General features: G+C 45.3%; 60 protein-coding genes and 1 riboswitch. Of the genes, 37 read left to right on the top strand and 23 right to left on the bottom strand.

The genetic code is table 11. The features are described from left to right. The first annotated feature begins 65 nt into the window (after positions 1 to 65). From AB4133_RS16795 to AB4133_RS16780, 4 genes are all read left to right on the top strand, one after another. On the top strand, positions 66 to 1,070 hold the full coding sequence (locus AB4133_RS16795; RefSeq protein WP_017058928.1) for an ornithine carbamoyltransferase: 1,005 nt from the start codon (positions 66 to 68) through the stop codon (positions 1,068 to 1,070). A gap of 287 nt (positions 1,071 to 1,357) precedes the next feature. After that, on the top strand, positions 1,358 to 2,287 hold the full coding sequence (pyrB, locus tag AB4133_RS16790) for an aspartate carbamoyltransferase (RefSeq protein ID WP_012604860.1): 930 nt from the start codon (positions 1,358 to 1,360) through the stop codon (positions 2,285 to 2,287). Positions 2,288 to 2,299: 12 nt separating this feature from the next. Then, positions 2,300 to 2,761 (top strand): aspartate carbamoyltransferase regulatory subunit, encoded by a 462-nt coding sequence (gene pyrI, locus AB4133_RS16785; RefSeq protein WP_017058927.1) that lies wholly within the window; start codon positions 2,300 to 2,302, stop codon positions 2,759 to 2,761. Positions 2,762 to 2,897: 136 nt separating this feature from the next. Continuing rightward, positions 2,898 to 3,287 carry a RidA family protein gene (locus AB4133_RS16780; protein ID WP_004735319.1) on the top strand — a complete coding sequence of 130 codons (390 nt, stop codon included), beginning with the start codon at positions 2,898 to 2,900 and terminating at the stop codon, positions 3,285 to 3,287. A 125-nt stretch (positions 3,288 to 3,412) separates the two neighbouring features. Here AB4133_RS16780 and AB4133_RS16775 read toward each other — a convergent pair whose 3' ends face one another. The 8 genes from AB4133_RS16775 to mlaF all read right to left on the bottom strand — a co-directional run bounded on the left by AB4133_RS16775 (position 3,413) and on the right by mlaF (position 8,892). After that, positions 3,413 to 4,138 (bottom strand): 1-acylglycerol-3-phosphate O-acyltransferase, encoded by a 726-nt coding sequence (locus tag AB4133_RS16775; RefSeq protein WP_017058926.1) that lies wholly within the window; start codon positions 4,136 to 4,138, stop codon positions 3,413 to 3,415. Positions 4,139 to 4,290: 152 nt separating this feature from the next. Continuing rightward, a complete protein-coding gene (murA, locus tag AB4133_RS16770) occupies positions 4,291 to 5,556 on the bottom strand; it encodes a UDP-N-acetylglucosamine 1-carboxyvinyltransferase (RefSeq protein WP_017058925.1) in 1,266 nt (421 codons plus the stop codon). 8 nt (positions 5,557 to 5,564) lie between these two features. Then, positions 5,565 to 5,819, bottom strand: coding sequence for a BolA family iron metabolism protein IbaG (gene ibaG / locus AB4133_RS16765; protein ID WP_017058924.1), 255 nt, complete (start codon positions 5,817 to 5,819; stop codon positions 5,565 to 5,567). 13 nt (positions 5,820 to 5,832) lie between these two features. Next, complete coding sequence (locus AB4133_RS16760) at positions 5,833 to 6,141, bottom strand: lipid asymmetry maintenance protein MlaB (protein ID WP_017058923.1); 309 nt, start codon at positions 6,139 to 6,141, stop codon at positions 5,833 to 5,835. Further along, positions 6,141 to 6,770: a phospholipid-binding protein MlaC gene (locus tag AB4133_RS16755; RefSeq protein ID WP_120459707.1), complete on the bottom strand. Its 630-nt coding sequence runs from the start codon at positions 6,768 to 6,770 to the stop codon at positions 6,141 to 6,143. Before AB4133_RS16755 ends, AB4133_RS16760 begins: the two co-directional genes overlap by 1 nt. A 52-nt stretch (positions 6,771 to 6,822) precedes the next feature. Then, positions 6,823 to 7,314 (bottom strand): outer membrane lipid asymmetry maintenance protein MlaD, encoded by a 492-nt coding sequence (gene mlaD, locus AB4133_RS16750; protein ID WP_017058921.1) that lies wholly within the window; start codon positions 7,312 to 7,314, stop codon positions 6,823 to 6,825. 2 nt (positions 7,315 to 7,316) lie between these two features. Next, positions 7,317 to 8,096, bottom strand: a complete 780-nt coding sequence (gene mlaE, locus AB4133_RS16745) for a lipid asymmetry maintenance ABC transporter permease subunit MlaE (RefSeq protein ID WP_017058920.1) — start codon at positions 8,094 to 8,096, stop codon at positions 7,317 to 7,319. Between the two features lies 1 nt (position 8,097). Beyond that, entirely contained in the window at positions 8,098 to 8,892 is a 795-nt protein-coding gene (gene mlaF, locus AB4133_RS16740) for a phospholipid ABC transporter ATP-binding protein MlaF (RefSeq protein WP_017058919.1), read from the bottom strand. Positions 8,893 to 9,156: 264 nt separating this feature from the next. Here mlaF and AB4133_RS16735 point away from each other — a divergent pair, with 264 nt between their 5' ends. The 12 genes from AB4133_RS16735 to mgtE all read left to right on the top strand — a co-directional run bounded on the left by AB4133_RS16735 (position 9,157) and on the right by mgtE (position 18,429). Continuing rightward, positions 9,157 to 10,122, top strand: a complete 966-nt coding sequence (locus AB4133_RS16735) for a calcium/sodium antiporter (RefSeq protein ID WP_017063737.1) — start codon at positions 9,157 to 9,159, stop codon at positions 10,120 to 10,122. A gap of 34 nt (positions 10,123 to 10,156) precedes the next feature. Further along, entirely contained in the window at positions 10,157 to 11,128 is a 972-nt protein-coding gene (kdsD, locus tag AB4133_RS16730; RefSeq protein ID WP_372123713.1) for an arabinose-5-phosphate isomerase KdsD, read from the top strand. After that, the gene (kdsC, locus tag AB4133_RS16725; protein ID WP_017058916.1) at positions 11,128 to 11,685 is read left to right on the top strand and encodes a 3-deoxy-manno-octulosonate-8-phosphatase KdsC; all 558 of its coding nucleotides are present in this window, start codon (positions 11,128 to 11,130) and stop codon (positions 11,683 to 11,685) included. Before kdsD ends, kdsC begins: the two co-directional genes overlap by 1 nt. Continuing rightward, positions 11,682 to 12,245 carry an LPS export ABC transporter periplasmic protein LptC gene (lptC, locus tag AB4133_RS16720; protein WP_004735306.1) on the top strand — a complete coding sequence of 188 codons (564 nt, stop codon included), beginning with the start codon at positions 11,682 to 11,684 and terminating at the stop codon, positions 12,243 to 12,245. Before kdsC ends, lptC begins: the two co-directional genes overlap by 4 nt. Then, positions 12,226 to 12,720, top strand: a complete 495-nt coding sequence (gene lptA, locus AB4133_RS16715; protein WP_017058914.1) for a lipopolysaccharide transport periplasmic protein LptA — start codon at positions 12,226 to 12,228, stop codon at positions 12,718 to 12,720. Before lptC ends, lptA begins: the two co-directional genes overlap by 20 nt. A 2-nt stretch (positions 12,721 to 12,722) precedes the next feature. Then, positions 12,723 to 13,448: an LPS export ABC transporter ATP-binding protein gene (gene lptB, locus AB4133_RS16710; protein WP_004735304.1), complete on the top strand. Its 726-nt coding sequence runs from the start codon at positions 12,723 to 12,725 to the stop codon at positions 13,446 to 13,448. Between the two features lie 54 nt (positions 13,449 to 13,502). Next, entirely contained in the window at positions 13,503 to 14,963 is a 1,461-nt protein-coding gene (locus tag AB4133_RS16705; RefSeq protein WP_017058913.1) for an RNA polymerase factor sigma-54, read from the top strand. A gap of 62 nt (positions 14,964 to 15,025) precedes the next feature. Beyond that, on the top strand, positions 15,026 to 15,313 hold the full coding sequence (gene hpf / locus AB4133_RS16700; RefSeq protein WP_009847742.1) for a ribosome hibernation promoting factor: 288 nt from the start codon (positions 15,026 to 15,028) through the stop codon (positions 15,311 to 15,313). Between the two features lies 1 nt (position 15,314). Beyond that, a complete protein-coding gene (ptsN, locus tag AB4133_RS16695) occupies positions 15,315 to 15,776 on the top strand; it encodes a PTS IIA-like nitrogen regulatory protein PtsN (protein WP_004738707.1) in 462 nt (153 codons plus the stop codon). 1 nt (position 15,777) lies between these two features. Next, a complete protein-coding gene (gene rapZ, locus AB4133_RS16690) occupies positions 15,778 to 16,647 on the top strand; it encodes an RNase adapter RapZ (protein WP_017063735.1) in 870 nt (289 codons plus the stop codon). Between the two features lie 2 nt (positions 16,648 to 16,649). Further along, positions 16,650 to 16,925 (top strand): HPr family phosphocarrier protein, encoded by a 276-nt coding sequence (locus AB4133_RS16685; RefSeq protein ID WP_017066670.1) that lies wholly within the window; start codon positions 16,650 to 16,652, stop codon positions 16,923 to 16,925. A 148-nt stretch (positions 16,926 to 17,073) separates the two neighbouring features. Then, entirely contained in the window at positions 17,074 to 18,429 is a 1,356-nt protein-coding gene (gene mgtE / locus AB4133_RS16680) for a magnesium transporter (RefSeq protein WP_017058911.1), read from the top strand. Positions 18,430 to 18,525: 96 nt separating this feature from the next. Here mgtE and pmbA read toward each other — a convergent pair whose 3' ends face one another. Beyond that, entirely contained in the window at positions 18,526 to 19,869 is a 1,344-nt protein-coding gene (pmbA, locus tag AB4133_RS16675; protein ID WP_017058910.1) for a metalloprotease PmbA, read from the bottom strand. 118 nt (positions 19,870 to 19,987) lie between these two features. On the opposite strand from pmbA, the gene yjgA reads away from it, so the two are divergent. Beyond that, positions 19,988 to 20,512 (top strand): ribosome biogenesis factor YjgA, encoded by a 525-nt coding sequence (yjgA, locus tag AB4133_RS16670; RefSeq protein WP_372225070.1) that lies wholly within the window; start codon positions 19,988 to 19,990, stop codon positions 20,510 to 20,512. A gap of 125 nt (positions 20,513 to 20,637) precedes the next feature. On the opposite strand, the gene thiQ is transcribed toward yjgA, so the two are convergent. From thiQ to mpl, 5 genes are all read right to left on the bottom strand, one after another. Further along, entirely contained in the window at positions 20,638 to 21,342 is a 705-nt protein-coding gene (gene thiQ / locus AB4133_RS16665) for a thiamine ABC transporter ATP-binding protein (RefSeq protein ID WP_017071293.1), read from the bottom strand. Then, positions 21,342 to 22,955, bottom strand: a complete 1,614-nt coding sequence (gene thiP / locus AB4133_RS16660; protein WP_017058907.1) for a thiamine/thiamine pyrophosphate ABC transporter permease ThiP — start codon at positions 22,953 to 22,955, stop codon at positions 21,342 to 21,344. Before thiP ends, thiQ begins: the two co-directional genes overlap by 1 nt. A gap of 92 nt (positions 22,956 to 23,047) precedes the next feature. After that, complete coding sequence (gene thiB, locus AB4133_RS16655; protein ID WP_372225067.1) at positions 23,048 to 24,040, bottom strand: thiamine ABC transporter substrate binding subunit; 993 nt, start codon at positions 24,038 to 24,040, stop codon at positions 23,048 to 23,050. Between the two features lie 53 nt (positions 24,041 to 24,093). Then, positions 24,094 to 24,213: riboswitch (TPP riboswitch) on the bottom strand. Between the two features lie 43 nt (positions 24,214 to 24,256). Then, on the bottom strand, positions 24,257 to 24,880 hold the full coding sequence (locus AB4133_RS16650; protein ID WP_017058905.1) for a flavin prenyltransferase UbiX: 624 nt from the start codon (positions 24,878 to 24,880) through the stop codon (positions 24,257 to 24,259). A 38-nt stretch (positions 24,881 to 24,918) separates the two neighbouring features. Further along, positions 24,919 to 26,277, bottom strand: coding sequence for a UDP-N-acetylmuramate:L-alanyl-gamma-D-glutamyl-meso-diaminopimelate ligase (mpl, locus tag AB4133_RS16645; RefSeq protein WP_065584318.1), 1,359 nt, complete (start codon positions 26,275 to 26,277; stop codon positions 24,919 to 24,921). A 270-nt stretch (positions 26,278 to 26,547) separates the two neighbouring features. On the opposite strand from mpl, the gene fbp reads away from it, so the two are divergent. Next, a complete protein-coding gene (gene fbp, locus AB4133_RS16640; RefSeq protein ID WP_008220458.1) occupies positions 26,548 to 27,558 on the top strand; it encodes a class 1 fructose-bisphosphatase in 1,011 nt (336 codons plus the stop codon). A gap of 87 nt (positions 27,559 to 27,645) precedes the next feature. Here fbp and AB4133_RS16635 read toward each other — a convergent pair whose 3' ends face one another. From AB4133_RS16635 to AB4133_RS16625, 3 genes are read right to left on the bottom strand one after another with little or no spacing between them, the layout of a single operon-like run. After that, entirely contained in the window at positions 27,646 to 28,002 is a 357-nt protein-coding gene (locus AB4133_RS16635; RefSeq protein ID WP_017069403.1) for a gamma-glutamylcyclotransferase, read from the bottom strand. Between the two features lie 18 nt (positions 28,003 to 28,020). Beyond that, positions 28,021 to 31,779: a translocation/assembly module TamB domain-containing protein gene (locus tag AB4133_RS16630; protein WP_372225065.1), complete on the bottom strand. Its 3,759-nt coding sequence runs from the start codon at positions 31,777 to 31,779 to the stop codon at positions 28,021 to 28,023. Then, positions 31,776 to 33,488: an autotransporter assembly complex family protein gene (locus tag AB4133_RS16625; RefSeq protein ID WP_372056153.1), complete on the bottom strand. Its 1,713-nt coding sequence runs from the start codon at positions 33,486 to 33,488 to the stop codon at positions 31,776 to 31,778. Before AB4133_RS16625 ends, AB4133_RS16630 begins: the two co-directional genes overlap by 4 nt. Positions 33,489 to 33,683: 195 nt before the next feature. On the opposite strand from AB4133_RS16625, the gene msrA reads away from it, so the two are divergent. Further along, positions 33,684 to 34,313 carry a peptide-methionine (S)-S-oxide reductase MsrA gene (msrA, locus tag AB4133_RS16620; protein ID WP_017058899.1) on the top strand — a complete coding sequence of 210 codons (630 nt, stop codon included), beginning with the start codon at positions 33,684 to 33,686 and terminating at the stop codon, positions 34,311 to 34,313. Between the two features lie 110 nt (positions 34,314 to 34,423). On the opposite strand, the gene AB4133_RS16615 is transcribed toward msrA, so the two are convergent. Continuing rightward, positions 34,424 to 34,624 (bottom strand): DUF1107 family protein, encoded by a 201-nt coding sequence (locus tag AB4133_RS16615; protein ID WP_017058898.1) that lies wholly within the window; start codon positions 34,622 to 34,624, stop codon positions 34,424 to 34,426. 253 nt (positions 34,625 to 34,877) lie between these two features. Here AB4133_RS16615 and AB4133_RS16610 point away from each other — a divergent pair, with 253 nt between their 5' ends. The 7 genes from AB4133_RS16610 to AB4133_RS16580 all read left to right on the top strand — a co-directional run bounded on the left by AB4133_RS16610 (position 34,878) and on the right by AB4133_RS16580 (position 40,641). Then, a complete protein-coding gene (locus AB4133_RS16610) occupies positions 34,878 to 35,429 on the top strand; it encodes a YtfJ family protein (RefSeq protein ID WP_017058897.1) in 552 nt (183 codons plus the stop codon). Positions 35,430 to 35,520: 91 nt separating this feature from the next. After that, positions 35,521 to 35,811 (top strand): DUF2607 family protein, encoded by a 291-nt coding sequence (locus AB4133_RS16605; RefSeq protein WP_017063722.1) that lies wholly within the window; start codon positions 35,521 to 35,523, stop codon positions 35,809 to 35,811. A 40-nt stretch (positions 35,812 to 35,851) separates the two neighbouring features. Next, on the top strand, positions 35,852 to 36,574 hold the full coding sequence (locus AB4133_RS16600; protein ID WP_372225062.1) for a DUF2796 domain-containing protein: 723 nt from the start codon (positions 35,852 to 35,854) through the stop codon (positions 36,572 to 36,574). Between the two features lie 141 nt (positions 36,575 to 36,715). Further along, positions 36,716 to 37,432, top strand: coding sequence for an ABC transporter ATP-binding protein (locus AB4133_RS16595; protein ID WP_372225060.1), 717 nt, complete (start codon positions 36,716 to 36,718; stop codon positions 37,430 to 37,432). After that, complete coding sequence (locus AB4133_RS16590; RefSeq protein ID WP_017058893.1) at positions 37,429 to 38,688, top strand: ABC transporter permease; 1,260 nt, start codon at positions 37,429 to 37,431, stop codon at positions 38,686 to 38,688. Before AB4133_RS16595 ends, AB4133_RS16590 begins: the two co-directional genes overlap by 4 nt. 14 nt (positions 38,689 to 38,702) lie before the next feature. Next, positions 38,703 to 39,218, top strand: coding sequence for a DUF3299 domain-containing protein (locus AB4133_RS16585; protein ID WP_017058892.1), 516 nt, complete (start codon positions 38,703 to 38,705; stop codon positions 39,216 to 39,218). A 514-nt stretch (positions 39,219 to 39,732) separates the two neighbouring features. Continuing rightward, positions 39,733 to 40,641, top strand: a complete 909-nt coding sequence (locus AB4133_RS16580) for a TIGR03899 family protein (RefSeq protein ID WP_017058890.1) — start codon at positions 39,733 to 39,735, stop codon at positions 40,639 to 40,641. A gap of 163 nt (positions 40,642 to 40,804) precedes the next feature. On the opposite strand, the gene cysC is transcribed toward AB4133_RS16580, so the two are convergent. The 4 genes from cysC to cysD form a co-directional block, all read right to left on the bottom strand. After that, the gene (gene cysC, locus AB4133_RS16575) at positions 40,805 to 41,425 is read right to left on the bottom strand and encodes an adenylyl-sulfate kinase (protein WP_017067555.1); all 621 of its coding nucleotides are present in this window, start codon (positions 41,423 to 41,425) and stop codon (positions 40,805 to 40,807) included. A 24-nt stretch (positions 41,426 to 41,449) separates the two neighbouring features. Further along, a complete protein-coding gene (locus AB4133_RS16570; RefSeq protein ID WP_017067554.1) occupies positions 41,450 to 43,174 on the bottom strand; it encodes an SLC13 family permease in 1,725 nt (574 codons plus the stop codon). A 65-nt stretch (positions 43,175 to 43,239) separates the two neighbouring features. After that, positions 43,240 to 44,670, bottom strand: coding sequence for a sulfate adenylyltransferase subunit CysN (gene cysN / locus AB4133_RS16565; RefSeq protein WP_017063719.1), 1,431 nt, complete (start codon positions 44,668 to 44,670; stop codon positions 43,240 to 43,242). A gap of 18 nt (positions 44,671 to 44,688) precedes the next feature. Continuing rightward, positions 44,689 to 45,633 (bottom strand): sulfate adenylyltransferase subunit CysD, encoded by a 945-nt coding sequence (gene cysD / locus AB4133_RS16560; protein WP_226088532.1) that lies wholly within the window; start codon positions 45,631 to 45,633, stop codon positions 44,689 to 44,691. Between the two features lie 414 nt (positions 45,634 to 46,047). Here cysD and AB4133_RS16555 point away from each other — a divergent pair, with 414 nt between their 5' ends. The 10 genes from AB4133_RS16555 (at position 46,048) to AB4133_RS16510 (ending at position 55,555) form a co-directional block, all read left to right on the top strand. Beyond that, a complete protein-coding gene (locus AB4133_RS16555; RefSeq protein WP_054548267.1) occupies positions 46,048 to 48,024 on the top strand; it encodes a bifunctional 2',3'-cyclic-nucleotide 2'-phosphodiesterase/3'-nucleotidase in 1,977 nt (658 codons plus the stop codon). Between the two features lie 286 nt (positions 48,025 to 48,310). Further along, positions 48,311 to 48,898, top strand: coding sequence for a DedA family protein (locus AB4133_RS16550; protein ID WP_017071303.1), 588 nt, complete (start codon positions 48,311 to 48,313; stop codon positions 48,896 to 48,898). Next, positions 48,895 to 50,028 (top strand): ATP-grasp domain-containing protein, encoded by a 1,134-nt coding sequence (locus AB4133_RS16545; RefSeq protein ID WP_102427909.1) that lies wholly within the window; start codon positions 48,895 to 48,897, stop codon positions 50,026 to 50,028. Before AB4133_RS16550 ends, AB4133_RS16545 begins: the two co-directional genes overlap by 4 nt. A 19-nt stretch (positions 50,029 to 50,047) precedes the next feature. Continuing rightward, the gene (locus tag AB4133_RS16540) at positions 50,048 to 50,590 is read left to right on the top strand and encodes a hypothetical protein (RefSeq protein ID WP_032545608.1); all 543 of its coding nucleotides are present in this window, start codon (positions 50,048 to 50,050) and stop codon (positions 50,588 to 50,590) included. A 2-nt stretch (positions 50,591 to 50,592) separates the two neighbouring features. Then, positions 50,593 to 51,342: an NRDE family protein gene (locus AB4133_RS16535; protein WP_372225056.1), complete on the top strand. Its 750-nt coding sequence runs from the start codon at positions 50,593 to 50,595 to the stop codon at positions 51,340 to 51,342. A gap of 12 nt (positions 51,343 to 51,354) precedes the next feature. Further along, positions 51,355 to 51,792: a YHS domain-containing (seleno)protein gene (locus tag AB4133_RS16530; protein WP_229647432.1), complete on the top strand. Its 438-nt coding sequence runs from the start codon at positions 51,355 to 51,357 to the stop codon at positions 51,790 to 51,792. A 12-nt stretch (positions 51,793 to 51,804) separates the two neighbouring features. Next, on the top strand, positions 51,805 to 53,559 hold the full coding sequence (locus tag AB4133_RS16525; RefSeq protein ID WP_372111190.1) for a lysophospholipid acyltransferase family protein: 1,755 nt from the start codon (positions 51,805 to 51,807) through the stop codon (positions 53,557 to 53,559). A gap of 71 nt (positions 53,560 to 53,630) precedes the next feature. Further along, entirely contained in the window at positions 53,631 to 54,197 is a 567-nt protein-coding gene (locus tag AB4133_RS16520) for a Crp/Fnr family transcriptional regulator (protein ID WP_017067547.1), read from the top strand. Positions 54,198 to 54,254: 57 nt separating this feature from the next. Next, complete coding sequence (locus AB4133_RS16515) at positions 54,255 to 54,707, top strand: GNAT family N-acetyltransferase (protein WP_017058878.1); 453 nt, start codon at positions 54,255 to 54,257, stop codon at positions 54,705 to 54,707. Continuing rightward, entirely contained in the window at positions 54,707 to 55,555 is an 849-nt protein-coding gene (locus tag AB4133_RS16510) for a DMT family transporter (protein ID WP_017058877.1), read from the top strand. Before AB4133_RS16515 ends, AB4133_RS16510 begins: the two co-directional genes overlap by 1 nt. A 59-nt stretch (positions 55,556 to 55,614) precedes the next feature. Here AB4133_RS16510 and AB4133_RS16505 read toward each other — a convergent pair whose 3' ends face one another. Continuing rightward, on the bottom strand, positions 55,615 to 56,199 hold the full coding sequence (locus AB4133_RS16505; protein ID WP_017068022.1) for a LysM-like peptidoglycan-binding domain-containing protein: 585 nt from the start codon (positions 56,197 to 56,199) through the stop codon (positions 55,615 to 55,617). 213 nt (positions 56,200 to 56,412) lie between these two features. On the opposite strand from AB4133_RS16505, the gene AB4133_RS16500 reads away from it, so the two are divergent. Next, positions 56,413 to 56,834, top strand: a 422-nt coding sequence (locus AB4133_RS16500; RefSeq protein ID WP_372225053.1) for an FKBP-type peptidyl-prolyl cis-trans isomerase N-terminal domain-containing protein, incomplete at its 3' end; no start/stop codon positions are given.

Genomic DNA, 56,834 nt, shown 5'->3' with positions numbered 1-56,834 from the left:
ACAAATATAGCATTTTTATGTTTAACTAAGTTCTTCATTGATTCTATATACGCAAGGAGCGAGAGATGGCCTTTAATCTTCGCAATCGTAACTTTCTAAAACTTCTCGACTTTACTCCTAAAGAGATTCAGTTTTTACTCGACCTGTCTGCTGACCTAAAAAAAGCTAAGTATGCAGGCACTGAGCAGAAGAAACTCAACGGCAAAAACATTGCTTTGATCTTCGAGAAAGCATCAACTCGAACACGATGTGCGTTTGAAGTGGCCGCCTTTGATCAAGGTGCTCAAGTCTCTTACCTTGGCCCTTCTGGTTCTCAGATTGGTCAAAAAGAATCAATGAAAGATACGGCGCGTGTATTGGGACGCATGTACGATGGCATTGAATATCGTGGCTTTGGCCAAAGTATCGTTGAAGACTTAGGCGCTTATGCGGGCGTGCCAGTTTGGAATGGTTTAACCGATGAGTTCCACCCTACTCAGATTTTGGCTGATTTCCTCACTATGCTTGAGCATGGTCGCGGAAAACATCTGCACCAAATCAGCTTTGCTTACCTAGGCGATGCACGCAATAACATGGGTAACTCTCTGTTAGTCGGAGCCGCGAAGATGGGCATGGATATTCGCCTTGTCGCGCCTAAAGCATTCTGGCCAGAAGAGCAGCTTGTTGAAGAGTGCCAAGCTATCGCGCAAAGCACAGGTGCCAACATCACGCTGACAGAAGACGTTGCTGAAGGTGTTCAAGGCTGTGATTTCCTTTATACCGATGTTTGGGTTTCAATGGGCGAGGCCCCTGAAGCTTGGGACGAACGTGTAGCGGTAATGAGACCATACCAAGTGAATATGGATGTCATTAAGCTCACTGGCAATCCTCAAGTGAAATTCATGCACTGCCTACCCGCTTTCCATAACAATGAAACCGTGATCGGCCAGCAAGTCGCAGATAAGTATGGAATGAACGGTTTAGAAGTTACTGATGAAGTCTTTGAATCGGATTACTCAATTGTGTTTGATGAAGCTGAGAATCGCATGCATACCATCAAAGCGGTAATGGTTGCGACACTGGGTCAATAGCGAATACTGAAAGTAAACAAAAGCTTGATGTAATCGCTTGCGCTCACAAATTGAAAGCGTATAATTCTCGGCAATTTGTCTGAGAGTAGTGAAAATGACGCCAAGCAATGTTGTGATAAAACATAATGATATTGTGAAAACACATAGTAATATTGTGAAAACACCAAATATTGCTCGTAAGCTAAGATGCTTACCAGGCCGTCTATTCTGCTTTTCAGCACTTTTTTAAAGCCTCCCATTATGGGGGGCTTTTTTATGGCCAATACATTATTGTGGGGAAGAAGATCATGGCGAACTCGCTCTATCAAAAGCACATCATCTCAATTCCAGAGCTTTCTCGTGAAGAGCTAGAATTAATTGTTCAAACGGCAGGTCAGCTAAAGGCTGAACCAAACCCAGAACTCATCAAGAACAAAGTTGTTGCCAGCTGCTTCTTCGAACCTTCTACACGAACTCGTCTCTCTTTTGAAACTGCGATTCAACGCATCGGTGGTGATGTGATTGGTTTCGACAGTGGTGGTAACACTTCTTTGGCAAAGAAAGGCGAAACGCTAGCGGACTCGGTACAGGTTATCTCTTCATACGTTGACGCTTACGTGATGCGTCACCCTCAAGAAGGCGCAGCGCGTCTGGCTTCTGAGTTCTCAAACGGTGTACCTGTTATTAACGCAGGTGACGGCGCAAACCAACACCCAACACAAACGTTACTAGACCTATTCTCTATCGCTGAGACACAAGGCCGCCTCGACAACCTAAACGTTGCATTCGTTGGTGACCTTAAGTACGGCCGTACGGTTCACTCATTGACTCAAGCACTAGCGAAGTTCGACAACATCTGTTTCTACTTCGTGGCTCCAGAAGCTCTAGCGATGCCAGACTACATTTGCGAAGAGCTTGATGAAGCGGGCATCAAGTACCAACTATTGACGGACATGGAAGATGTGATTCCTGAGCTCGATGTCTTGTACATGACTCGAGTTCAAAAAGAGCGCTTCGATGAGTCAGAATACGCGCACATAAAATCCGCATACATCCTGACCGCTTCGATGCTGGAAAATGCACGCGATAACCTGAAGGTTCTGCACCCTCTTCCTCGCGTTGATGAAATTACTGTCGATGTCGATAAAACACCTTACGCTTACTACTTCCAGCAAGCAGAGAATGGTGTTTACGCCCGTGAAGCATTGCTAGCCCTTGTTCTTAACGAAACGCTGTAGAGGAGAGATATCATGTCTAAAGAGACTCAATTAAAAGTTGAAGCAATCAGAAACGGTACTGTTATCGACCATATCCCAGCCAATATCGGGATCAAGGTGCTAAAACTGTTCGACATGCACAACTCTCATCAGCGCGTGACGATTGGCCTGAATCTACCGTCTTCTGCACTGGGCGGAAAAGACCTGCTCAAGATTGAGAATGTGTTTATCACAGAAGAACAGGCGAGCAAGCTGGCACTTTATGCGCCTCATGCAACAGTGAATCAAATCGAAGATTACGAAGTAGTTAAGAAGCTACCACTAGAACTTCCTGAGCAAATCAACGATGTGTTCGAGTGTCCAAATACTAACTGTATTACTCACAATGAACCGGTTGAAAGCAGCTTTAAGATCTTTGAAAAGAAAGAAGATATTCGATTGAAGTGTAAGTATTGCGAAAAAGTCTTCTCTCGCGAGATCGTGACAGAAAGATAACGTCATACTGCAAAGAAGACCGAATGTAAAAACTATCAAATACCTCGCCTGTGCGGGGTATTTTGCGCTTTACCTATCCAAAGTTTGAAGGCACACTGAAAATTGATTTTTATCTAATAACTGATGGAATAAACCAATGACTAAAGTACTTCACACAGAATCTGCTCCAGCTGCAATCGGCCCATACGTACAAGGCGTTGACCTTGGCAACATGGTACTGACTTCTGGTCAAATCCCAGTAAATCCAGCAACTGGTGAAGTATCTGCTGATATCGCAGAGCAAGCTCGCCAATCTCTAGACAACGTTCAAGCGGTTGTTGAAGCTTCAGGCCTTACTGTAAAAGACATCGTAAAACTAACGGTATTCGTTAAAGACCTAAACGACTTCGGCACAGTAAACGAAGTTTACGGTAAATTCTTCGATGAGCACGGCGTTGCAAACTACCCTGCACGTTCATGTGTTGAAGTAGCTCGTCTGCCAAAAGATGTAGGTATCGAGATCGAAGCTATTGCGGTTCGCAAATAGGTTTTAATCTTTAGATTAAACACCTTCTAATAAACGACTTAGCGTAATACTGGGTGTTTATTAGATACAAAAAAAGGTTGCCCCGTTGGCAACCTTTTTTATTGTTCATCGTTTCGCTTAGATAATTACTTTTTATTAAGCTCAACCACTTCTTTGTCTAACTCTTCAAGTTTCGCAGCCATCTGCTCACGAGCTAGGTTAGCCAGTTCACGAACATTAGACTTGTCGTAGCCTTCAGTGCTGATTGGTGGCAGCATTTCAACAATCACGTGACCATTGTTCCAACGGTTTAGCTTCACGCCACCGGTTGAGCTACACACGATAGGGATGATAGGCAAGCCAGCACCAATCGCAGCATGGAATGCACCTGTTTTGAATGGCAGCAGACCACGGCCACGAGAACGAGTGCCTTCAGGGAACATCCAAACTGAAACATCGCTCTCTTTTAGACTCGTCACGACCTGATCAATCGTACCTACCGCTTTGCTACGGTTAGCACGGTCAATTAGGATGTTACCCGTCAACCAGTAAAGCTGACCAAATAGAGGCATCCACACTAGGCTTTTCTTACCAACAGTTACCACTTTTGGCGTTACCGCTGATGAAATCGTGAATAGATCCCAGCTGTTTTGGTGGTTCGCCACATAAACATGTTGGCCGCGAGAGTAGGCATCTTCTGGGATGCGAAGCTCTAACTTCATGCCGAAGATCTTCGACATGCGACCGAAATAACGGCCAAAGGTAAATACGTGTTTCGGGTTGCGTGGACTTAATAGGCAGTAACCACAACCAAATACAAACATAAGAATCGCAAATATCGCCACTGCGAAAATACGTAATATTGCTATCATTTTGTTCCTCACCGACCGCCAAGTTGATTCATCTATTCGCGCAAAAATGAGCAATAGATTTACTCGCGGTAAATACAACTATAAAAAAGCCGAAACCAAGGTTCCGACTTTTATGTTTTCATCTTACTGATTCATGAATCCACTAACCTAGGTTAGTTCGACTCACTAAATCGTGTAATGTTTGCGCCTAAGGCTGACAATTTATCTTCAATCTTATCGTAGCCACGATCGATGTGATAAATACGGTCAACGATGGTTTCACCTTGAGCAATACAGCCAGCAATAACAAGGCTCGCAGATGCGCGAAGGTCCGTTGCCATTACTTGAGCGCCGCTCAGTTTTTCCGTTTCACCACAGATAGCCGTGTTACCTTCGATTTCCGCTTTTGCACCCATTCGCTGTAACTCAGGAATGTGCATAAAACGGTTTTCAAAGATAGTCTCAGTGATAACACCACTGCCCTTCGCCATCATGTTAAGCAGAGTAAACTGTGCTTGCATGTCGGTTGGGAAACCAGGGTGAGGTGCCGTTACGATTTTCACCGCTTTCAGTTCACGACCCGTCATATCAAGACTGATCCAGTCTTCGCCCGTTTCAACCTTCGCACCCGCTTCTTCAAGCTTCGCTAAGGCAGCTTCAAGAAGATGAGCGTTGGTGTTGCGACAAACCACTTTACCGCCAGAAACAGCAGCAGCAACCAGGAAAGTACCTGTTTCAATACGGTCAGCAACCACAGAGTGTTGGCCACCACCAAGACGTTCAACGCCTTCGATAGTAATCGTATCTGTACCTGCGCCAGAAATTTTAGCACCCAGTTTGTTTAGGAAGTCAGCCGTATCAACAATCTCAGGCTCACGCGCTGAGTTATCGAGTACTGTTGTTCCTTCCGCTAGCGTTGCTGCACACATGATAGTAATGGTGGCACCCACACTTACTTTATCCATCACGATGTGCGCGCCTTTCAGACGGCCATCAACACTTGCTTTCACATAACCATCTTCCAACTTAATGGTCGCACCTAGTTGCTCTAGACCGTGGATATGCAGATCAACAGGTCGAGCACCAATTGCACAACCGCCTGGAAGTGACACTTGGCCTTCACCAAAACGAGCGACTAGAGGACCTAAAGCCCAGATAGAAGCACGCATTGTTTTCACTAAATCGTAAGGCGCACAAAATTCATTAATTTCGCTGCCATCAACATGAACACTACCATTACGCGATACTTTTGCGCCTAAACGCTTAAGCAGTTCCATCGTAGTATCGATGTCACGTAGGTGAGGAACGTTACTTACTTCCACTGGCTCTTCAGCAAGAATTGAAGCAAATAAGATAGGTAGCGCTGCATTTTTTGCGCCTGAGATCGTCACTTCACCGCTTAGCGGCTTATCCGATCCAATAACTCGAAACTTTTCCATCATAAACCTTAAAGTGACATCAGTTTCTTATCACGTTCCCACTCTTCCGGCGTGAAAGCCTTAATAGAAAGAGCATGGATGTCATTGCGTTGAATGTATTCCATTAGTGGGCCGTAGATTAGTTGCTGCTTCTTAACTCGATTCATGCCGTCAAAACATGGATCAACCGCAACAACTTCGTAATGACTGCCTTCCCCTTTCACGAAAATTTCCTGAAGGTTCAGTGCTTCTGCTAATAATTCTTGTACTTTTGTGCTGTCCACAAATAGCTCCTGCCTAATTTTTTATGTGTTCTGCCATCATTGGCTGGATATTGCTCAATTGGAACAACGTTCGTAATTGTTCTGGCACGAAACTGAGCATTATATGACAGTTTTGATTTTTTGCATGCTCTAATAAGTGAATTAGCATCACCATTCCTGCTGAATCGACTCGATTTATATGGCTAAGGTCAATTTCAACGCTCGATTCCGTCGTTTGCCACTTTTCCAATATACGCCAGATTGCAGGGACACTGTCTCGGTCTAAATCACCGAACAGTTGATACTCTTTAGAGCTTAGTGCTTGCCATTGAGAATGGCTCATTATTTGTTACTCTCAAAACGAATCGGTTGTGCGGCTAATTTCTCTAGTTCGTCTGCAACTTGTAAGATGCCTTCTTGACGAATCTTAGTATTCCACTCCGATTGCTTGCTCGACAACAAGCTAATACCTTCGGCAACCATATCAAATGCTTTCCACTCGCCAGATTTCTTGTCTTTGCGAAGCTTAAATTCAAGCTTAATGTTTGGTCGCGGCGTATCGATGATGTCGACCTTGATACTGGTAATGCGGCTATCCGCTTTGATTTTTGGTTCTGGACCAAATTCAATCGTCTGATCTGTGTATTGAGTCAGCACTTGGGCATAAGAAGAAACAAGGTATTTACGGAATGAATCGATAAACACGCCCACGTCTTTTCTATCCGCGCCTTTCAAGTTTGGTCCAAGTAACTTAAGAGCTGCATATTGTGCATTCACATAAGGCATCAACTCTTCTTCCACGATGACCTTCAATAACTCTGGATCTTGGTGGATGTTGTCTTGTTCACTCTTCAAACGCTCAAATGCCACTTCGGCAACTTGAGTCATCATCTGGTAAGGCTGAGTACGGTCAATCGATTCTGCAGCAAAGGCTTGGGTAGAAATAAGCAACGCCATTGCCGCCATAAACATTGATTTCAAGTAACCAATAGCTTTTAAATAACTAATAGTTTTCAACATTATCTTATTCCTTAGCTTCGCTGTCATTAGAACCACCAACGCTATACAGCACTTGGCCAATCAAATCTTCTAGTACCAATGCTGACTTAGTGTCTTCAATTGAATCACCATCGACCAACATCTCTTCATCATCAAAAATGAAGCCTGGAACCAGACTAATGTACTGCTCACCAATTAAGCCAGATGTTAAAATTTGAGCACTAGAGGTATCTGGAAATTGTGAGTACTTCCCGTCAATAGACAGTTCAACGACAGGAAGGTAGCTCTCGGTATCAAGCTCAATGCTTTTAACTCGTCCAACAACGACGCCACCCACTTTCACTGGAGAACGAACTTTTAGGCTGCCAATGTTGTCAAAGGTCGCTTTTAGATTGTAAGTATGGTTCGAACCTATGCCTTTTACGTCAGCGACTTGAAAGATCATGATTAAGATTGCGCAAATTCCGGCAATAACAAAGGTGCCGACCCATAATTCTAATTTTCGAGTTTGTTGCATGATTAATTCCCAAACATCAATGCGGTAAGAACAAAATCTAGCCCTAGTACCGCTAGAGAAGAGTGCACTACAGTGCGTGTGGTTGCCTGACTGATACCTTCTGAAGTCGGTACTGCGTCATAACCATTGAAAAGTGCGATCCAAGTTACGGTGATAGCGAAGACCATACATTTGATCATGCTGTTACCAATATCTCGGCCAAGTTCTACTGAAGACTGCATCGCAGACCAGAAACTGCCGTGATCAATGCCTTTCCAATCAACACCAACCAGTTGACCGCCCCAAATACCTACCGCCATAAAAATCATAGCAAGCAATGGCATTGAGATAAGCCCGGCCCAAAGACGTGGTGCAATAATGCGTTTAAGAGGGTCAACGGCCATCATCTCAAGGCTTGAGATCTGCTCTGTTGCCTTCATTAACCCAATCTCTGCCGTGAGTGCTGAACCGGCTCGACCTGCAAATAATAACGCAGTCACCACAGGCCCCAACTCACGCAACAGTGAAAGCGCGACCATTTGACCAAGGTTTCCCTCAGCGCCGTAGTCAATTAACACGACATAGCCCTGCAGGCTGAGCACCATGCCGATAAACAGACCCGAAACTAAAATAATAGCCAATGACTGAACGCCAACGCTATAAAGTTGTTTTACTAATAAGGGGAAGTTTTTTAGTCGCGGGATGCCAAACAAAGCCCCAAATAACATCAGGCTTGCTCGACCAAATGACTCACAGCTCGCAAGTGTACGCTTACCGACACCCGCAATAGTTTTAACAATCATATTAAAACAAATCCTTTTCTAAGCTCTTCGCAGGGAATCTAAATGGTACTGGACCATCGGCTTCGCCTTGCAAAAATTGCTGCACTCTCGGATCGCTATTGTTGTACAACTCATCAGGTGTTCCAGCGGCAATAATCTTGCTATCTGCCATGAGGTAAACCCAATCAGCAATACTCATCACCTCTGGCACATCGTGAGAAACAACAATCGAGGTTAAGCCCAAGGCTTGATTGAGATTTCGTATCAATTCAACCAATACGCCCATGGTGATGGGATCTTGGCCAACAAACGGCTCATCGTACATGATAAGTTCTGGATCCAGTGCGATTGCGCGCGCCAGTGCGGCACGCCTAGCCATTCCGCCAGACAACTCACTCGGCATCAATTGCGCAGCACCACGTAATCCTACCGCTTCAAGCTTAAGTAATACGATGGTACGAATGAATTTTTCATTAAGTTCAGTGTGCTCTCGCAGCGGAAACGCCACATTATCAAAGACATTGAGATCCGTAAAAAGCGCACCCGATTGGAATAGCATGCTCATTTTCTTACGTGCTTGATACAGCTTTCGACGTGATAATGCAGGGATATTGTCACCATCAAACCAAACTTCGCCTTCATCTGGCGGCAGTTGCCCACCGATCAAACGCAGTAAAGTCGTTTTGCCGATCCCAGACGGCCCCATGATGGCGGTTATCTTGCCTTGAGGCACCTCTAAACTGATGTCATCAAAGATAACGCGGTCACCGCGTGAGAAGCTGAGGTTCTTAACTTTCACAAGCTCAGTGTTCAACATATTTTTGTTGTTTCCTTGCTTTAAAAAACGCCAATTATGGCTGCAATAATAATGAGTCTACTTTAGAATTAAAAGCACTGTTCAATTAATTCATATTAAACAGGAATCTATGCAGGGATTTGAAAGCATTAGGAAATTATCTATTGATCTCTCTTTCTTGCCTGCTAACTGGTAATTAATTTGCCGAGTGACTTCCCTTTTATCTAGCAACAGGTCAAAATTAGCGGTTAATTCTCCGTTTTTATTAATTTTTTAGGAATCATCATGCTTGAAGCGATTGCGTTTCTTATTATCGGTCTAGGTTTTTTGGTGTGGAGTGCAGATAAGCTGGTTTACGGTGCCGCTGCTCTTGCTCGCAACTTCGGTATTTCACCACTAGTTATCGGTATGACGATCTTAGCAATGGGGTCTTCGGCTCCTGAAATGATGGTTTCTGCGACAGCAGCCCTTGATGGCAAAACAGATACAGCTGTAGGCAACGTACTGGGCTCTAACATCGCCAACATCGCGCTGATTTTAGGTATTACAGCCCTTATCAAGCCGTTATCGATTAGCTCAGGCGTGATTCGTCGTGAACTACCATTAATGATCGGTGTCACTCTGCTAGCGGGCGCCCTATTGTGGGATAACCATTTAGGCTTCTATGAAGGCGTGTTGTTGTTTGTTCTTTTTGCCGCGTTTTTGTTTGCTATGTTGCAAATCAGCCGCAGCGAGAAAAAGAACGGCGATGCTTTCCTTGATGAGCAAGAATCAGAGATCCCTGAAGGCGTAAGTAACCCTAAGGCTGCAATGTGGGTCGTGATTGGTCTAATCGTCCTACCTTTAGCTGCTGATATGCTGGTAGATAACGCTGTGATCATCGCGAAGTTCTTCGGCATGAGCGACCTTGTCATTGGTTTAACCATCATTGCTGTTGGTACTAGCCTTCCTGAACTTGCAGCATCACTAGCCGGCGTTATGAAGGGTGAAGATGATATGGCTGTAGGTAATATCATTGGTTCAAACGTATTCAACATCCTTGCTGTTATGGGTATCCCGGGCATCCTAAACCCTTCGATCTTGAGCGAGTTCGCTATGGGTCGTGACTTCTGGGTAATGCTAGGCGTATCGCTACTACTTGTTGTGATGGCACTAGGAAAATCTCGTAGTGTGAATCGTATTGAAGGCGGCGTGTTAATTGTGACGTTCGTGGCCTACCAAAGTTACCTATTAATGAACATGTCGGCTTAATTGTTGATTTAACTTCCCGTACTTGGAGTATTTGATGTCTCAGCCATTTGATTACCGCAGCGTTGCAAAACAAGTTTTGGAAACCGAAGTTGCAGGTCTCACTCAATTAGACCAATATTTTAATGATGATTTTTGTAAAGCTTGCGACCTTATCCTGAACAACAAAGGCAAAGTCGTTGTGATGGGCATGGGTAAATCAGGCCACATTGGCAACAAAATCGCAGCAACATTGGCAAGTACCGGGACATCGGCTTTCTTTGTTCACCCAGGCGAAGCGGCGCATGGCGACTTAGGCATGATCGAACCTGGTGATATTGTGATTGCAATATCCAACTCCGGCGAATCGGGAGAAATCCTCAGCCTATTTCCTGTGTTAAAGCGTCTGAGCATCAAGATCATCAGCATGACAGGCAAGCCAGCATCAAACATGGCAACCCTGTCTGATATCCATTTACAAATTTCTGTGCCGAAAGAAGCGTGCCCGCTAGGTTTAGCACCAACAACCAGCACAACAGCTACCTTAGTAATGGGTGATGCATTAGCCGTTGCACTTTTGCAGGCTCGAGGCTTCACCGCTCAAGACTTTGCCCTGTCTCATCCTGGTGGCGCTTTAGGTCGTCAGCTGCTGTTGAAGCTCGACGACATCATGCACACAGGCGATTCACTTCCTGTTGTAGCACCCGACGCACTAGTAAGAGACGCTCTACTAGAGATATCTCAGAAAGGCTTAGGCATGACAGCAATCGTTGGTGAAGATGGCCAAATGGCCGGTATTTTTACCGATGGTGATTTACGCCGTATCTTAGACAAACGCGTTGATATCCATAACACGCAGATCGGTGATGTGATGACGCTAAACCCGACGGTAGCCGAGCCAAACATGCTCGCGGTTGAGGGCTTAAACTTGATGCAAGCGAAGAGCATCAATGGCCTGATGTTATGCCAAGAAGGTAAATTAGTCGGAGCGTTAAACATGCATGACTTACTGAAAGCAGGAGTAATGTAATGACACAGACAGTCGAAACTCTATACGGCACTGTTAATTCAGATGTATTTGCAATTGCAAAAGAGATCAAACTGCTGATTTGCGATGTCGATGGTGTCTTCTCTGATGGTCGCATCTACATGGGCAACAACGGTGAAGAGCTGAAAACCTTCCACACTCGTGACGGTTACGGTATCAAATCACTGATGAACGCAGGCATTGAAATCGCGATCATCACGGGTCGCAAATCTCAAATTGTTGAGAATCGTATGACCGCTCTAGGCATTAAGCTGATTTATCAAGGTCAAGACGATAAAGTTAAGGCATACCAAGATATTTGCGATAAGCTTTCTGTAAACCCTGAAAATACAGGTTACATCGGAGACGATCTGATTGACTGGCCTGTAATGGAAAAAGTTGGCTTGAAGGTCTGTGTGGCAGATGGGCACCCGCTACTTGCAAAGCGTGCAAACTACGTGACAACCATTAACGGTGGTCATGGCGCGGTACGTGAAGTCTGTGACCTTATTTTACAAGCAAGAAATGAACTCGACGTGCATAAAGGTTTAAGCATATGAGTTTTACTCGTATTATCTATTTAATACTCATATTTATTGCCTCTTGGTCGACCTATTACTTGTACGACAAAGAGCAAACATCAACGATACAAGTGGCTCCAAATTTGGAGCTGCCCGCGTTTAGTGGCAAAAGCCTGAACAACATTAGCTACGACGAAAGCGGTATTCGCAGCTATCAGGTTGAATCGACGTATTTAGAACACTACTCAGTAGTTGGCGATACGCACTTTCAAAACCCAGTTCTTTCGGTATTCCGTGAAGGGCACACGATTGAATGGCAAGTCACCGCTGATCGCGCGATTATGGATGAGAATCAAGTTGTCACGTTTTATGACAACGTCGTGGCAAAGAACCTGTTGCCAGAAGCCAGCTTCGATACAATGACCACAGATAAAATGGTTGTTGAGCTGCCTAGCCGAGATTTTTATTCAGAGACTCCGGTCCATATGATCGGTACATTTTTTGAAACTGAGGGACAAGCAATGAAAGGTAACTTCGGTACCAACAATGCAACCCTCTTTAATTCTGTTCAAGGTAGATATGAAACTCTTACACCTTAGTTTATTCGCTTTGACCCTTGCGGCACCTAATGTCTATGCTCTGTCTTCGGATAGTGAGCAACCTGTCTACATTGACTCAGACAGCCAGCAATTGGATATGAAAAGTAACCAAGTGACTTTCCTTGGTGATGTGAACCTTAAACAAGGCAGCATCAATATCAATGCCGATAAGGTTATTGTTACTCGTAACGCCGTAAACGGTGAGATTGAAGAAATTCAAGGCTTCGGTAAGCCAGCAACCTTCTCTCAGCTTACTGACGACGGTAAGACACTCTACGGTGAAGCTGACGACCTGCACTACCAGCTTGTTGCCGACCGACTGATCATGACTAAGAATGCGATGTTATCTCAAGATGGCAGCATCATTCGCGGTTCTAAGATCACTTACCAGATCGGTTCTCAGAAATTAGTCGCTGACAGTGGTGAAAACAAACGAGTGTCAACGGTTTTACAACCAACGGAAGTGAATAAGTAACGATGGCTGTTCTTAAAGCAAAAAACCTAGCGAAAACCTACAGTAAACGTAAGGTTGTTACCGATGTAAGCTTACAGGTAGAGTCAGGCCAGATCGTCGGTCTGCTTGGGCCTAACGGTGCAGGTAAAACCACATCTTTCTATATGATTGTTGGTTTGGTGGCGCGTGATGAAGGTACCATCAGCATTGATGACCGAGACATCAGTATCTTACCAATGCACAGCCGCTCTCGTCTTGGTATCGGTTACCTGCCTCAAGAAGCATCGATTTTCCGTAAGTTGTCCGTAGAGAACAACATCATGGCGGTTTTACAAACCCGTGATGAAATGACCAACGAACAACGCCAAGATAAGCTGGAAGACCTGCTAGAAGAGTTCCACATCCAACATATCCGCACCAGCAATGGTATGGCTCTGTCGGGTGGTGAGCGTCGTCGTGTAGAGATTGCTCGTGCACTAGCAGCAAACCCGCAGTTCATTCTATTGGATGAACCATTCGCCGGTGTTGACCCGATCTCAGTAATCGATATCAAAAAAATCATTGTTCACCTGCGTGATCGCGGCTTGGGCGTTTTGATTACCGACCACAACGTTCGTGAAACATTAGACGTGTGTGAAAAAGCTTACATCGTAAGCCAAGGACACCTGATCGCTGAGGGTACTCCTGAAGATGTTCTCAATAACGAACAAGTTAAACAAGTTTATCTAGGCGAACAATTCCGTCTATGATTATATAGAGAGTATCGAGAGTTCTAAGAATAATAACTAGGTAAGTCACACTGAATGAAACCCTCATTACAACTTAAGCTAGGCCAACAGTTAGCAATGACTCCTCAATTGCAGCAAGCGATTCGTTTGTTGCAATTGTCTACTTTAGATTTGCAGCAAGAGATTCAAGAAGCACTTGAATCTAACCCACTACTCGATGTCGAAGAAGGCAATGAAGATACGCCAACATCGGAAGAAAAACCTAGCAGTGACGAAAAAGAAACTGTTGAAGCCACAGAGCAAGACTTACCTGATAGCTCAGACTTAATCGAAAAATCAGAGATTGGCAACGAACTAGAAATCGACACAACTTGGGAAGACGTCTACAGCGCGAACACCGGTAACACGGGTATTGCGATTGATGACGACATGCCGGTTTATCAAGGCGAAACCACTCAAAGCCTGCACGATTACCTACTTTGGCAACTCGACTTAACGCCATTCACTGACACCGACCGAAGCATCGCTTTTGCATTAATCGATGCCATCGACGACTACGGCTACCTCACTGTAACTTGTGAAGACATCCTTGAAAACTTCGACAATGAAGAGATCGAGCTTGATGAAATTGAAGCGGTACGTAAACGAATTCAGCAGTTTGATCCGCTAGGTGTCGGTTCAGTCAACCTGCAAGATTGCTTGTTACTGCAACTGGCAACCTTTCCCCAAGATACGCCTTGGCTTAACGAAGCTAAGTTAGTACTTACTAGCCATATCGACCAACTCGGCAATCGCGATTACAAACTGGTTATCAAAGAGACCAAGTTGAAAGAAGCAGAACTACGTGAAGTTTTGCAACTGATTCAACAGCTGGACCCTCGTCCTGGCAGTAAGATTACTCCGGATGAAACTGAGTATGTGGTTCCAGATGTATCTGTCTTCAAAGACCTTGGCAAATGGTTAGTGACCATTAACCCTGATAGCGTGCCTAAGTTGAAAGTGAATCAGCAGTACGCTGATCTGGGCAGTAAAGGCAACAGCGCCGACAATCAATACATCCGCTCAAATTTGCAAGAAGCAAAGTGGTTAATTAAAAGCCTAGAGAGCCGAAATGAGACGCTACTCAAAGTTGCGCGATGCATTGTTGAACATCAGCGTGATTTCTTCGAACATGGCGAAGAAGCGATGAAGCCAATGGTTCTTAATGATGTTGCGTTAGCTGTTGATATGCATGAATCCACGATCTCTCGTGTGACGACTCAAAAATTCATGCATACGCCACGTGGCATCTTCGAGCTCAAATACTTTTTCTCAAGCCATGTCAGCACTGACAATGGCGGTGAATGTTCATCTACAGCAATTCGCGCACTCATCAAGAAGCTTGTCGCAGCGGAAAATACCGCGAAGCCTCTAAGTGATAGTAAGATTGCTGCTTTACTGGCTGACCAAGGAATTCAGGTAGCTAGACGTACCATAGCGAAATACCGTGAGTCTCTGGGCATTGCCCCATCGAGTCAGCGTAAACGCCTGCTATAAGCTCATTTAGTCGCTAGTTACTTAGCAACTATGATCAGGCAACCAACTGAAAAGGAAAGTCTATGCAAATCAATATTCAAGGCCATCACGTTGATCTTACCGATTCAATGCAAGACTATGTTCACACCAAATTCGACAAACTTGAGCGCTTCTTTGATCATATCAATAGCGTTCAGGTTGTTTTAAAAGTTGAGAAAATCAATCAAATCGCAGAAGCTACCCTGCATATAAATCAGGGGGAAATCCATGCGACAGCAACAGATGAAAGCATGTATGCCGCGATTGATTCATTGGTTGATAAACTCGTCCGCCAACTCAACAAGCACAAAGAAAAGCTAAGTAGTCACTAACATGCAATTAAGCGAAGTACTTTCATTGGACTGCACCAAAAGTGCAGTCCAATGCACAAGCAAAAAAAGAGCCCTTGAGCTCATCAGCCAGATAGCAGCTGAGAGCTGCGGTCAAGATTCAACAGAGCTATTTGAGTGTATGTTGAGCCGTGAGAAGATGGGCAGTACCGGTATTGGTAATGGTATCGCGATTCCCCATGCTCGTATGAATGTCAGTGATAAAGCGATAGCTGTATTACTGCAATGCCAAGATCCTATCGAATTTGATGCGATTGATAATCGTCCTGTCGACCTACTATTTGCCCTGCTTGTTCCTAGCGAACAATGCAAAGAGCATCTAAAAACCCTTTCTTGTATGGCAGAACGACTAAACGACAAGCAGACTCTTAAACAGCTGCGTAATGCTCAGAGCGATCAAGAGCTTTACGACATCATGATTCAAGTGCCAACTTGCGAGCAATAACATGCGATTAATCGTGGTTAGTGGCCAATCAGGGGCCGGTAAAAGTGTTGCGTTACGAGTCCTAGAAGACTTGGGGTATTACTGTGTCGATAATCTACCAGTAAACCTGCTCAACAACTTTGTCGAATCGGTACGCGAAAGCAACCAAAACGTTGCGGTAAGTATTGATATACGTAACCTACCGAAAGAGCCTCAGTTAGTCACCGACACGCTCGAGCAACTCGAGTCAGCTACAAACATCGATGTTGATGTATTGTTCCTCGATGCCAGCAAGCAGACACTCCTTAAGCGCTACAGCGAAACCCGCAGAATCCACCCTTTATCAATTGGCCAAGAAAAGCTATCTCTTGAGCAAGCGATTGATTTAGAGAAGACACTTCTGACACCTCTCGCAGAGCACGCCAGCATTGTGATCGACAGCAGTGACTGCAACCTCTACGAATTGAGTGAAAAGGTTCGATTTAAAGTTGAAGGCAAAGAGAAGCAAGAGCTGATCATCGTCTTTCAATCTTTCGGTTTTAAGTATGGCTTGCCAAGTGATGCCGACTACGTGTTTGATGTTCGCTTTTTGCCGAACCCTCACTGGGAACCTGCACTACGACCACTAACCGGGCTAGATGCACCAATTCACTCCTTTCTAGAAGAACACTCAGAAGTTCTGGAACTCAAGCAACAGATCCAAGGCTTTGTTGAACAGTGGTTACCAATGTTAGAGAAGAACAATCGCAGTTACCTAACGGTCGCGATTGGCTGTACTGGCGGCAAACACCGCTCGGTTTATCTAACCCAGAAAATTGGTGAGTACTTTGAGCAACTTGGCCATCAAGTTCAAATCAGACACGCCTCCCTAGAGAAGCACCAACAGGGCTAACCATGGAATTAACTCGAACTGTACTGATCCAAAATCGCTTGGGTCTTCACGCTAGAGCAGCCGTAAAGTTGGTTGAGCTTGCACAAAGCTTTGATGCAACCATCACTATCCATAGCGAAGAAGATAAAACAGCAACAGCAGACAGCGTAATGGGGTTACTTATGCTGGAATCAGCCCAAGGGCAACATATTACGATTCAAGCTGCAGGTACCGATTCACAGCAAGCACTGGATGCCGTCTGTCATCTCATTGAAGACAAGTTTGATGAGGGTGAGTAGCGAAAACGCTTCACTCACAACGCCTAAGACTCAAACAACGAACCAACCAATATTAAATCTTAGTTCTATCTAAGTTTATGATTTAAATAAGCCCCAGAATTAAGTTACTATTCCAACCATTGTTAGAATAATGAGATAGGAGGAAAATATGGCAGAGCAATTAGAATTCGACCAAGCTCACCAAACCCTCCAAGAAGTCAGCGAAGCCCTAGAAAACGGCCGATTTGTTCACGTACGCCGACAACTTCAGGACATGGAGCCTGAAGATATTGCACACCTTTTAGAAGCCTCCCCTCGCAAAAGTCGTGACGTACTCTGGCAACTCACCGATCCTGAAGACTACGGTGAAATTCTTGATGAACTAAACGAAGACGTCAAAGATGCTCTTGTGTCGAAAATGGCACCTGAGACCTTGGCAGAAGCAACCGAAGGTATGGAAACCGATGACGTCGCGTACGTACTTCGAAGCCTACCCGACGATGTTTCTCGCGAAGTCCTTTCTCAAATGGACTCCGTCGATCGTGCATTAGTTGAAACTGCCCTGTCGTACCCTGAAGATTCAGCGGGTGCGATCATGAACACCGACGTAATCACGATTCGTGGTGATGTCGATGTTGACGTTGTATTGCGCTACATGCGTATGCGTGGCGAACTGCCGGATGCAACTGATGCTCTGTATGTTATTGATGAAGAAGAACGTCTTATCGGTAACCTATCACTTACCACGCTAGTAACGACTCAACCTGATGTCCCTGTTTCAGAAGTGATGGATGATGCCGACGAAGCGATCGCGGTAGAAACCAGTGCGTCAGATATCGCGAGCCTGTTTGAACGTCGTAACTGGGTTTCTGCGCCTGTCATCGATAGTAACCAGCACCTTGTTGGTCGTATCACCATCGATGACGTGGTTGATGTTATCCGTGAAGATGCCGAACACTCAATGATGAGTATGGCGGGTATGGACGATGACGAAGATACCTTCGCACCGGTCGTAAAATCTGCTCGTCGTCGTAGTGTCTGGCTTGGTGCTAACGTACTCGCAGCACTGGCGGCAGCATCTGTATCAAACATGTTTGAAGCAACGCTCGATCAAATGGCAGCGATTGCGGTTCTGATGACTATCGTGCCTTCGATGGGGGGTGTTGCGGGTAACCAAACCGTTGCTCTGGTGATTCGTGGTTTGGCACTCGGTCATATCGGTGACAGTAACAAACGCGAACTGCTACTCAAAGAGGCAGCCATCGGCTTCCTAAACGGCGTTCTATGGGCCGTTATCATTGGTGGTATCGTTGTAGCTTGGAAAGGTAACTGGATACTGGGAGGCATCATCTCAGCGGCGATGATGACCAACTTGATTGTCGCAGGTATTGCTGGTGTAACTATCCCAGTGATGTTGAAGAAGATGAATATCGATCCAGCCCTTGCTGGCGGTATGGCACTGACCACAGTAACCGATGTTATTGGCCTATCGGTGTTCCTAGGCTTAGCGACCATACTGATCTAGTTAGCATAAGCAGTTAGCCAATTTTTGGCGAAATACAGAAAACAAAAAGGGAGCCACGGCTCCCTTTTTTAATTCATCAGATTCGCTTTAATTGAATTACTCACCCGCGACTTTCATCGACTCAAGCAGGATAGAACCCGTTTGAATTTGCGAACGTGTTTCTACGTCGTTACCCACAGCAACAATCTGAGTAAACATGTCTTTTAGGTTACCTGCGATTGTTACTTCTGATACTGGGTATTGGATCTCTCCGTTTTCAACCCAGAAACCTGCAGCGCCACGTGAATAATCACCCGTTACGGTGTTTACGCCTTGGCCCATCACTTCAGTGACTAGGAAGCCAGTACCCAACTCTTTTAGCATCTGCTCAAAGTTTTGACCGGTCGATTTAACGAACCAGTTATGAATACCACCAGCATGACCGGTTGGCGTCATATCCATCTTACGTGCGGCATAGCTCGTTAGTAGGTAAGTTGCTAGCACACCGTCAGTGATGATTTCACGATCTTGAGTGAACACACCTTCGCTATCGAATGGGCTTGAAGCCAAACCACGCAAGATATGTGGTCGCTCAGAAATGTTAAACCAGTCAGGTAGGATTTTCTGACCGAGATGATCCAATAGGAATGACGACTTGCGGTAAAGGTTACCGCCACTGATCGCCATAACAAGGTGACCAATCAAGCCAGTTGCCACATCATTAGCGAACATAATTGGGTACTGGCCTGTTGGTAGCTTTTTCGCATCCAAACGGCTAATGGTCTTTTCTGCAGCTTCTTGACCTACACGCTCAGGCGTCCACAGCTCGTCACGGTGACGTGCAACGGTGTAGCTGTAGTCACGTTCCATTTCACCATTAGCGCCTTGTCCAATCACGCAGCAGCTCGTGCTATGACGGCTTGAAGCGTAGCTGGCTAGTAAGCCATGACTGTTACCGTAAACCTTAACGCCATAGTGGCTATCGTAGCTTGCGCCATCACTCTGTTTGATCTTGTCGCTATAAGCTAACGCTTGCTTCTCAGCAGCAATCGCAATCTCAGCGGCATAGTCAGGGTTTGGTTCATCAGGGTGAAAAAGATCCAAGTCTGGAATTTCTTTTACCATGTATTCTTTTGCTGCAGGACCTGCAAATGGGTCTTCAGACGTGTACTGAGCGATATCAAGCGCAGCCGCGACTGTTTGAGCAATAGCCTTTTCACTCAGATCAGATGTAGATGCGCTGCCTTTTTTCTGGCCGCGATAAACAGTAATACCTAGCGCACCATCACTATTAAATTCAACGTTTTCCACTTCACACATACGTGTTGAAACACTTAAACCCGTTGACTTAGTAATAGCGACCTCAGCTGCGTCTGCACTCACTGATGCCATATCCAACGCTTTAGCTACTGCGGCTTCTAGCTCAACTCTTTGCTGGGCGACTTGCTGTTTTACATCCATATCTATTCTAATTTTTTAGGTCAATATTACGTAGGATAACAAGAATTTCGCTTTCTCCCCAAGATTCTTGCTAAAATAGGCAATATATTCGTTTGAGATAGTGACATAGGCAGAAAAGATGGCTCGCAAAAACCAAAAAGCCCCATGGGAACCAGAAGAAGAAATCATCTGGGTAAGTAAGACAGAAATGAAAACCGACATGGATGCCCTGCAAAAGCTGGGAGAAGAGCTTGTTGGTCTAAAGCCTTCTGTATTAGACAAATTTCCGCTGTCTGAAGATTTGGCACAAGCGATTAAAGATGCACAACGCTTTAAAAATGAAGCGAAGCGTCGTCAACTTCAATACATTGGTAAAGTAATGCGCAATGTCGATCCTGAGCCAATTCAAGCGGCTTTGGATAAAGTACGTAACAAACACTCACAAGCAACAGCTGAGCTACACAAGCTTGAGCAACTGCGTGATCGTGTTGTTGCTGAAGGTGATGCGGCTATTTCAGAAGTAATGGAAATGTACCCTGAAGCAGACCGTCAGCGTCTTCGTCAGCTAGCTCGCCAAGCTAACAAAGAGAAATCAGCGAACAAGCCAGCAAAGGCTTCTCGTGAAATCTTCCAAATCTTAAAAGAGCTAAAGCTAGAAGACTAATCGTTATCTCGCTTTACTCATAGGGTGAATAAAAGACCTAGCACATGCTAGGTCTTTTTGTTTTTGACGTACTCGATATCAAGAAGCACTCAATATCAATAAATACTCACAGGAGTGATGAGTCGTCACTCACCCGCTTTAACAAATGAGCTTAATTCTGTCTGTGGATGATCCGCCGTCAGTGCCTCTATCGAGTCTTCAACCAACACCTTACCTAGCGCCACAAACACAAACTTATTCGCGATACTGCGTGCGTCACCTAAATGGTGAGTCACCATCAAGACCGTAATATTTCGCTCTGCCGCTAATCGCTTCACTAAGCTAAGCATCTCTTCACGCAGCAAAGGATCAAGCGCAGAGAAAGGTTCATCAAGCAGCCAAATATCATGAGGTTGGACAAAACAACGCGCTAACGCAACACGCTGGCGTTGACCGCCGGATAAGTGCTCAGGCAACCTATCCAAATACTCAGCGACGCCAACTTGCGCTGCGGCTTGCTCCACAGCTTGCTTTTGGGTTGCAGTAAGCTTTAAACCTGGATGCAGACCTAAACCAATATTTTCTCGCACCGTAAGGTGAGCAAACAGGTTGTGCTCTTGAAACAACATCGCCAACGGACGCTGATGTGCTTCTTTACCAATAAGCGACTGCCCAGCCACTGATATCTCACCCGATGTAGGCTCGATGAAACCAGCAACTAGCGCCAACAGTGTAGACTTACCCGCACCACTCGGCCCCATAAGCGCAACAATATCGCCCTGCTCAGCTTGAAAATCAAAGCTAAACAACTCTCTGTGATAGTGGTAATCCACATCTTTCATCACTAACATCATCGGTTCCTTAATTCTTTAGCATCGAGCTTAGATCTTCGAGTAAATAAGAATTCTATTAAGCTAAAACTGCCGACACTCAGTAACAGTAAGCTCACAGAAACTACCGCCGCCGCTTCCATTTGATAGCTGCCTAACAATTGGAATAGATACAAAGGCAGAGTTCTAAAATCTTGGCTACCAAACAAAGCAATCGCGCTTAAGTCACCCATCGCCAACATAAAGCTAATCGAGAAGGCTTGCGCCATCGGCTTACGCAATGCTCGCCACTCCACTAACCTAAAACGCGTGAAACCTGTCATACCCAAGCTTGCACACACATACTGGTACTGCTGAGACAAATGCAGCATAGGTTGAGCTAGGGTTTTAATTACGTAAGGCAGCGCCATTAAGCTGTTGACGGCAATCACGATAAAGAAAGCTAAACTGAATACATCGGTGAATGAACGCAGTAATAAGAAGATACCCGTACTGATCACCAGCCCCGGAGTCACCAAGATAATAGTGCCAATCAGCTCGATTTTATCGGCTCGAAAATTCTTGTTCTGTAAACGCCATGCTCGGCTAGTCAGTAGTATGGCGATACCAATACCAACTGCGATAACACTTGCTAATGACGCGACTTTAACCGAGGTCATTAACGCCGCCCAAAACGGCTCGCTGCTGAGTACGGTTAATGCCTGCGAGTTAATTCCACTGACGATAACCATAGCTAATGGCGGCAATACCAGCATTGAGACTATGATGATCCAAAAGCTATCCCAAGCTTTTGACCACCAGCTGTCCTTAACCAAATATTTCTCTTCAGACAACTGACTGGCCGTCACTGAAATAGGTTTCGATAGCCGTTGAATGCTCACTGCTAGCACACCACACAGCAGCATTTGCCAAATCGCGAGCAAGGCACCAGCTTGAAGGTCAAAGTCAAATTTAATCGCCTGATAAATAGCGAGCTCGATAGTAGTTGATTTGGGTCCACCGCCTAACGCCATCACGGTAGCAAAGCTGGTAAAACACAACATGAAGACTAAGCCACACACATGTGGCAATTGCTGTCTTAAGCGAGGCCATTCAACCCATCTGAATTTGTTCCAATGACTCATACCCAAGTGAGCACAAAGCTTGTGTTGCTCGGCAGGCACGGTATCTAACGCTTGCAGAAGTAAGCGACTGGCATAAGGCAAGTTGAAGAAAACGTGCGCCAGCAAAATACCATTCAATCCGTATATGGAAAATGGCAATTCAATATCGAAGTTCGCCAAAAACTTAGCTAACCAACCACTATTGCCATAGATCGCAAGTAAGCCAAATACACCCACTAACACTGGCAGGACTAAGGTCGACGCGAACAGCCTTAACAACAAAGCGCGTCCAAAAAATTGTCTACGACACAGCGCATGAGCAATAGGTATAGCAAAGCCAACACTCAGCACCGTTGAGAGTGTCGCCTGATAAAAACTGAATTTCGTTACATGCCAATAGTAGGGATCGGACCATACTTGGCTGATATCAAGAGAAGGGGCATTGCTAAGCAATGCCCCAACTGCTGAAACCACGAAGGCGGTAATGAGTATCGCAACCCAGATACCTACCTTAGGTGTTTTCTTTATCATAGATTGATTTTTTACCGTAAATGGTTCGCTCAGTTAACATCGAACAAACCTTTAAATACAGAAAGTTAGAAAGCTAATTTTTTAAAAGAAAATTAAAAAGTAAGTGCACTCTGCCATTCACGAATCCATGGCTTACGCTTAGCTGCAATTTCTTCGGGTGTAAAGCTTAGCGCTTTCTGAGGAACCGTAAGTTGCTCGAACCCTTTTGGAAGCTCAATATCGGTCACTGGGTACATCCAGTTACCTGTTGGCATCGCCGATTGGAATTCATCACTTAGGATAAACGCCATAAACTCATCAGCAAGTTTCTCGTTCTTACTGCCTTTAACTTTAGCGGCCACTTCCACTTGAGTGTAATGCCCTTCTTCGAAGCTTGCTGCTGCATACTTAGAATCGCTTTCAGCAATAATGTGGTAAGCAGGAGACGTTGTGTAAGACAACACTAAATCCGACTCGCCTTCTAGGAACATAGAGTAAGCTTCAGACCAGCCTTTGGTTACAGTCACTGTTTTCTGAGCAAGCTTCTTCCATGCTGCTGTCGCTTCATCACCGTATACTGATTTCATCCAAAGCATCATGCCTTGGCCTGGTGTTGATGTACGTGGATCTTGGTAGATGACCTTAAGATCATCACGCTGCTCAACCAGTTCTTTCAAGCTCTTCGGCGGGTTTTCCAGTTTCTCTTTATTGTAAACAAAAGCAAAGTAGCCAAAGTCATAGGGTACAAAAGTGCTGTCGTTCCAACCATTAGGAAGCGTTACCGATGACGTATCAACATTATGCTCAGCCAATAAGCCCGTCGCTTTCGCTTCAGCCATTAGGTTGTTGTCTAGGCCTAATACGATGTCAGCTTTGCTGTTGCCGCCTTCGAGACGCAAGCGGTTAAGAATAGACACGCCATCTTCAAGCGCGACAAAGTTCACATCACAACCACACTTCTCTTCGAATGCTTTTTCAACGGCAGGACGAGGGCCCCAATCCGCAGCAAAAGAGTCATAGGTGTATACAGTCAAAGTGTTGTCTGCAGCAAAGGCAGAAAAAGAAATAGCTGTAGTAACAGCAAGGGTAGTTAATGTGAATTTCACTGGACGCTCTCCATGGTCTGAGCGGCACAGGTTTGAGGGAGGAGAACGGTAGAGGTTGTTCCTAACTCAATTCCTACGCCAGCATTATCTGGTTCAGGTTTACGGGTCCCAAGCACCTGCTTGATCTCAGCTCGCATTCATTATTTGAATGGTTCGCTCCCCGATGAGTGTTCAGAATTGTAATTTGATTTTTAACAATAAGCTATCAAGTTTGGATCAATTACGTTGATCGTAACCCCAACGTGGCACTAAACCTTGTTCGATACCAAGGTGATCTAGAATACGCGCCACCATAAAGTCGACCAGTTCTTCAATTGACTTAGGTTGATGATAAAAACCCGGGGCTGCAGGCATGATCGTCACGCCCATGGTCGAAAGCTTATGCATGTTCTCTAGATGAAGCGTCGAAAATGGCGTCTCACGAACCACCAACAACAGCTGTCCTCGCTCTTTCATGACTACGTCTGCTGCTCGCTCAATCAGGTTATCCGACAATCCATGTGCAATCGAAGCCAAGCTTCCCGCGGAACATGGGCAAACGACCATCTGCTTCGGTGCAGCTGAACCAGAGGCAACCGGCGAGAACCAATCATCTTTGCCACACACCACCAGCTTTTCAGGGTCGCAGCCAAGATGTTTAACCAAAGCTTGTTTCGCCGCATCTGGCCCAGCAGGTAACTTAAGTTCATGCTCGGTCGCCAATACCACTCGCGCTGCCGATGAAATCAGCAAGTAGACCTGATAGTCGGCTGCCAAAAGGCATTCAAGTAAACGCAGGCCATAAGGCGCACCAGATGCGCCAGTGAAAGCAAGGGTTATCGCTTTATCGTGTTTTGTCATGTTCTCAATTACTTCAAATTATAAGGTCGTGGATGCCGTTAGCCTTTGAGTGCCAATCCATCCAACAGTTTTTGATGAATGCCACCAAAGCCACCATTACTCATTACCAAAATTTGGTCGCCAGCTTGTGCCTCTGAGACAATTTTAGCAACGAATGCATCCATGTCATCACTCACGTGTGCCGGTTGGTGACAAGCGTCTGCAACATCTTGAACTGACCAATCAATGTTATCCGGTTGGAATAAGTAGGTAGAATCCGCCTGCTTCAACGAATCAGCCAGTATTTCTTTGTGCACACCACGTTTCATGGTGGCAGAACGAGGCTCTAAAACGGCAATGATTTTCTTAGTGTCGACCTTATTACGTAATCCCCCGAGCGTAAGTTCAATCGCCGTTGGATGATGAGCAAAATCGTCATAAACAGACACACCTGCCACCTCGCCTTTAAACTCCAAACGGCGCTTAGTATTAATAAAGGTAGCTAGTGATTCACAAGCAAGGTCAGGTGTCACGCCCACATGACGTGCAGCTGCAATCGCCATCAAAGCATTATTTACGTTGTGGTCGCCCACTAAATCCCAATTTACGGTTCCAACACATTCATTTTGGAAGTAAACCTCAAATTGAGAGCCATCTTTGACCAGTTTCTTGGCATCCCAGTCGCCTTGCTCGCCACTCGATTCAGTTTCACTCCAGCAACCGCGAGCTAGAACATCTTCAATAGCGCTGTCTTGCTTAGGTGAGAAAATGCGACCATTGCTTGGCACAGTACGCACCAAATGATGAAATTGTCGCTTAATCGCTTCAAGATCGTCAAAGATGTCCGCATGATCAAACTCTAGGTTATTCATCACTAAGGTTCTTGGGTGGTAATGAACGAACTTAGATCGTTTATCGAAAAAAGCACTGTCGTATTCGTCGGCTTCTACCACGAAGAACATGCTTTCACCAAGGCGAGCAGAGATACCAAAGTTACCCAACACTCCGCCAACTAAGAAGCCCGGTGCATAGCCACAGTCTTCCAAGATCCAAGCCAACATGCTTGATGTCGTGGTCTTACCGTGCGTTCCCGATACCGCTAACACCCAACGGTCATGCAGTAAGAACTCTTGCAACCACTGAGGACCAGAGGTGTATCTAAGGTTGTTATCCAACACATACTCAACACACGGATTACCGCGGCTCATTGCGTTACCGATAACCACGAGATCTGGCCTTGGTTCTAATTGGCTAGGGTCGAACCCTTCAATAATTTCAATCCCTTGTGATTCCAACAAGGTGCTCATTGGTGGGTAAACATTCGCGTCACTACCCGTAACCTTGTGACCTAATTGACGAGCCAATACCGCAGCACCACCCATGAAGGTGCCACAAATTCCTAAGATATGAATATGCATAAATTGCTTCCAAACGCTTGGCTAAATAAACAGTGCCTAATTAAAACGGCTTGCACTCATTATCATTAAATGGCGATTAAAAGCGAGCGGCAATGCAAAACAAATTGAGTCGACATAGTAAGTGAGATCTGTGTCGCTTAGTTCATTACCATTAAAAAGATCTAACCTTTAGAATTTAGGTAAGCGTCTAGATGAATAAAGCCCACTCAAGAGGCCGAATCTACAGTGCTCAAATCCCCCCTAATATTGAGAGAAGTTTAAGGAAATAACATGTCTGAGATGCGCACCCTTGGTGAGTTCATTGTTGAGAAACAGAGTGACTTCCCCCATGCAAGCGGTGATCTATCATCCCTTTTGTCGTCTATTCGACTTGCTGCAAAAATTGTTAACCGTGAGATCAACAAGGCTGGCCTAGTCGACATCACTGGCGCTGTTGGTACAGACAACGTGCAAGGTGAAGAGCAGCAAAAGCTAGACCTTTACGCGAACGACAAATTTAAAGCGGCTCTAGAAGCCCGTGACCAAGTTTGTGGTGTTGCAAGTGAAGAAGAAGACGAAGCTGTCGCCTTCAATAAAGAGCTCAACAAAAACGCAAAATACGTTGTACTGATGGATCCACTAGATGGCTCATCAAACATCGATGTAAATGTATCGGTTGGTACAATTTTCTCTATCTACCGTCGAGTATCACCGATCGGTACACCACCAACACAAGAAGATTTCTTACAGCCCGGACACAAGCAAGTAGCCGCGGGTTACGTGATTTACGGTTCTTCAACCATGCTTGTATACACAACTGGTGCTGGCGTAAATGGTTTCACCTACGATCCATCTCTGGGTACTTTCTGTCTATCTCATGAAAACATGATGATTCCAGACGAAGGCAAGATCTACTCGATCAACGAAGGTAACTACATCCGCTTCCCAACCGGTGTTAAGAAGTACATCAAATACTGTCAGGAAAGCGAGCCAAGCGATAACCGCCCTTACACGTCACGTTACATTGGTTCTCTTGTGTCTGATTTCCACCGTAACTTGCTAAAAGGCGGCATCTACTTATACCCAAGTACAGAGAGCCACCCTCAAGGTAAATTGCGTTTGCTTTATGAATGCAACCCTATTGCTTTCCTTATGGAGCAAGCTGGCGGTATTGCATCAGACGGTGCACAGCGTATCATGGATATCAAACCAACTGAGCTACACCAACGTGTGCCTTTCTTCGTTGGTTCAACAAAAATGGTACGTAAAGTAGAAGAGTTTCTTGAGCTGAACCCTGAGTAACCCTCTCATTTCATTCTCAAACTAACGCTATTAAAAAGCCAGCACCTCAGTGCTGGCTTTTTGTTGTCTCGTAAGGTGATTAACTAGTTAGGAATCATTGTTCCGCTGACACCAGTTACCCGAAAGTATTTCTTTATTAGCTGTTAGATCAAGCTGATACAAATATACCCATGCTAATCCAAATATAGTCTCTATTTGCTCGCGACGATACTCAACAGGAACATCTTCTAGCCGATCGAGCGACTCTAAAATTTCGTCGTTAATGATATAGACCTCACCAGCGACACTTTTCTTTCCCAAAATCATCGCCGGATAGGCACCTAAATCAAAAAGTGCGTATTCCTTAGGTGTATCAAACTGCCCTAATAAATCGCAGCCCTGCAAATAATGGTGATTGGACTGACCTTGCCTCAAGGTTCCATAGACAAAAACAAGATGCTGCATATGCCCTCCCATACGGCTCTACTCGAACTCAAATTGATAGAGAAGATCCACAGCACTGTCTAGGCCAGAAACAGCTTCAACATAGAGATCCTGCATCAATCTATAACGAACGGTAAACTCACCTAACGAGTTAAAGATACCCACACCATACTTCACCTGTAAGCCAGGCAGGATGTAACCACTTACCGTCACTTGAGAGTCATCGCCAGAGCCTGCAGTATCCAGTTGCAAGTCCTTTACACCAAAGGCTTCACCGATTTCACCAACAACCTTACCACTCTTCGCTAAACTCAAACCGATTAAAGTCGTTGTCATCGAACCGCTCGACTCACCGTCGATATCTTGGCCACGCAAAATATAAGACAGTGCGTTCGCTTGTGGCATCGCTGGGTCAGAATAAATCTCGATGGTAGGCTCTGTCGCAGGGCCAGTCACTCGAATACCAGCGGTCACGTCATCCTGAGTATTATCAGGATTACGAATCGCGTTGATGGCTACGTATGGCTGATCCGGTGGTCCATTCATTAGGATCTTACCCTCTTCGATCAAGAGGTCTTGCCCGAATGATTGATAAGTACCATCGACGATGTTCACTTCACCTGTAATAAATGGACCTTGGTCTTTTTGAGCCACGTTGAGCTTACCGACCAAATCACCTTCAAGACCGAAGGCAGACAGTTTAAAGTCATCACCAATGGAGATATTAATGTTGGTCATCACATTGAATGGAATCGTATCTTCGTTTTCTGGCTCTAGATCTTTATTCAAAATAACCTGATCAGAAGAGACGCCAACCGCTGACGGTGGTAAATCTTCAACAACAATTCGTCCCCATGGTAATGCAATATCACCGGTGATTTTCGCCAGATCTGGTGTGACATCAATAGTCATATCAGGTACGACCTTCACCTTAACCATCGGTGGGATATCAACCATCAACTCATCAGCGAAAACTCTAACGTTCGAATGCCATGCTTTAAGATCTTGCCAATCTCCGGTTCCCTCAATATCAAGGTGACCATCAGGTGTTTCGACATTCGCATCCAGTTTTGCACTATAACCATCAAAGTCGAGGTCGATGCGGCCATCTTTCACATCAACAGGCGTAACATCGCCTTTGACTTGAATACCATCAACAGAGAATTGACCAAAGACTTGAGGGTGCATCAGAGAGCCTTTAACTTGAAGATCACTCTCAAGGTCGGCTTTCAATAAGCTGTATTCACCTAGAATTGGTTGTAAGAAATCAAGATGGAACGTGGTCAGCTTAATTGCCGCATCGACCATTTTGTCTTCGGCAAGAATATCCGGTAACGACACCGTGCCAGACAGGTCACCATTGTCGGAAACATCCAACTTAAAATCGGCATCCAGTTTGTTGTCTTTCAGTTGGGCATTCAATGCAACGCTTTCCCAACCCAGTGTGATTGGCTCACCCACTTGTTGAACAACCTGACCTTTCGGCATATCAACGCTTACCGTGACTTCAGGCTCATCTTGTTCAGACCACTTTGCATGAGCAGTCGCATTGACTAAGCCCTGTAATTGCGTCTCTTTAGGCACAAAGGCTTTAATCTGCTCGAAATCGAATTGATTGATGGCTACCTTGGCCTCACCCGATTTTCCGGCACGAACGTCTTCATCCAAACACACGCTCGAACCCGATTGTTTCCAACAGTGAGCTTGAACATCGGCAAACTGTTTATCAACATCCGCATTTATCGCGACAGGTTGCTCTAACACCCAAGGACCTTGCTGAGTGGTGATTTTGACTCTGTCTAACGATCCATACCAAATAAGAGAAGGCTTTTGAATCAACTCTCCGGAAATAGCTAAGCTTGTAGACACGATGTCGGATATCACATCAAGTGTCACTGTGTGTTTCTTCTCACCACCACTCACCGTGAGATCAATGCTTTTTACGCTCTGATCTTGATAGGTTAGGTTGTTAGCTTTTAATTCAAGATCAGCTTGAGCTTCAGGCAATGGCAGAGGAACCACAGAACCATTAAGCGACAAGGATTCTAGTGTTGCTTCGTTATTCCAATCTACCTTATCCACATTTAGAGCGAGATCGACTTCAGGCTTTTTCGTTGGACCACTGAGCTGGATGTTACCAATCACTTTACCTTTCAAATCAGGGACGCTTTTTACAAGCTCAGGGAAGTGAATCTCAACACCCATGTCCCATTTCTTATCAAGCTCACCCTGAACCTTAATCGAGTTAACACCGTGAGCTAAGCTCAAACCACTGGTTTTCAGTTTTGGTTCACCGCTCGCGCTGCGATCCGACGCTGACAACTGACCTTCGATATCCAGAGGGTATTCTCGCAAGATCCCTTCAATATCCAATTTAGGCAGTTCAATCGCCCAGCCGCCCGCTTCAGTCAACTCACCTGAGGTGACGATGTTTCCACTAATGTTGCCCTCAGCTTCTGGCCACTGCAGACCCGGTTGAATATCTTTGAGTGTCACGTCAGCTTGCCAGTTAACGAGACTCTTCCAGTTCGCTTTAACGACACCGTTAAGCTCACCGCCTAGCGTGTTGAGCTTTAGACGCTCGAGAACAATTTGTTCCGTCGTGCCTTTACCCTGTAGATCGATGGCTAATTCAGGGATTTCCTTACCATCGGCTTCACCTTTAAGAAGAACATTAAAACCATCTAGTGAGCCATCAGCTTTAAATTGCTCAATTGTCGCTTGGTAATCGCTTTTTCCGGTAAGGGGCCACTGTGCTTGTCCGCCCTCTAAAAGAAGGTCAAATGGCAGAGTCGGTTCTAAGGGTTGAATATCCCCAGACAACTTTGCCTCAATCAGCTCAGAAAATTGGGAGTCTAGGTTTAGCTTAGCCACGCTGCCTTGTGCTTTCAGAGACAACTTCTGCCCAACAAGGTCGGTTTCTTTCACCAACGCATCCAAAGAAAGTTCTAGCGGGTAACCGCCCTTGAGCTCAACCTTCGTGGTTAGATTGGCGCTTGCTTGTGGCATATCGAGTTCGAGAGTTGAAACATCAACCGTGTGTTTGCCCGCGCGAGCTTCTAGCCCAAGGTGGTTAACAACGATTGGTGTTTCTTGTTCTAAGGTGAAACGGTTGAGGTCAAAACGCTCCAACACAACCTGCAGAGGAATCCAGACTTCCGGCAATTCGATAGCCGTTTTAACGGCAGCTTTTGGCTCAACCTTTTCTGCTTGCGGTTCTTCTGTCGACTCAGCGAGTTTAACCTTAAGATCATTGAATAAGGTTGGCGATACAGTTAGCTTTTCGCCCTGCATACTCAAAGCCGTAGAGAACAAGCTCCATTCAATTTCATGCCCTAAGATATTCAACTTGATATCAGACAAAGCGATACGGTTGATTACGATTGGCAACGGTGTTTTTACCGATGTTACGGGCGGAGTAGGTTCTGTTTCTTCTGTAGAGGCCGGAGGCAGTTCAGTAAATGCGAAGTCCAATCCTTGAATCGCTAAACGATCGACACACAACTTAGGGTCGAGCAGACAGCGAGGATTAATCGCCAAGTTCAGCTTTTGAACTTTGGTGTCTATATGCAGGCTGTCATCTTTAAACTGAACATTATTAAGCGTAAAGCTCGGGAACAGAGCCCCTTTAGTGCTTTCCACTTTAAGCTGTGGCAACGCTTTTTCAGCGCCCCACAACACAGTGTTCAACCCTGGATTGGTGAACAAAACAAAACCTAGCAAGGCTATCAACAACAGCAAAATAGACGTCAATGAGATCGACGTCCACTTGATGCACTTGCCCATCACTTTGATCATAATTCTGGCCCTAAACTAAAGTGTAACTGGAACTCATCACCTTTTTCTGCATCTAGACCCCAAGCAAAATCCAAACTCACTGGACCAACAGGCGACGCCCAACGAACCCCGACGCCGGTACCATGTTTCCATTCAGGTTTATCATTGAAGGCATCACCAATGTCGTAGAATGCTGCGCCCCACCAGTTTCCAACCAAGCGGTATTGGTATTCAAACGAGCTGGTTGCAATGAATTTGGCACCCGTTAGTGCGCCACTTTCATCTCGAGGAGAGATCGACTCATAACCATAACCACGAATGCTATTGTCACCACCAGCAAAGAATCTTAGGGAGGGAGATAGCTTATCAAACTCGTCGGCAAAGTTGCCGCCAAATTGAAGTCGAGTTAAGCCTCGGTGATTGTCGCCAATGCTTCGAATCCAAGCGGTTTGACCTTGAAAACGAACAACCTTAGCTTCAGATAACAAGGTATCATCACCCGCTTCAACCATAATGGTTTGTTTATCGCCCCACATCGGCATCGAACCGCCTCGCGTTCGAGTGCGTGAGAAAGAGATACCCGGCAGCACAAATTGCGCTAAATCATCCTGCAAACCTTGCTCATAGTTTTCGACCAAGTATCGAATGAAGACCGTGCGTTGCCAACCGTTATCCAGTCGCCAATATCTTTCTAGCGCTAAGTTTGACTCCAAACTCTTGGTATCACGATTATCCAAGTTTTTCATACCGTACTTAACTTGATAGTAGTCGTTCAGCACGTCATCCAGAGGGATTTTATAGGTAGCGGTAATTGTCTGTTCAGGTTTAGAAATCGACAGGCTGCTATTGAAGCTATGGCCTTGTTCATTAACCCAAGGTTTTTTCCACTTCAGAGTGCCTTTTACGCCAAGGTCGGTGGATACACCGATACCCGTTTCGATTTGGTTACGAGCTTGCGGAGCAAGGCTAACCTTCATCGGGATCTCTCGGCCTTCGCCTAACTGGCTTAAATCTGGTTCAACAAATACCGAGGAGAACCAATCCGTATTGGACAGGTTTTGGTTGTACTCACCGACTTTGGTGATTGAGTAAGGTTCGCCATCCTCAAATGGTTTAAGTGACTGCACCTTATCTTCTTCTATCTGGCTACCAGTAACCTGAGTAGTACCAAAGTGATAGCGGATACCACTGTTATAATGAAGACGAACATAAGCGCGGTTCAATTCAGGAGCGACTTCTAGCTTACTAAGATCATAAGCACCATCGAAGTAGCCTTTCGCTAAGCCAAGGTTGCGGATCGACGATTTCAAAGAGTCATAATTACCATGATTCAGAGTCGAACCTTTAGACAAGCTACTCTTCGCTATCAAGGCTAAAAAGTCTGGGTCATCCTTGGCTTCACCAGTTAGAACGATATCTGAAGTATAAATAACAACAGGCTCTCCCGGCTCAACCGTAACGGTCATTTCGGTATCATCTTCGGAGTGAGTAAATGTGATTTTAGGGTGGTAGTAGCCTAACGCATTCAGGGCTTCTTTAATCATAGATTCCAAGCGGGATTGGAATCTTAGTGAAACCGAATACTCTTCTTCAGGGATCGCACTCAGATAAGCATCAACATTATCCTCAAGCGCTCCATCTAGCCCTTTGATTTCAAGGGAAACGTCAGCGAAAGCGAGCGTCGATGACAATAGAGTGCCAATCAGAACTGGTAAAGTTTTTCTTATCATGTTTAATTGGTGAAGAAGTTATCAATACGTTAATAAGTGAAAAGAAATAATACCGCTAAATAGGCATTGAGTCTGTAATAAATCCTGGAATAACACGGTCTAATTTAAAGACTTATTCAATATTGACCAACAGTTAATATGAACCCACGTTAAATAAAAGCCAGCGCGGTAAACGTATGCGAAAAGGAATATAACATGCTAAACAAACAACAACTGGTTTCTGCAGCAACCGCACTACCGGGAAATGCTGACCCAATTCGAATCACTGAGCGCCATTTCGTCAATCAAACCGACCTGCTCGATGCACCCACGGGCTCTCAACAAGAAGTCCTGTTTGGTATGGGGTGCTTCTGGGGAGCTGAGCGTTTGTTTTGGCAATTGGATGGCGTTATTTCAACATCCGTTGGTTACGCTGGCGGATACACAGTTAATCCCACTTATGAACAAGTATGTACTGGGCAAACCGGCCATACCGAGGTCGTTCGTGTCATATTTGATAGTGAACAAACCTCTCTAGCTCGAATACTTGAAACCTTTTGGGAGCGTCATGACCCAACTCAAGGGATGCGCCAAGGCAACGATTTAGGGACTCAGTACCGTTCTGCGATTTACACCTTCAGTGAAGAACAACAATCTATCGCTGAGCACTCTAAACGTGAATATCAACGAGCAATGACTGAATCTTTAGGCAACGAGATCACGACGGAAGTTCTGCCTGCTGGAAAATATTTTTTCGCAGAAACCTACCACCAGCAATACCTAGCTAAAAATCCGAATGGGTATTGCGGGTTGGGTGGAACAGGTGTGTGCTTCCCTCCACAATAAAGTGCCGTTCGACATACCATCGTGAACGACACGCATTAAAAAAGGGCTTCCATCAGGAAGCCCTTTTCATTGTTAATCTATTCGGTGCAAGACAAATCGATAAAGCTCAGTTACACCGGCAACGCTGCAATGGTGCCGTTAACTTCTTTAAAAATAGTGAGCTTTTGTTTGTCTGAAACTTCAGGAAGTAGCACCTTGCCTTGGTCGAAGCGAAACTCTCCAACACCTTCAATAGCAAATTGGCCTTTGAACAGGACTTTAACGAAACGCGCCACCTGACGTGGACGGTAAGTAGAAAATTTTCTTAACATAATACAACCTCAATTCCATTTGAGTACTACAGTCACATACCTGAACAGCGTCGCTGTTCAAAGCACATTTAATCGCTAATTCCTTTAGCAAACAGCAAGATAATCTATTGTTCATCTTGATATTGATGCATTATACCTTTTGGTAACAAGCCTGCAACTTCTTTCTACGTCGTACGATAAAAAAGTTAAAGAGGCATTTTTCAAATTTCATATTATACTTCCTGTGCAAACCAATAAGCGGAACAAAAATATAATGAAAAACAAAACTCTACTGGCTTTTCTAGCCGCAGCCTCTCCACTCTTCGCCAATGCTCACAACCTATCAGTAGGCGCTACCCTGCCTGCCGTCGATGTGAGTAACTATGGTGAGATTGTTCTAAACGACGGAAATACTGGATATCAAGCTTGGGCAACCAATGATCTTCTAGGTAAAGTTCGCGTCGTTCAAGCTATCGCTGGCCGCAGCAGCTCTAAAGAGCTCAACGCACCACTGATGGCAGCCATTACCGCATCGAAATTCTCAGAAGACAGCTACCAAACCACCACTATCATCAACCAAGATGATGCGATTTGGGGTACTGGGTCTTTTGTTAAGTCCTCTGCCGAAAGCAGCAAAGAAGAATTTCCATGGTCTTCTATGGTCCTAGATGAAGACGGCGCCGTTGCGTCAACATGGGCTCTAAAAGAAGAAAGCTCAGCGATTATCGTTCAAGACAATCAAGGTAAAATCTTGTTTGTAAAAGAAGGTGCATTAAACGAATCAGAAGTCACTCAAGTCATTGAGTTGATTAAAGCGAGCCTTTAATAAGATATTCGCGTCTTTTTCGAGACCTAACCAAAGGATATTGTTATATTATAACAGTATCCTTTTTTTAATTCTGTGGTTAATCATCCTGATGTGGCAAAACACACCCAACAATGTGAAACGCAAAACAGGCTTCTTGCTTGGGCTTATGCTCATGTTAAGCGTGTTAGCCGCAACACACATTGTGGATATCGCACCAGAGCACCACACCTCACACCATTGTGAGCTGTTTTCGCTTAATCAGTTCATCACAGCGCACTCACTACCACAGATTCCAGAGTTCCATTCGGAATTTACTGTCGCTATCACAGAGTCAGTAACTTCACTACAGCGGCTATATTTCGCTTATTTGGCACGCTCACCTCCTGTAAATATCGCTTAATTACCACTACTTTTTAATTAACCTTTATTCAGGAAAAAACATGAAACCTACTTTTTTAGCCGTTGTTATCGGCATGACTGTCTCTACAAATGTTCTAGCTAACGAAGAATTCCGCTCTCATGATGCACACGTACATGGCCAAGTTGAAGTAAACATCGCGCAAGATGGGCAAGAATTGCTTGTTGAAGTAACAGCTCCAGGCGCAGATGTGGTTGGGTTTGAACATGCTCCAAAAACTGCAGAACAGAAGAAAGTGTTTGAACAGGCTATCGCACAATTAAACAAGCCAGAAGAGCTGTTTAGTTTTAACAATGCGAGTTGTACTCTGAAGTTCAAGTCAGTAGCAAACACCTTAGAAGGCGGTCATGACGACCATGAAGGCCATGACCATGCGGAACACGGTCATGGCGACCACAAAGACCATGATCACGCTGAACACGATCATGACGACCACAAAGACCATGGCCACGCTGAACACGATCATGATGACCACAAAGACCATGACCACGCTGAGCACGATCATGATGACCACGAAGGTCACGACCACCACGATCATGAAGGCCACGATCACTCAGAAGGTGGACACGGTGAGTTCACTGTTGAGTACCACTATGAATGTTCAGATGTTGCTAAGCTAGACACAGTTGGCACTCAGTGGTTCTCTAAGTTCAGCAACACTGAAAAAATGACGGTGAACCTACTAACAGACACAGCTCAAGTACAAGAAGTGCTTAACGCAGAGCGTATTAGTTTCCGATTCTAATCACTCCTAGATCGGATTAAACGTAAAATAAACAGCCAGGTAAGTCATCGCTTACTTGGCTGTTCAAATCGGTGTGTTCCTGTGAATTTATGTTTCAAATTACTGTCCAGTAGATACACCGCTTTAATTATTGGAGCTAGCATGTCTTCTGACAGTTCATCACTTGTGGTCAAACTCGAAAATATCAGCTTTCGTTGGAAGCCTGAATTACCACCAACGCTAGAGATCCCCTCTCTGTACATCCAAGCCCAAGAGCACCTTTTTATCAAAGGGCCAAGTGGTTGTGGAAAATCAACTTTGTTAGGGCTACTGACCGGAATCAACCAAGCTGAGCAAGGAGAAGTCTCTATCCTTGATCAAGACCTCACTCAGCTTACACCTCGTCAAAGAGATAAATTCAGAGCCGATCATATTGGTTATATTTTCCAACAATTTAACCTGCTTCCTTATCTATCAGTTATCGAGAACGTGACGCTTCCTTGCCAGTTTTCACAGATACGTAAACAGCAAGTCGCTGAAAGCCAGAAAAGCTTACAAGAGACGGCTCGAGAGTTGTTACTCAGATTAAAACTACCTCAAGCTTTAATGGACAAGCCCGTTACCGAGTTAAGCATCGGTCAACAACAACGTGTTGCTGCCGCTCGTGCTTTGATCGGCCAACCCAAAATCATTATTGCCGACGAGCCAACCTCGGCTTTGGATCATGACAACCGAGAAGCTTTTATCGAACTGTTGTTAGAACAAGCCAACCAGGCCGGTTCTACTCTTATCTTTGTTAGCCATGATCCAACACTAGAAAAATTATTTACTCGAACCATAGATTTAAAAACCGTTAACCAAGCTAAGGTTGTCGTATGAAAGTAATTACTCACTTAGCCTTAAAAAGCGTACTCAACCGTAAAGCCACGGCTATTCTCACCATTCTCACGGTGGCGGTATCTGTCATTCTCTTGCTCGGCGTAGAACGCGTTAGAACCGAAGCAAAAAGCAGCTTCGCCAATACGATTTCAGGTACTGACCTTATCGTCGGTGGCCGCTCTGGTCAGGTAAACCTGCTGCTTTATTCCGTATTTAGAATCGGTAATGCGACCAACAACATCGACTGGAAAAGCTATGAAGAATTTAGCCAGCACAACGCTGTAAAGTGGGCGATCCCAATCTCATTGGGTGATTCACATAAAGGCTTCCGCGTAATGGGCACGAACCATAGCTACTTCGAGAATTATCGCTATGGAAGTAAGCAACCACTTACTTTTCAGCAAGGCAAAGAGTTTAATCAGCTATTTGACGTAGTGATTGGTGCCGACGTCGCGAAGAAGCTAGATTACAAAATAGGTGATCAAATCATTCTTGCGCACGGTATCAGTGATGTTGCGTTTAGCCGTCACGATAATCTGCCCTTCAAGATTGTGGGAATACTCGCGCCAACAGGAACACCAGTAGACAAAACCGTACACGTATCGCTAGAGGCAATCGAAGCAATTCATGTTGGCTGGGAATCAGGTGCCAACCTCGGGCACACACCGAATGCTGAAGCGCTAAAGCAACGTGACTTCCAACCGAAGCAGATTACCGCGATGATGGTTGGCCTTAAATCGAAGATCCAAACCTTCGCACTGCAACGAGAAATCAATAACTACCGCCAAGAACCTTTAAGCGCCATTATGCCGGGCATTGCGCTTCACGAATTGTGGGGAATGATGGCTGTAGCAGAACAAGCATTACTGATTGTTTCAGGGTTTGTTGTTGTCGCCGGATTATTGGGTATGCTCAGTAGCCTACTCACTAGCTTGCAAGAAAGGCGTCGAGAGATGGCTATCCTACGTGCGATGGGCGCAAGACCTCGTCATGTGTTTGGTTTACTGATCAGTGAAGCCAGTGCACTAACCTTCCTTGGCATTACATTAGGTGTTGCAGTGCTGTTTGCGCTGATCGCAGTGGTTGCTCCTATTGTGCAACAAAGTTATGGTATCAACATATCGATATCCGCAATCACACCGCATGAGTGGAAACTGCTTATGCTGGTACAAGTTGCCGGAATCATTATCGGCTTTATTCCCGCTTTCAGGGCTTACCGCCAGTCATTGTCTGATGGCATGACGATTCGAATCTAAAATAGGAACCTACGATGCAACGCAAATTCCTACTGATACTTGGGCTACTTCTGTTCCCATTTATCAGTACAGCTCACGCTGAAACCACTCAGAATGACGAATCGGTATTAACACTTGAATGGATTGATTTGATTCCAGAATCAGAACGTGCTCAGCTAGATTCATTTGGTATGCCGATGGTTGACCACAATAGTATGGACAAACCTCAACAATCGACACTTGGTGCTGTTCGCCCAGAGCTGAATGGCAGCACAGTGAAGATTCCTGGCTTTGTGATTCCATTGGAAGGTGATGAGAATATGATCACTGAGTTTCTGCTGGTACCGTACTTTGGCGCATGTATCCACGTGCCACCGCCGCCACCGAACCAAATCATCTACGTGAAGTTCCCGAAAGGTGCACCAATACAGCAGTTATGGGATGTGATCTATTTGGTCGGAACGCTGAAAACTGAGTCAATCAGCCATGACTTAGCGCAAACCGGTTATCTTATTGAAGGTACTGCGATTGAAGAGTATGACGACATGTAGTCATTAGAAGGGTGGCTCAAGGATGAGCTGCCGTCACTGAACGAGTGTGATCATTCAATAACAGTTTAATAACGATAATTTTCTTCTGAATTACGCGATGTAATTAGATAAGTAAGCTAGAACAGCGACATAAGTCGCGAGTAATAACCCTATACTAAGCTGTTTCTTCAGCTTGTTATCATTGGCTTGATTCATAACTCCTCCTTGAGAATTACAACAAATTTAACATTTTATTATCACTAGCAAAAGTAAAATTTTGTTGAAACCTTCAACTCTGCACGCAAAATCTAGCCACCAATAAGATAAAGAGTTACATTTTAGACAGTTATACCAATCACAATAAGTAAGTGTTCAGAAATAGCGTAGAAAAAAGGCTTGAGAACCAGGCGGAGCTTTTTGATAAGTGGTTATTCTACAATCAAAAGTTCTAACGCCGTTATCGAGCGTTTTAACAAGCTAGAGCGAGCAATTATTTACTACGATTGGTCTTGAGTCGTCTCCTAACGGTACTCTTATGTCAGAAACCAAACAGCCAGTGATCATTGAGCATGCTAGCGATACACAGCAAAAGCATGAGAAAAAGCCTCATATTGCCGACAGTGCCAGCAGAATGCTGCACATCGCACAAAGCTTCGGCCTCGATTTCTTAATTAGTCATAGTGCCAAGCCAAAGGATAAAGCTGAGAGTACGCTTATCGAACGGGCACTATTGCGAGAGAAAAAACGTAGAGAGCTTCGCCAAAAGAACCTAGAACAGATTCTAAAGTTGGCGCACTCTTCATGTAAGGATGAAGCGGCTGGAGACCCGGATCAGGACTGGCTATACCGTTTCTTCGACATGGCACAAGAGATCCACAATACATCGATGCAGAGGCTATGGGCTCAAGTACTGAAACGAGAAGTCACCAACCCAGGCTCGACGTCGATGAAGGCACTGCAAATCTTAAAAGACATGACACCAAAAGAAGCGTTAACCCTACAAAGGGCAGCATCACTGGGTTGTAGCTTTGGTAGCGATAACAGCAGAAAGCTCTTACTCGGCTTTAAATCTCATGCTGGGCTATTCAACTTTGGCAAAAGGGACACCACCAACACCATCAACCTTGGTGGGCACAACCTGCCCTACTCCAGCTTGCTCCACTTGATAGAGCTCGGGATTATTCTGGGCACAGAATTAGAATCCGGAGAGATTGATTTCGATCCAGCCCTGCACCTAACCTATCAAGGTAAGAGCATGTCACTGGCACCATTATCAAAAGGCGTGAAGCTGGTTTACTACCGATTCAGCCCTACAGGCAATGAGCTTTGTACCTTGCTCGGTAACAAGCCAAACACGCAGTATTACGATCAACTGATTGCACTATTGAGCCAGAAATTCACAGTACAGACAGAAGTGAAAAGCAGCGTAAATTACACCGTCTAGACACTCGACGGAGCTAAAATAGACGGTGTAAAAAGTGAAGTATAGAGAGGAATAAAGAGAATCTAGAGGATAGGTTTCTTGTCTCGGTAAACTAAGGCTGCACTATTTATCGGTCGTGAATAAACAGATAAACAGCTGAGTAGCCTTAGTCATACCAACGATCTCAGTTGGCTAAGATATTTCGCTTCTCCAACGCATCAATACACAGTTCGACCAATTCATCGAGTGTCTTCTCACCTGCAGGTAGATCAATCTCAGGGTTCTGAGGCGCTTCGTACACTGAACTAATACCTGTAAAGTTCGGGATCTCTCCGGCACGTGCTTTCTTATACAGACCTTTAGGGTCACGCTGTTCGCAAACCTCTAATGGCGTATTGACGAACACCTCAAGAAACTCACCTTCCGGCAATAAATCTCTCACGAGTTGCCTTTCAGCTTGATGCGGAGAAATAAAGGCTGACAACACGATCAAGCCTGCATCTGCCATCAATTTAGCAAGCTCACCAATACGACGGATGTTCTCTCGACGATCTTGCTCAGAGAAGCCAAGGTCGCTACATAAGCCATGACGCACATTGTCACCATCCAATAAATAAGTATGGTAACCAAGCTGTGCCAAACGATTTTCTAATGCTCCAGCGACTGTCGATTTACCAGAACCAGACAACCCCGTGAACCAGAGCACGGCTGGCTTTTGTGATTTCAGATCCGCGCGAAATGTTTTATCAATCGAGTGTTGATGCCACACAACATTCTCATCTTTGGGTTTGAGTACTGCGGTCATAATTAGTCCTTTAAATAAACAGCATTAAAATGGGAAAAAATAAGGAATTAGGGTCAGCACCAAGCCCGAATATACAATCGAGATTGGAATGCCGATACGCAGATAATCCGTTAAATGGTAATTACCTACGCTATAAACAAGTAAGTTGGTTTGGTAGCCGTATGGAGAGATAAAACTGGCACTGGCACCAAACAGTACCGCCATGATGAACGGCATAGGGTCAACGCCATAACCTACTGCCATACTGTAGCCAATCGGAAATGAGAGTGCTGCAGCCGCATTATTGGTCACCAGCTCTGTCAAAACCAAAGTCATAAAGTAGGTAGCAACTAACGCACCGAATACGCCCCAGCCATTAAACGCCTCCATAAACATCAGCCCCATCCGCTCAGATAAACCCGATGAAATCATCAGTTGAGCAATAGAAAGTGCAGAGCCCACGATCACCACAATATCGACTGGGAAACGGCGGCGGAGCTCACCCAGTTGCACCACGCCAAATGCCACCAGCAACAGTAGAAAACCAGCTAAGCCTTTGATAATAGGTACTGCATCGATAAGGGCTAAACCAATCACGCTAGCAAAGCCGAGCAACACGAACGTCGATTTGTCGGCATCAAGCTTGGCACTCGAATCTAAGTCATTCATCAACACAAACTCTTTGTTGTGTTGTTGGCGCTGTTCTTCAAAGCGTTTACCTGGAACCAAAATCAAGGTATCACCAGCGGTCAATGTGATATTCCCTAGCCCACCTTCTAGGCGTTCATGGCCACGACGAATAGCAACCACAACCGCATCGAAACGATCTCTAAATTGGCTGGTTTTCAGGGTTTTGTTACAGAAGCTTGCCGACGAACTCACCACCACTTCAACAAAGCTCTGGCCATTCAAATGATGCTGACCAAACAGGGTTAAACCTTGGATTTCTTGCAGTGTTGCAACACTCTCTACATCACCACAAAACAGCAATCGGTCGCGAGCTTGAAGAATAAAATCAGGGTCAATAGATGCGGTGGTCTTACCGTCTCGAATCACTTCCGCTAAGAACAGTTTTCTCAATGCTCTGAGGTTGTTTTCACTTACGCTGCGACCAACTAACGGTGAGCCCGGCTCCACTCTGGCTTCTAAAAAGTAAGGCAGATCATCTTGAGAACCATCATCGTAGCTGGGTAAAAAATAGCTAAGAGGAATAAGGATCAATACCCCACCGACCAAAACCGCTAAACCGATCAAGGTAGGTGTGAAAAAGTTTAAGCTCGGCAATCCGGCATCTTCAACAAAGCTATTGATGATCAAGTTGGTTGATGTGCCGATCAATGTCAGGGTGCCACCTAAAATGGCAGCGTATGACAAAGGGATAAGTAACTTAGATGGCGCGTGCTGTTGATTACGTTTGATCGCACCGATCAAAGAAACCACCACTGCCGTGTTATTGGTAAAAGAAGAAAGTAACGCTGTGGAAATACCCAACTTCGCAACCACGGTGCCTAGCCTACCTTCAGAGATATTGCGGCTAACCCAACTGATTAAGCGAGTTTTCTCCAACGCACTTGATGCGAGGATAAGAAGAATTAAAGTCAGTAACGAGGAGTTAGTGAAGTTATTGGCTAAGCTCGACAAGTCGATCATGCCAGCCATAAAAGCAATAAACGCCGCGCCAGCAAATATAAAGCTTGGCTTAATACGGGTAACGAGCAGGCAAGTAATGATGCCGAGCAAAATCGCTAATACAAATCCTTGTTGCCACATATACCCGTCCTTTATGGCGGAAACGATCGGTTTCCGCCTAATTCAATAAGCTGTTACTTGGTCGTTTATGACTTCAGTAGTTGGCTTAGATCTTTGGCATCCCAATGAGGGAAATGTTTGCGAACCAATGCGTTGAACTCAAGTTCAAATGCAGAGAAGTTACCGACTTGCTGTTCAACAGAGTCCAAACGGTCTCGAATCAAACCCGCACCAACCGTCACGTTGGTTAGACGGTCGATAACGATGAAGCCACCGGTATCCGCACTCTCACGGTATTTATCCAATGCAACAGTCTCGTTCAAAGACCATTCACACAAGCCAATACCATTCAGTGGTAACTCATCGACAGCGTGGGTCGACAGGTTGTTGATGTCATATTGGTGGCGAACTGTTTCAACCTGACCGACGGTTTTCTTGCCTGCGATCTTGATGTCGTAAGCTTTGCCCGGTTGCAATGGTTGCTCTGTCATCCACACGATGTCAGCCAATACGTGGTTAGTGGATTCAATCTGCGCGTTTTCTAGCACAATCAAATCACCACGACTGATATCAATCTCATCTTCAAGGGTCAGTGTTACTGCCAAGCCCGCTTGCGCAGACTCCAAATCACCATCAAAAGTTACAATGCGTGCAACCTTAGAGGTTTTACCCGACGGCAGCGCCTTGATTTCATCACCGACACTGACACGGCCAGAGGCAACGGTGCCAGCAAAACCGCGGAAGTCTAAGTTAGGACGATTGACGTACTGAACTGGGAATCGGAATTCACCTGCCGAACGCTTTTGGTCAATGTCGACGTTCTCTAACACTTCTAGCAGAGATGGGCCTTCGAACCATGCAAGCTCTTTACTTGGTGCAGCAACGTTGATGCCTTCAAGCGCCGATACTGGCAAGATCTGAATATTGGTTTCACCTTCTAGGTTTTCTGCAAACTCTAGATACTGATCGCGAATCTCTTCAAAACGATCTTGTGAATACTCCACAAGATCCATCTTGTTTACAGCAACGATGAAATGCTTCAAACCAAGCAGGTTAGAGATAAACGAGTGACGACGTGTTTGATCCAGAACGCCCTTACGAGCATCAATCAAGATCACCGCCAGATCACACGTTGAAGCGCCTGTTGCCATGTTGCGCGTATACTGCTCATGCCCAGGAGTATCAGCAATAATGAACTTACGTTTTTGAGTCGAGAAGTAGCGGTAAGCCACATCGATCGTGATCCCTTGCTCACGCTCAGCCTGCAGACCATCAACAAGCAGTGCCAAATCAGGTTTCTCACCTGTCGTTCCCACTCGTTGGCTATCCGAGTGAACCGCGGCTAGCTGATCTTCATAAATCTGTTTTGTATCATGGAGTAAGCGACCGATTAGCGTACTTTTACCGTCATCTACCGAGCCACAAGTTAAAAATCTAAGCATAGATTTATGCTGATGCTGACTTAGATAACCTTCAATCCCTAGTTCAGCCAATTCGGCTTCTACTGCACTATTCATTTTTCTTTCCTTAGATTCTTAGAAATAACCTTGGCGCTTTTTCAGCTCCATAGAGCCCGACTGATCATGGTCAATCGCTCGACCTTGACGCTCACTAGACGTCGCCACCAGCATTTCTTCAATAATGCCCGTTAGCGTATTCGCCTCAGATTCAACCGCTCCGGTTAGTGGGTAACAGCCTAAAGTACGAAAACGAACGCTTTTCTCTTCAATCACTTCACCTTCTTGCAGCTCCATACGGTCATCATCCACCATGATCAGCATGCCATCACGCTCAACTACAGGGCGTTTGTCTGAAAGGTAAAGTGGAACAATATCGATGCTCTCTAGATAGATGTATTGCCAGATATCGAGCTCAGTCCAATTAGATAGCGGGAAGACACGAATGCTTTCGCCCTTATTAACCTGACCGTTGTAGGTGTGCCATAACTCTGGACGTTGATTTTTTGGATCCCATGTGTGGTTCTTATCGCGGAAAGAGTAAACACGTTCTTTCGCACGAGATTTCTCTTCATCACGACGCGCACCACCGAAAGCTGCATCAAATCCATACTTGTTTAACGCCTGCTTAAGGCCCTGAGTTTTCATGATGTCAGTGTGCTTCGAAGAACCATGTACAAATGGGCTACAACCCATCTCAATACCTTCTGGGTTCTTATGTACTAAAAGGTCGAAGCCGTACTTTTTAGCCGTACGATCACGAAACTCAATCATCTCGCGGAATTTCCAATCCGTATCTACATGCAATAGCGGGAATGGAATCTTGCCTGGATAAAACGCTTTGCGAGCTAAATGAAGCATCACAGAAGAATCTTTTCCGATGGAGTACATCATCACTGGGTTATCAAACTCAGCCGCCACTTCACGGATAATATGAATACTTTCCGCTTCGAGCTGTTTTAGGTGGGTTAAACGTTCTTGGTCCATTTCAGTGCTTCCTTTAAGGCTCGCGTTACGAGCAATTCATTACTTGGTCTTGCCAAGCATGGGATTTAACTCATCCACTTGAGTGAATGGGAGTATTGGCACTAGAAGAAAAAAGAAGCTTCGTGTTGAGCTATCCTTGCTATTCGTCTGCCTGATACGTCCTTGATATAGGCATTATGACGAGCCTCTCATATTACTGGAAATTCTAAAATTTCATTTTTTATTCGAAAAGCTGATAAGGGATTGAATTTATCGATAAGCAGGTGAAATGAATGGACTAATATTATCGATATCAGTTGCACATCGATTAATCAGGTTTGGGAGGCGTCTTGCAGAACACCATAAAGTAGTCGATCTAAGTCACGAATTAACATTCGTTGTAATCATTGTTTCATTCCATTTTGTTACATTACGCAACGAATTTTCTACTATCCACTTTGGAGCTACAAAATGAAAGTTGCAATGAAACCTTTGTCATTGGCTGTGCTTGCGGGTCTTGGTTTGACTCTAGCAGGCTGTACAACAACACCAGATACCGATGAAGTGATTAAACTACGTGTCGTAGAGACAACGGACATCCATACCAACCTAATGGATTACGATTACTACAAAGACAAGCCATCGAAAAAAATCGGCTTAGCACGTACTGCAACTCTAGTAAAAGAAGCTCAAAACGAAGTAACCAACAGCGTATTAGTTGATAACGGTGACTTGCTGCAAGGTAGCCCAATGGGTGACTACATGGCAGACAAAGGCATCGAAGCGGGTGAAGTTCACCCTGCATACAAAGCTATGAACCAGCTAAGCTACGACGCTGCAAACCTAGGTAACCACGAATTCAACTACGGTCTTGAGTTCCTAGAAGAATCTATCAACGACGCTGATTTCCCGTACATCAGTGCTAACGTTTACGACGCAGAAACCAAAGAACACTACTTCACGCCTTATATCATCAAGACGCACACGTTCGAAGATACTGCTGGCGTAGAGCACGAAGTAAAAGTGGGTTACATCGGTTTTGTTCCACCACAAATCATGACGTGGGATAAGAAGAACCTAGAAGGCAAAGTGATCGCTCGCGATATCATTGAGACGGCTAACGAGTTAGTGCCTCAAATGAAAGCGGAAGGTGCAGAGGTTATCGTTGCTATCCCTCACTCAGGCGTATCAACTGACCCATACAAAAATGGCGAAGAGAACTCAACGTTCTACCTATCTGAAGTAGACGGCATCGATGCGATCGCATTCGGCCACTCTCACGCAGTTTTCCCAGGTAAAGGTTTTGATGACATTCAAGGCATCGACAACGAAACGGGCACCATGAACGGCGTTGCGGCAGTAATGCCTGGTCGTTGGGGTAGCCACGTTGGTGTTATGGATCTAACACTTGCACAAAAAGACGGTAAGTGGGAAGTGGTTAAAGGCCAATCAGAAGCGCGCCCTATCTACGACAAAATAGAGAAGAAATCGCTTGCTGCAGCTGATGAAGGCATCGTAACAGCACTAGAAAAAGACCACGCTGGTACTCGTGAGTTTGTTAACCAACCGATTGGTAAAGCAGACGATGTGATGTACAGCTTCTTGTCTCTAGTACAAGACGATCCAACAGTTCAAATCGTTAACCTTGCACAGAAAGATTACGTTGAACAGTTCATCCAAGGTGACCCTGACCTAGATGGTACGCCAGTACTTTCAGCAGCTGCACCATTCAAGGCCGGTGGCCGTAAGAATGACCCAGCGAACTTCACTGAGGTTGAATCTGGTCAACTGACATTCCGTAACGCAGCTGACTTGTACCTTTACCCGAACACGCTAGTTGCGATGAAGGTAACAGGTCACGAAGTAAAAGAGTGGCTTGAGTGTTCTGCAGGTCAGTTCAACCAAGTGGATGTTAACTCCACAGCACCACAACAGTTGATTGAGTGGGATAACTTCCGTACTTACAACTTCGATGTTATCGACGGTGTGGATTACCAAATCGACGTAACTCAACCTGCTAAATACGATGCAAACTGTAAAGTCGTTAACCCTGACTCACAGCGTATTGTTGGCCTAACTTACCAAGGTAAGCCAATCGACATGAAGCAAGACTTCCTGATCGCCACCAACAACTACCGTGCATACAGCGCTAAGTTCCCAGGCACAGGTGAAGACTTCATCGCATTTGATGCACCAGATGAGAACCGTACTGTTCTTGCAAACTACATCTCTCGCGTAAGCAAAGAGCAAGGTCAAGTGAGCCCAAGCGCGGATAACAATTGGTCATTTGCGCCAATCAAAACAGATAACAAGCTAGATATCCGCTTTGAAACATCTCCAAGCGACAAAGCAGCAGAGTTCATTAAAGAGAAGGGTCAATACCCGATGAAACGTGTTGCGACTGACGATGTTGGTTTCGCTGTTTACCAGATTGACCTAACTAAATAGATTGCTTAAGTAATCCATAGTTAACGTTCTGAAAGGCTGAGTTTAACGACTCAGCCTTTTTCTTTTCTTCTCTAAATTCTTAGTGTAAGGCCTCAGCTTTCGAAGCTTAAACTCCTGCTCATTCTTCGCCTAATATCGCACACCTCAAATCACCTATTGAATCCAATCAACGTAAAAAAGCAGCAATTCGCTGTAAGTTTTTCTGAGCTCCTCCTGTCTATTTAATTTACTACACTCAATGAATGGCCGGTAAGCCATTCATCTATAGGATAGATAAGGACATTTGATGGGCACCGTCGAGAGCATTCAAGCATGGTTACATTCAGGGGAGGAGTCGCTGCTATGGCTGATGCTTGGCATTATCGCGCTTTCTTACCTGCTTGAAGATCTGGCAATCGTGACGGCCGCTGGTTTAGCGACTCAAGCACTCATCCCACCGCAATATGCGTTACTTGCAATTTTCATTGGCATTGCCACTGGTGATCTTGGTCTTTATTACCTTGGTAAATCAGGACGTTACTTCCGAGGCGTTCGATATAAAGCCCTCACCAATAAGTACTTTCGTTCGCTTCGTACCAAATTACGCCAAAACGCATTCAGCAGCCTTTTTGTTATCCGCTTTATTCCTGGGCTACGCACCGTTGGTTTTACTCTGAGTGGCTTTTTCGCCATCCCACTGCCTACTTTCTTATTTGCCGTCATCAGCGCAACTGCGCTCTGGACTGGCATTGTCTTCTCTGCCATCTACTATTTAGGGACATCAGCCTGGCTGCAAGCCTCTGAATATCAATGGATCATCATCCCGTGTGCCATCGTTTTGCTGTTTATCGGCAATCGATTAATGAATAAAACCTACTCTAGAGGGCTATCATGAGTTCACCGCAAGATATTCGCATCATTCCCGCACATCAAATTAATGCAGGTATGCCTCTGCTTGAAAAAGATACCGTGCGAAGTGTCTCTCCTTATGAGTTTCTTCCGACTTGGTTCTTCTACACGCCAGTGGTCATTCAAAGCCTGATGCAAGGGTTACGGCACTTTGACTGGGCGCTGCCGCTCATCGCCAATCCAAGCATTAAGTTAAGCGGCATGGTAGGCGAATCAAAACATGAGATATTGAGCCTTGCCGGATCTTCAAGTCAGCGTTGGATCTCACCGTTTATAACCCTAACCAAAACGGATCTCGGCAGTAAAAAACAAGCCGAAGACGCACGCAGCGCACTCATACAAACGGATCTTGATTTCCCTATCGTGGCAAAGCCGGATCTTGGCTGTCGAGGTGTTGGCGTTAAGCTGATCAACAACCAAGATCAACTTGAGCAATATGTTGAATCTTTCCCAAATAATGCTCGCTTTCTATTGCAGAAAAAGGCGCCTTATCAAGCCGAAGCGGGTGTTTTCTACGTTCGTTACCCAAATAAAAAGCAAGGTGAGATCATCTCGATCACACTCAAATATGCGCCAATGGTGATGGGTGATGGCAAGTCGACACTCAAGCAGTTAATTGAAAACAGCCCGCGCGCTGGGCAACTCAGCCACCTGTATCTACCAAGGCATGAAGATAAATTGGATCAAGTGCTCGCAGAGGGTGAAGAGTTCCAACTCGCGTTTGCAGGCAGCCATAGCCGTGGCTGTATCTTCCGAGACGGTAATCAATACATCACTCAGGCTCTAACAGAACGCTTAGACGAGATATTCGACGACTTCGATGGCTTTCACTTTGGTCGACTCGACGTCAAGTTTAAAGACATGTACAGCCTAATGAACGGTGAGGATTTCACGATTCTTGAGGTCAATGGCGCAAGCAGTGAGGCTGGACATATCTGGGATCGCAACACCCCATTACGAGAGATATTTTCTACGCTACTCCTGCAATATCGCATTCTTTTTGATATTGGCGCTCAGCAAAAACAACGAGGCCACCAATCCCCTTCTTTCAAGAGCTTATTTGCGGCGTGGCAAGAAGAGCGACGTCTTGTTCAACAATATCCGACTACCGACTAACTTTGCACGAGGATCATGAATGAACCCCATAGCCCAACCGAGCGCCCTTACTTCTTTCTCTCCTAGTATCAAGGGAGCGGTAGAGATATTGAATCAGGGTCTAGAGTTTTTGTTAGCGATTTCTGACAGCGATTACCTGACACGAGCAAAGCCACACGTTACAAGCTCTATCGGTGAACATACTCGTCACACACTGGATCTTTTTCACGCCTTGATTTTAAAAGAGGATGAGGCCGTTGATTACAACACTCGTCGTCGTGGTCATCCTGTCGAATACGACCGCTCTATTGCAGTCAAAGAGATCCACTATGTGATCAACTGGCTTGAACGATTAGACCGTCGAGATCTCGAAGCGCCTATCATGATCCAAACCGAGGTTTCGATGGATGCTCAAGTGTTCGCAAGCCTGCCTTCAACGCTCGAAAGAGAGGTCACCTTTGCCGCACTGCATGCCAATCATCATTACGCGATGATCAAGGTGATCACCACCTTCCTAGACGTCGAGACCTGCAACACCTTTGGTTATGCCCCAACCACCAACAGCTATCTGAGGGAGCAATAATCATGTGTTCAGTATCTTGGCTGCTTGAAGAGAATGGTTATCAGGTCTTTTTTAATCGTGATGAACAAAAGACGCGAGCACTGGCAATGCCACCCAGACAATATCGAGTCAACGGTGTCGATATCATTATGCCACTCGACCCAACTGGCGGCGGTAGCTGGATAAGTATTAATGAGTTCGGGCTTTCGCTATGCCTACTCAATAACTATCAAGGCACAGTGCCCGTTGGTCCTTTAGTAAGCCGCGGTTTGCTACTTAAAAACCTATCATCAAGTCGTAATATCAGTCAGCTATCTGAAGCGTTTCACAAGCTAGACCTACACTCTTTTGCCCCATTTACCTTGCTAGCTTTCGCGCCCAATCTAACCCAACACGTTGGTCTGGTTATCGCCTACATGTGGGATGGTATTCAACAGAAAATAGTCGACACTGATTCTCCACTCTTCTCATCCGGTGTTGATTTAGAGCGAGTGCAAGCCTACCGACAAGCAAAATATGATCAGCTCATGGCGGCAGGTAAGAATCAACAGAACTTACTGATGTTCCACTCTCACCATCACAATGAGCAACCTCATTTAGCGACCTGTATGCATCGCGAAGACGCACATACCGTGAGCTTTACACACTTACGTAACCTGCATGGTCAAGCCTCTATGTTTTATGCACCCGGCTCACCATGCGAACCCATTAAACCATGTCAGATAAATCAGCAGCACTTTACCTTTGATTTATCACCCGCAATCAATCTATAGATGGAGTCCATCATGAGAAAACTATTCACCATGGTTCTGCTACTTGTTAGCCCGTACGTATTTGCCGCCGATGAAATCTATACCGGCTTCTTTAGCAGTAAGGCACTCGATGGCTACGATACCGTGGCTTATTTCACGTCTGGGAAGCCTGTTGAAGGGAGCAAGAAGTTCAGCACAGAGTACAAAGGCGCGGACTGGTATTTCTCTTCTGAAAAGAATCTGACTTTATTTGTTAATAATCCTGAAAAATATGCCCCTCAATATGGTGGCTATTGCGCTTGGGCAGTATCAGCGAAGAGCGACTTTGCACCGAGTGACCCACATCAATGGACGATTGTTGATAACAAGCTTTACCTCAACTACGACCAAGAGATTAAGCAGCGCTGGGAACAAGACCAAGCACAGCATATTCAACAAGCCGATAAAGTTTGGCCGCAACTGATTAAGTAAGGTAATTTCATTATGATTGATAGTCCTTTTCGTTTACCACGTTACACGCCTTTTGGTTTAGGTGAGTCTGTTGTCGAGTGGGCAACTGGGCTATCTAAGCTAGACCGACTCTACCAAGATCGTAAAAACGAGTTATCTAGCTTCGAATTCATGAATTACACTCTGTCGGCGCTCAATATCGACTACTCGGTTGCATCGGGAAGCACGGAAAACATCCCGGAAGAAGGGCCTGTCGTGATTGTGGCGAACCACCCGCTTGGCGCCATCGAAGGCGTGATCCTTGCAGATCTCGTAGGATCAGTAAGAAAGGATGTGAAGGTGCTGGCCAATGAGTTACTTAAGCGCCTGCCTGAACTGGATGATCTTTTCATCGGTGTCGATGTCTTTAACAGTAAAGAATCGAAACGCACCAATGCCAAAGCGATTCGAGATGCCAATCGTCATTTGGCTGATGGTGGACTATTGATTGTATTCCCAGCAGGTGAAGTATCAAGCTACCGTAAAGGGGCAAAAACACTGACAGACATCGAGTGGAGCAAGTCGGTAGCGAAATTCGTCAAACGTCACCAAGCCACCACGGTACCTATCTTTATCAATGGCAAGAACAGTGAGCTTTTCTATCAAGCGGGTCGTGTTCATCCACTGTTGAGAACCGCTCTACTCGGGCGTGAACTTCTTAATAAACAAGCGACAACTATCTCTATCTCGATTGGCTCATCGATTCCATATTCAGAGATAAAATCGTTTGAAAAAGAGATGGATATCGTCAACTACCTACGACTTAATACCTATCTAATGAGTCAACAAGACAGCCCGAGCACGCCCATCCACGCACCTTCTTTTGATACCCAAGTGATTGCGCCTATTCCGCCAGAAGTGTTGGCAATAGAGGTCGATTCTCTTCCGGAAGATATGAAGTTACTTGAGCAAGGGGACTTCGAGGTCTACTGCACGCCTAGCCAATCTATTCCTAACTTAATGCGCGAGATTGGTCGAGTAAGAGAAGAAAGCTTTAGAGAAGTCGGAGAAGGCAGTGGGCTGGCCTGTGATTTAGATGAGTATGACCTTTACTACCATCAACTGTTTGTGTGGAATAAAACCAAGGCAGAACTGGTCGGGGCGTATCGACTCGGTATGGTCGACAAACTCATCGCAGAGCACGGGCTTGATCAGCTTTACTCTCGTAGCCTGTTTAACTACAACCAAGAATTCATTGATACGTTAGAAAACAGCATTGAACTAGGGCGATCGGTAGTAAGTAAACCTTACCAAAAGAGCCTGAACTCCCTGTTACTATTGTGGAAAGGCATTGCGACTTTTGTTTCTCGTCACCCTCAATATACCCATCTGTTCGGCCCAGTCAGTATCAGTAATGATTACAGCCACAATGCGCGTCTGTTGATCGCGACCACCTTATCAATCCATCACTACGATGAGGAAAAGGCGAACTTGGTTTCACCTTCATCACCACTCAATACCAGCAGTCATGTGTTCTGGCAAAATCACCTGCTCTCTTCACTGGCGAGTGTGCCTCTGCTCTCTAAAGTGTTAGCACGCATGGAGCAAGGTAAAGGCCTGCCGGTACTGCTGCGCCAATATCTAGGGATGAACGGTAAACTGGTGTGTTTTAATGTCGACCCATCGTTTAATGATGCCTTGGATGGCTTGATTGTGGTGAACCTTAAAAAGGTACCACTGAAGACACTGGGTAAATACATGGGCAGAGAGCTTGCTCAAGATTACCTAGAGCAACACGCACGCCGCTGATTTATCCCGCTCTGTACCTCTCTCCAAATAAGTGCGATGATTTCGGCACTTATTTGGGATAGGTTATTTTCATGCACACCTCTTTTATCGAACAACTGCAAAGCTTCGACTTCTCTGAAAGCCAGATTGAATCTCTACTCGCTGTCGCCAAGCCACTTGAGCTGCCAACCAGACACATCTTGATCAATCAAGGTGAGATGGCGAGTTCAATCTACTTTGTACTTGAAGGCTTGTGCCATGCCTGCTACCTCACTGATGATGGTAAGCAATACAGCAAAGAGTTCTATTGGGAACAAGATTGGATCATCGGCTTTGAGAGTCTGATAAAGAACCAAGCCTCTCCTTACCTATTAGAAACGCTGACACCCATCACCATGTTAGAGCTGCCAATGAATGCGGTTATCGAGTGGCGTGCATCAAATAATCCTTTGTATTTAAAGCTGTTAGAAACACAACTGATGCATAAGGAAAACAAAGAACGCTTCATGCTGCTCTATACACCAGAGCAACGCTATCAGCTGTTCTGCGAGCACTATCCCGACCTTGAGCAGCGCTTGAACGACAATCAAATTGCAGCCTACCTAGGAATAACCGCAATCAGCCTGAGCAGAATTAAAGGTCGAATTAACAATAGTTAATGCCAACAATCATCGCGCATAGTACATTCAGAGCATCGATAATCTCTGGATGTAAACATGATCACTTGGCACTCAATTCCTTTTTCTGAACTCTCAACACAACAGCTTTATCAACTACTTAAATTAAGAGTCGATGTATTTGTGGTCGAGCAGACTTGTCCTTATCCAGAGCTGGACGGTAAAGATACACTCGCGGGTGTTGAGCACCTGCTTGGCTATGCTGATGAAGAGTTGGTAGCGTGTGCACGTTTATTACCACCAGGTACCTCTTACGACAACACCAGCATCGGTCGAGTCGCAACCAAGCAATCGGCAAGAGGTGGTGGCTTGGGGCATCAATTAATCAAAGAAGCATTAACACGCTGCGAGGCTCTTTGGCCAAATACGGCCATTGATATTGGCGCGCAGCAACACCTAGAAAACTTCTATGCGAGCCACGGCTTCAACACCATCTCGGATATGTACCTCGAAGATGACATTCCTCATATAGACATGAGATTAGAAAAATAATGACGAATATCACTGCCGGTATTCTATTGTTGGTTGCAGGTAACTTGTTTGCCTCGCTTTCCGACGTAGCGGTAAAGCTGTTAAATGGCGAAGTACCGCCCTTACAGTATATTTTTTTCCGACAGTTGATATCTCTGCTCATCATCACCCCTTTGTGGCTACAGCAGAAAAAAGAACAACGGCGCTTACAGCAGGCTAAGGTAACCTTCATTCGAGGTCAGTTAATTCTGATCGGCAGTGGGTGCATGGTGGTCGCGATCACTCACTTGTCTTTGGCAACCGCCAACGCAGTATTTTATGTCGCGCCTTTACTGATGTTGCCGCTCTCAATGTTGCTATTGAAAGAGCAACCGGCACTCGGCAAGGTTATCGGCACAACCATAGGTTTTATTGGTGCATTGATTGTCTTGAGGCCATCACAATTTCATTGGGCGGCACTGTTTGCTTTGGGGACAGCACTCACCCTAGCACTATTTAATGTACTCGTAAGAAAGCTTCCTAGTGAGCAAACGGTGGTCACTACGCTGTGGTGGACAACCTTATTCTCTATTCCAGCCTCATTAGTACTGTGCTTCTTATACTGGCAGCCAGTGTCTGTGGAGCATTTGGGATACATAGCCCTGAGTGCGACGCTAATCTTAAGTTACAACGGCCTTGCAGTTGCTGCCTATCAAAAAGCACACTCTAGCCAAATTGCCTTGGCTGAGTATTCAGGATTGGTGTTTGTCGCGCTAATAGGTGCAATATGGTTCGATGAGATTCCGGATACATTAACCTTTATCGGAATCATGCTTATCATCTTGCCACTCGCCCCTTTCAAGCGACCAAAAAAAAGAGCTAATGCTTAGCTCTTTTCTATCGTTTATCTGTGTCTGGTGAAGCGCTTTAACTCAGGCTCACTATTCATCTACTTACTGCGACCAAAGCCACCATCGGATAAGCGGAAGAACATCACCGAAGTGTCGCCTTTCTCTAGCTGAAGAATGTCCAACTGCCCAGTTTCAGCAAGTTTGAAACGAACCAGCTGGCCTTTACGAATCTGACTGAGCGGCTTATCTGCACCTTCAATTCGCACTAACGCATTCAAGTCAGACAATGGCAAATCGTTGTTTCGAAAAACCTGCGCTAACGTATCCCCTTGCTTAACAAGGTACTCCTGCCAATTTTTGTTACTCGGTTCTAATGAGCTGTTCTTGGCATTTTGCTGTTCGCTTAAGCCGACGGTGTTTATTTCAAGCTCAACGCGCGATGTTGTTGGAGCTGTGTCTACTTTAGGTTCTGGTAGCGGCACAAAAAGTAATATCAGTACGATCGGAGAAATCACCATCAACAGTCTTTGGTGTAACTTCGGCAATGAACCCCAAGTTTGCGCTGTCGAGGTTTTCATTTTCTTCACATCGATCGAACTCAATTTCTCTTTGACCTGATTCAGTCGATCCTTGAATTCTGCTAAGTGGTCAACTTTCTGTTTTTTCTTTTGACGACGATTCATACCACTGCGTCCTATACATTGAATAACTACAGTATAAAAACCAAAGTACCAACAGTATAGATCTTTCCGTCACAACAAGGCCCAAAGCGAGAAAATTGACATGGCTGTGATTTGGGCACGGTAAAGCGCAAGTGATCAGGGACTAGCCGTTTCTTCACGCTGCTAATACTGGTATTCTTACCCTTTTCGTACTGACAAAAAGAGTGACTTTTCATGTCTGAAGTAAAATTTGAAACTGTAGAGCAAAAAGCTAGCTACGGTATCGGTCTACAAATGGGCCAACAACTTGCTGGTTCTGGTCTTGAAGGCCTAAACGTTGACGCAATCGCTGCTGGTATCGCAACAGCTCTAGTTGGCGACATGCCAACTATCGAAGTTGACGAAATCAACAACGCACTACAAGAGCTACACACTCGCGGTGAAGCTGCACGTCAAGAACTAGCTAAAGCTGCTGCTGCTGACGGCGAAGCTTTCCTAGCTGACAACGCTCTTCGTTCAGAAGTAACGGTTCTTGAGTCTGGTCTTCAGTACGAAGTACTAACTGAAGGTACTGGCGAAATCCCAACTGCAGACAAGCAAGTACGTGTTCACTACCACGGCGAACTAACTGACGGTACTGTTTTCGACAGCTCTGT

It is taken from the genome of Vibrio sp. 10N.286.52.F8, assembly GCF_041468745.1.
Classification (GTDB): domain Bacteria; phylum Pseudomonadota; class Gammaproteobacteria; order Enterobacterales; family Vibrionaceae; genus Vibrio; species Vibrio crassostreae_C.
Note: the sequence above shows the minus strand (reverse complement) of the source record. Positions and strands in the feature narration are given on the sequence as shown.

What these genes read in the sequence shown, in the direction of transcription:
- AB4133_RS16795 (WP_017058928.1), top strand. Translation starts at nt 66, where the DNA reads ATGGCCTTTAATCTTCGCAATCGTAACTTTCTAAAACTTCTCGACTTT.
- pyrB (WP_012604860.1), top strand. Translation starts at nt 1,358, where the DNA reads ATGGCGAACTCGCTCTATCAAAAGCACATCATCTCAATTCCAGAGCTT.
- pyrI (WP_017058927.1), top strand. Translation starts at nt 2,300, where the DNA reads ATGTCTAAAGAGACTCAATTAAAAGTTGAAGCAATCAGAAACGGTACT.
- AB4133_RS16780 (WP_004735319.1), top strand. Translation starts at nt 2,898, where the DNA reads ATGACTAAAGTACTTCACACAGAATCTGCTCCAGCTGCAATCGGCCCA.
- AB4133_RS16775 (WP_017058926.1), bottom strand. Translation starts at nt 4,138, where the DNA reads ATGATAGCAATATTACGTATTTTCGCAGTGGCGATATTTGCGATTCTT.
- murA (WP_017058925.1), bottom strand. Translation starts at nt 5,556, where the DNA reads ATGGAAAAGTTTCGAGTTATTGGATCGGATAAGCCGCTAAGCGGTGAA.
- AB4133_RS16760 (WP_017058923.1), bottom strand. Translation starts at nt 6,141, where the DNA reads ATGAGCCATTCTCAATGGCAAGCACTAAGCTCTAAAGAGTATCAACTG.
- AB4133_RS16755 (WP_120459707.1), bottom strand. Translation starts at nt 6,770, where the DNA reads ATGTTTATGGCGGCAATGGCGTTGCTTATTTCTACCCAAGCCTTTGCT.
- mlaD (WP_017058921.1), bottom strand. Translation starts at nt 7,314, where the DNA reads ATGCAACAAACTCGAAAATTAGAATTATGGGTCGGCACCTTTGTTATT.
- mlaE (WP_017058920.1), bottom strand. Translation starts at nt 8,096, where the DNA reads ATGATTGTTAAAACTATTGCGGGTGTCGGTAAGCGTACACTTGCGAGC.
- mlaF (WP_017058919.1), bottom strand. Translation starts at nt 8,892, where the DNA reads ATGTTGAACACTGAGCTTGTGAAAGTTAAGAACCTCAGCTTCTCACGC.
- AB4133_RS16735 (WP_017063737.1), top strand. Translation starts at nt 9,157, where the DNA reads ATGCTTGAAGCGATTGCGTTTCTTATTATCGGTCTAGGTTTTTTGGTG.
- kdsD (WP_372123713.1), top strand. Translation starts at nt 10,157, where the DNA reads ATGTCTCAGCCATTTGATTACCGCAGCGTTGCAAAACAAGTTTTGGAA.
- kdsC (WP_017058916.1), top strand. Translation starts at nt 11,128, where the DNA reads ATGACACAGACAGTCGAAACTCTATACGGCACTGTTAATTCAGATGTA.
- lptC (WP_004735306.1), top strand. Translation starts at nt 11,682, where the DNA reads ATGAGTTTTACTCGTATTATCTATTTAATACTCATATTTATTGCCTCT.
- lptA (WP_017058914.1), top strand. Translation starts at nt 12,226, where the DNA reads ATGAAACTCTTACACCTTAGTTTATTCGCTTTGACCCTTGCGGCACCT.
- lptB (WP_004735304.1), top strand. Translation starts at nt 12,723, where the DNA reads ATGGCTGTTCTTAAAGCAAAAAACCTAGCGAAAACCTACAGTAAACGT.
- AB4133_RS16705 (WP_017058913.1), top strand. Translation starts at nt 13,503, where the DNA reads ATGAAACCCTCATTACAACTTAAGCTAGGCCAACAGTTAGCAATGACT.
- hpf (WP_009847742.1), top strand. Translation starts at nt 15,026, where the DNA reads ATGCAAATCAATATTCAAGGCCATCACGTTGATCTTACCGATTCAATG.
- ptsN (WP_004738707.1), top strand. Translation starts at nt 15,315, where the DNA reads ATGCAATTAAGCGAAGTACTTTCATTGGACTGCACCAAAAGTGCAGTC.
- rapZ (WP_017063735.1), top strand. Translation starts at nt 15,778, where the DNA reads ATGCGATTAATCGTGGTTAGTGGCCAATCAGGGGCCGGTAAAAGTGTT.
- AB4133_RS16685 (WP_017066670.1), top strand. Translation starts at nt 16,650, where the DNA reads ATGGAATTAACTCGAACTGTACTGATCCAAAATCGCTTGGGTCTTCAC.
- mgtE (WP_017058911.1), top strand. Translation starts at nt 17,074, where the DNA reads ATGGCAGAGCAATTAGAATTCGACCAAGCTCACCAAACCCTCCAAGAA.
- pmbA (WP_017058910.1), bottom strand. Translation starts at nt 19,869, where the DNA reads ATGGATGTAAAACAGCAAGTCGCCCAGCAAAGAGTTGAGCTAGAAGCC.
- yjgA (WP_372225070.1), top strand. Translation starts at nt 19,988, where the DNA reads ATGGCTCGCAAAAACCAAAAAGCCCCATGGGAACCAGAAGAAGAAATC.
- thiQ (WP_017071293.1), bottom strand. Translation starts at nt 21,342, where the DNA reads ATGTTAGTGATGAAAGATGTGGATTACCACTATCACAGAGAGTTGTTT.
- thiP (WP_017058907.1), bottom strand. Translation starts at nt 22,955, where the DNA reads ATGATAAAGAAAACACCTAAGGTAGGTATCTGGGTTGCGATACTCATT.
- AB4133_RS16650 (WP_017058905.1), bottom strand. Translation starts at nt 24,880, where the DNA reads ATGACAAAACACGATAAAGCGATAACCCTTGCTTTCACTGGCGCATCT.
- mpl (WP_065584318.1), bottom strand. Translation starts at nt 26,277, where the DNA reads ATGCATATTCATATCTTAGGAATTTGTGGCACCTTCATGGGTGGTGCT.
- fbp (WP_008220458.1), top strand. Translation starts at nt 26,548, where the DNA reads ATGTCTGAGATGCGCACCCTTGGTGAGTTCATTGTTGAGAAACAGAGT.
- AB4133_RS16635 (WP_017069403.1), bottom strand. Translation starts at nt 28,002, where the DNA reads ATGCAGCATCTTGTTTTTGTCTATGGAACCTTGAGGCAAGGTCAGTCC.
- AB4133_RS16630 (WP_372225065.1), bottom strand. Translation starts at nt 31,779, where the DNA reads ATGATCAAAGTGATGGGCAAGTGCATCAAGTGGACGTCGATCTCATTG.
- AB4133_RS16625 (WP_372056153.1), bottom strand. Translation starts at nt 33,488, where the DNA reads ATGATAAGAAAAACTTTACCAGTTCTGATTGGCACTCTATTGTCATCG.
- msrA (WP_017058899.1), top strand. Translation starts at nt 33,684, where the DNA reads ATGCTAAACAAACAACAACTGGTTTCTGCAGCAACCGCACTACCGGGA.
- AB4133_RS16615 (WP_017058898.1), bottom strand. Translation starts at nt 34,624, where the DNA reads ATGTTAAGAAAATTTTCTACTTACCGTCCACGTCAGGTGGCGCGTTTC.
- AB4133_RS16610 (WP_017058897.1), top strand. Translation starts at nt 34,878, where the DNA reads ATGAAAAACAAAACTCTACTGGCTTTTCTAGCCGCAGCCTCTCCACTC.
- AB4133_RS16605 (WP_017063722.1), top strand. Translation starts at nt 35,521, where the DNA reads ATGTGGCAAAACACACCCAACAATGTGAAACGCAAAACAGGCTTCTTG.
- AB4133_RS16600 (WP_372225062.1), top strand. Translation starts at nt 35,852, where the DNA reads ATGAAACCTACTTTTTTAGCCGTTGTTATCGGCATGACTGTCTCTACA.
- AB4133_RS16595 (WP_372225060.1), top strand. Translation starts at nt 36,716, where the DNA reads ATGTCTTCTGACAGTTCATCACTTGTGGTCAAACTCGAAAATATCAGC.
- AB4133_RS16590 (WP_017058893.1), top strand. Translation starts at nt 37,429, where the DNA reads ATGAAAGTAATTACTCACTTAGCCTTAAAAAGCGTACTCAACCGTAAA.
- AB4133_RS16585 (WP_017058892.1), top strand. Translation starts at nt 38,703, where the DNA reads ATGCAACGCAAATTCCTACTGATACTTGGGCTACTTCTGTTCCCATTT.
- AB4133_RS16580 (WP_017058890.1), top strand. Translation starts at nt 39,733, where the DNA reads ATGTCAGAAACCAAACAGCCAGTGATCATTGAGCATGCTAGCGATACA.
- cysC (WP_017067555.1), bottom strand. Translation starts at nt 41,425, where the DNA reads ATGACCGCAGTACTCAAACCCAAAGATGAGAATGTTGTGTGGCATCAA.
- AB4133_RS16570 (WP_017067554.1), bottom strand. Translation starts at nt 43,174, where the DNA reads ATGTGGCAACAAGGATTTGTATTAGCGATTTTGCTCGGCATCATTACT.
- cysN (WP_017063719.1), bottom strand. Translation starts at nt 44,670, where the DNA reads ATGAATAGTGCAGTAGAAGCCGAATTGGCTGAACTAGGGATTGAAGGT.
- AB4133_RS16555 (WP_054548267.1), top strand. Translation starts at nt 46,048, where the DNA reads ATGAAAGTTGCAATGAAACCTTTGTCATTGGCTGTGCTTGCGGGTCTT.
- AB4133_RS16550 (WP_017071303.1), top strand. Translation starts at nt 48,311, where the DNA reads ATGGGCACCGTCGAGAGCATTCAAGCATGGTTACATTCAGGGGAGGAG.
- AB4133_RS16545 (WP_102427909.1), top strand. Translation starts at nt 48,895, where the DNA reads ATGAGTTCACCGCAAGATATTCGCATCATTCCCGCACATCAAATTAAT.
- AB4133_RS16540 (WP_032545608.1), top strand. Translation starts at nt 50,048, where the DNA reads ATGAACCCCATAGCCCAACCGAGCGCCCTTACTTCTTTCTCTCCTAGT.
- AB4133_RS16535 (WP_372225056.1), top strand. Translation starts at nt 50,593, where the DNA reads ATGTGTTCAGTATCTTGGCTGCTTGAAGAGAATGGTTATCAGGTCTTT.
- AB4133_RS16530 (WP_229647432.1), top strand. Translation starts at nt 51,355, where the DNA reads ATGAGAAAACTATTCACCATGGTTCTGCTACTTGTTAGCCCGTACGTA.
- AB4133_RS16525 (WP_372111190.1), top strand. Translation starts at nt 51,805, where the DNA reads ATGATTGATAGTCCTTTTCGTTTACCACGTTACACGCCTTTTGGTTTA.
- AB4133_RS16520 (WP_017067547.1), top strand. Translation starts at nt 53,631, where the DNA reads ATGCACACCTCTTTTATCGAACAACTGCAAAGCTTCGACTTCTCTGAA.
- AB4133_RS16515 (WP_017058878.1), top strand. Translation starts at nt 54,255, where the DNA reads ATGATCACTTGGCACTCAATTCCTTTTTCTGAACTCTCAACACAACAG.
- AB4133_RS16510 (WP_017058877.1), top strand. Translation starts at nt 54,707, where the DNA reads ATGACGAATATCACTGCCGGTATTCTATTGTTGGTTGCAGGTAACTTG.
- AB4133_RS16505 (WP_017068022.1), bottom strand. Translation starts at nt 56,199, where the DNA reads ATGAATCGTCGTCAAAAGAAAAAACAGAAAGTTGACCACTTAGCAGAA.